Raw genomic sequence first — 55,701 nt, forward strand, 5'->3', positions numbered from 1 at the left:
TCAGGAGGCTGCGCTCGTCCGCACCGAGCTCGGCCGGGCCTCCGGTGAGAACCACGATGTCGTCACTCCAGCACCGCAGCAGCAGAGCCAGATGAACGGCCCGAGCGCCGTCGGCCAGCACCGCCAACGGCAGATCCCGCACTTCCCAGCCGTGGCAGAACGGGCAGTGGAACACCGAACGGCCCCACAGCTCCGCCATGCCGGGCAGATCCGGCCGCAGGTAGCTCATCCCGGTGGCCAGTAGCACGCGGCGAGTTCGTTCTTCGCCACCGCCGTCCAGCCGCACCACGAACTCGCCGTCGGCGCCCTCGATGTCCGCCACGTCACCGGACCGGATCTGCACACCGTACGAGGCGAGTTCGTCCCGGCCGAGCGCATAGAGCTCGGCCGGCGGGCGGCCATCGTGGCCCAGCAGGCCGCCGATTCCGTGCGCGCTGCGGTTGCTCTGCTGGCCCGCGTCGATCAGCAGGGTGTTGCGCCGGGCTCGGCCCAACACCAGACCGGCGCTGAGCCCGGCCGCGCCGCCGCCCACCACAATGCAATCCCAGATTTCGCTCATGCCCCCGAGCTTGCAGGTCGGCGTCAGTCGCTGGCAAGCTAATTTGCTATGCAGGCAAGCACTGACGACGGTGGTGTAGATCTGCGGGTGCGCCGTCGGCTACGCGAGCTGCGCACCCAGCAGGGGCTGACCCTGGAGGACGTGGCGACACGCGCCGGTATCGATGTCTCGACGTTGAGCAGGCTGGAATCGGGCAAGCGGCGCCTGGCGCTGGACCATCTGCCCCGACTGGCCGAGGCACTGTCGGTCAGCACCGACGAATTGCTGCGCGCCCCGCAGCACCAGGACCCGCGGGTGCGGGGTACCTCGCACAGCCACAACGGCATCACCTATTGGCCGCTGACCCGGCACGGGCCGGCCGGGGGTTTGCATGCCTTCAAGATCCGTATCGGGGTGCGCCGCCGACGCCCAGCCGAGTTGCCGGTGCACGAGGGCCACGAGTGGATGTACATGCTGTCCGGCCGGCTCCGGTTGGTGCTGGGCGACGACGATTTCCTGATCGGGCCCGGTGAGGCGGTCGAGTTCTCCACCTGGACACCGCATTGGTTCGGTGCCGTCGACGGTCCTGCCGAGGCGATCGTGATCTTCGGAACCCATGGTGAACGCGTGCACCTGCACGACTGACGGGCGGGCCAGCGGCTACAGGTAGGCCGTCTGATTCACCAGGCGCACCGACGCGGGCCCGTCACCGTAGAACTCGGCAATGCTCAGCGACGCCAGGTCCAGGTGCAGCCGGTACAAGATGGCGGGGCCGGCATCCAGCGCCAGGCGCAGCACAGTCTTGATCGGTGTCACGTGCGACACCACCAGCACGGTGTTGCCGGCGTAATCGGCGACGATTCGATCGCGTGCCCGCAGCACCCGCTGCTGCACGGCGTCGAAACTCTCCCCGTCGGGTGGCTGCGTGGAGGTGTCCTTCAGCCAGCGTCGGTGCAGGTCGGGATCGCGCTCGGCGGCCTCGGCGAAGGTCAGCCCTTCCCAGGCCCCGAAGTCGGTTTCGGTCAGGTCCTCATCGACCCTCACGTCCAACCGCAGCAGCCTGGCCGCCGCCTCGGCGGTGTCGCGGCAGCGCTGCAGCGGTGAGCTGATGACCGCCGCGATACCGCCGCGCTCGGCCAGGAAGCGCGCCGCCGCATCGGCCTGCCGCCGCCCGGTGTCGGTCAGCGGCGGGTTGCCGCGTCCGGAGTAGCGCCGGTTCACCGAGAGTTCGGTCTGCCCGTGTCGCAGCAGGAGCAGCCGAGTCGCCGTTCCCGTCGCGCCGGTCCAGCCGGGAGCCGTGGGGGCAGGCGCGGGGGCAGGTGCGGAAGCCTGCTGCGCCGACTTCGGTGCCGGCCTGTCGATCCCCGCAGCGGCGTCCATCGCCTCGTTGGCCAGCCGGTCGGCATGGGAATTCTTCTCCCGCGGAATCCAGGAGTAGCGAACGTGGTCGAACCTCGACGCCAGCTCGCGAGCCTGCCGGTGCAGCGTGATCAGGTCCGGATGCTTGACCTTCCACCGGCCGGCCATCTGTTCGACCACCAGCTTGGAGTCCATGAACACCCCGACTTCGGCGGCACCCAACCGGGCCGCCTCGGTCAATCCCGCGACCAGGCCCCGGTATTCGGCGACGTTGTTGGTGGCAACCCCGATGGCCTCCTTGGCCTCGGCGAGCACCTCGGAGCGATCGGCGGACCACACCACCGCCCCGTAGCCGGCCGGGCCCGGGTTTCCGCGTGACCCGCCGTCGGCTTCAACGACGACTTTCATCCGACTACCTTCACCGGCCAGCGCATTAACCGAAGTCCTTGACCCGCAGCAGGATCGCGTTGCACTCCGGGCAACGGAGCACCTCTTCGGGTGCCGCTGCCGAGATCCGGGCCAGCTGACCGCGGTCGATCTCGATCCGGCAGGCGCCGCACTGTCCCCCACGTAACGGTCCTGCGCCGACCCCACCGGACGCCCGCTGCCGCTCATAGAGCGCCAACAGCTCGTCGTCGATCGTGGCGGCCAACGTGTCGCGGCTGGCTGCGCGCTCGCCGCGGGTGGTCTCGATCTCGGCCAGGGCCGAGTTCAGCGCTTCCTGTACCCGAGCCAAATCGGCGGCCAGGCCTTCGATCACGGTTGATTCCGCGTTCGCCTGGGTCTGCAGTTGCTCACGCTGCTCCATCAACTCCAGCAGCGAGTCCTCCAGGCTGGACTGGCGCTTCTGCAGCGTCTCCAGCTCATGCTGCAGATCGACGACCTGCTTGGCGGCGGCCTGCCCGGAGTCCAGCAGGGCGCGGTCGCGGTCCTCACGCTGGCGCACCGCGTCGATCTCCGACTCGAAACGACCGGCTTGGGCGTCCAAGTCCTCCAAGGCCAACTCCAGCGCGGCCAGCCGGTCGGCGGCCGCGGTGTGCTCGGCCTGGATGCGCTCGCGGTCCTGCTGCTCGGGAAGATTCCTGGCGCGGTGCGCGTTCCGGGCCAGCTCGGCATCCAGCTCCAACAATTCCAGTAGCGAACGTTGTTGAGCGACAGCAGCCTTCATGACCGATCTCCTTCATGCGCGAGGTTCCAGGGGTCGGTGCGCAGCGTGCTGACACGCACCGGCAACGTCGCATCGAAATGCGCGGACAGTACGTCGGCGGCCTGGGCGCACCAGGGGTATTCACTGGCCCAGTGGGCCACGTCGACCAGCGCCATCGCAGACCGGCGGGAATGCTCGTCAGCCGGATGGTGACGCAGGTCCGCGGTGACATAGACCTGGGCGTCGGCGGCGGCCGCCGCGTCCAGCAGGGAGTCCCCGGCGCCACCGCAGACCGCCACCCGCGAGACCTGCAGATCAGGGTCGCCCGAGGCGCGCACACCCCAGGAGGTGGCCGGCAGACCCGCGGCGACGCGGGCGACGAACGCGCTCAACGGCTCCGGGGTCGCCAGACTGCCGACCCGGCCGATCCCCACCCCGGCGGGCAGCGGCTGCAACGCGAAGATGTCGAACGCCGGTTCTTCGTAGGGGTGGGCGGCCAGCAGCGCCGCGTGAATCGCCCCGCGGGCCCGCGCCGGCGCCACCACTTCGACGCGGTCCTCGGGAACGCGCTCCACCTCGCCCACTCGGCCGATTGTCGGCGTCGCACCGTCGCCGGGCAGGAACTGGCCGGTGCCCGGCACACTCCAACTGCACTGTGCGTAGTCACCGATATGGCCCGCGCCGGCTGCGAACACCGCGGCCCGGACCGTCTCGGCGTGCCCTGCCGGGGTGTAGATCACCCATTTGTCGGTGTCGGCGCGCGGACCGGCCGGCTCCAGCACGGAATCCACGGTCAGCCCGAGTGCTGCCGCGAGCGCGTCAGAGACCCCGGGCGAGGCCGCGTCGGCATTGGTGTGGGCGGTGAACAGCGCGCGACCGGTCCGGATCAGCCGGTGCACCAACGAGCCCTTGGGGGTGCTGGCCGCCACGGTGTCCACCCCGCGCAGCAGCAGCGGATGGTGAGCCAGCAGCAGGCCGCCGTCGGGCACCTCGTCGACCACCGCCGATGTGGCGTCCACGGCGATCGTCACCGAGCTCACCAGATCGTCGGGGTCACCGCAGACCAGCCCGACCGAGTCCCAGGAGTGGGCCAGCCCGGGCGGGTAGGCCGCATCCAGTACGTCAATGACGTCAGCCAGCCGCGCGGTCACACTGCAAGACAGTAGTGCGCCACCCGGCGAGCTCTCCGCGCACGTCGGGGACAATGGGACCGTGACGCGCACGAGCACCGCCGCCGCCGAATTGGTGATCTTCGACCTCGACGGCACCTTGACCGACTCCGCGGCCGGGATTGTCGCCAGCTTCCGGCACGCGCTGGACCACATCGGCGCGCCGATTCCCGAGGGCGATCTGGCTGCGCAGCTGGTCGGCCCACCGATGCACCACACGCTGTCCGCGATGGGCCTCGGCGAACAGACCGAGGCCGCGATCGCCGCCTACCGCGCCGACTACACCAGCCGCGGGTGGCAGATGAACACCATCTTCGACGGCGTGACTGCGCTGCTGGGCGACCTGCGGGCCGCCGGGGTCCGGTTGGCCGTGGCCACCTCCAAAGTCGAGCCGACCGCATGCAAGATCCTGGCGCATTTCGGGCTCGACGGTTATTTCGAGGTGGTTGCCGGGGCCAGCGTCGATGGCGCGCGGGCCGAGAAGGCCGACGTGGTGGCCCATGCGCTGGATCAGCTGGCACCGCTGCCGGAGCGGGTGCTCATGGTGGGCGATCGGCGGCACGATGTGGACGGTGCGGCCGCGCACGGCATCGGCACCGTGCTCGTCGGCTGGGGCTATGGACGGTCCGACTACGACAACACAGCCATCGACGACACTCCGGTCCAAGTCGAGACCATCACCGAACTACGGGAGGTACTCGGTGTCTGAGCTGCTTCATGTCACCTTCGTCTGCACCGGCAACATCTGCCGCTCGCCGATGGCTGAGAAGATGTTCGCCCATCAGATCGCCGAACGGGGCTTGGACCGCGCGGTGCGGGTGAGCAGTGCCGGTACTGCCGGCTGGCATATCGGGAAGGGCGCCGACGAGCGCACCAACCGGGTGCTGCGCGCACACGGCTACCCCGTCGACCACTTCGCCGCGCAGTTCGGCGATGAACACGCGTCTGCCGACCTGGTGGTGGCATTGGCCCGCAACCACATCCGGCTGCTGCAGGATCTCGGTGCGCCGGCCGAGCGGATCCGAATGCTGCGGTCCTTCGACCCGCGCTCGGGTGCGGTTGCCCTTGACGTCGACGACCCCTACTACGGCGATCTAGACGATTTCGAGGACTCGTACACGGTGATAGCGGCCGCCTTGCCCGGACTGCACGCCTGGGTCGACGAGCGGCTGAGCTGATGCGACGCCCGGCCTTCCTGCTGCGCCCGAGCTGGCTGGCCCTGGCGGCGGTGGTGCTGGGCTTCGCCTACCTGTGCTTCACCGTGCTCGCCCCATGGCAACTGGGCAAGAACACCACCACGTCCCGCGCGAACAGCCAGCTCGAACACGCGCTGACCGCCGAGCCCGTGCCGGTGACCACGCTGCTGCCGCACCAAGATTCGTCCGCACCGGACGAGCAATGGCGGCCGGTGACCGCCACCGGGCATTACCTGGCCGAAGCGCAGGTGCTGGTGCGGCTGCGAGTGATCGACGGGTCGCCGGCAGTGGAGGTACTGACGCCGTTCACCGTCAAGGACGGGCCGACGGTGCTGGTAAATCGCGGCTACGTGCACACCGAGGGTGGCGGTTCGCGGCTGCCGGAGATTCCGCCGCCACCGGACGCCGAGGTCACCATCACCGCGCGGTTGCGTGACTCGCAGGGCGCCATTCCGGGTAAAAACCCATTCACCGAGAATGGTTTTCGCCAGATCTACTCGATCGACACCGAGCAGGTCGCGACGTTTACCGGCGTTCCGCTGACCGGGTCCTACCTGCAGCTGGTCGACGGCCAACCCGGCGGCTTGGGCGTGATCGCGCTGCCGCGCCGCGACAATGGCCCGTTCCTGTCGTACGGGATTCAGTGGATCGCGTTCGGGATCCTGGCACCAATTGGTCTGGGGTACTTCGCGTTCGCCGAGCTGCGGGCACGCCGGGCCGAGCGCTCCGCGGCTGAGTCTGATCCGGGCGAGGCCGACTCGGGTGAGCCCGCGCCGCCGATGACCGTCGAACAGAAGCTCGCCGATCGGTACGGCCGGCGCCGGTAGAGCACCGACAGCGCTATGCCATCCTGGGGCGATGGTGAACATCTCGGGTGTCGGGATCTGGAGCGCGCCGCTGCGCTACGGCGATCAGGGCGAGGCCGCCGACGCGGCTGCGGAGTTGGAGGAACTGGGCTTCGGCACGCTGTGGATCCCCGACGTCGGCGGACCGGTGTTCGACGCGGTGGGCAACCTGCTGTCCGCCACCCGCACCGCGGTCATCGCCACCGGCATCCTGAACCTGTGGATGCACGCCCCGGCCGATGTCGCGGCGTCCTACGCATCGCTGACCGCGGCACACGGTGATCGGTTCCTGCTCGGTATCGGGGTCAGCCATGCTCCGCTGATCGACGCCGGCGATCCCGGGCGCTACCGCCGCCCGCTGCGCGCCATGAGCGAGTTTCTCGACGGGCTCGATGCCGCCGAGGCGCCCGTCCCGGTCCAGTCACGGGTGCTGGCCGCGCTGGGCCCGAAGATGCTGGAGCTGGCCGCTTCCCGTAGCCGCGGCGCCCACCCCTACCTGACCACCCCCGAGCACACCCGGTTTGCCCGCGAGCAGCTCGGCGAGGGACCGTTGCTGTTGCCGGAGCAGACCGCAATCTTGTGCGCCAGCCGCGATGAAGCACGCGCGATCGGCACCAAGTGGTTGTGCTCCTACCTGGCACTGCCCAACTACGCCAACAACCTGCTGCGGTCAGGTTTCACCGAGGACGACATCGCGTCGGTCAGCGATCGGTTGTTCGACGCGATCATCGCCTGGGGCACCCCGGAGGCCGTCATCGATCGGATCGCCGAGCACCGGGCCGCCGGCGCCGACCACATCTGCGTGCAACTGCTCGACGCCGACCCGCGCGCGTTCCCGCGGGAGCAGTGGCGGCAGCTGGCCGCGGCGCTGGGCTGATCTCAGCCGACGGAACGCTCTGCGCCCGACCAGAACTGGGCTCGCACCGCCTTCTTGTCCGGCTTGCCCAACGCGGTCACCGGCACCGACTCGGCGACGATCACCTGCTTGGGTGACTGGACCGAACCCTTGCGCTCCTTGACCGCGGACTGGATCTCAGCGGTCATGGCGGCTATCGCAGCATCATCGCTGTCGATACCCGGACGCAGCACCACCACGGCGGTCACGGCCTCGCCCCACTTCTCGTCGGGGGTTCCGATCACGCACACCTGGGCCACCGATGGGTGCTCGGCGATGACGTCCTCGACCTCGCGGGGGAACACGTTGAAGCCGCCGGTGACGATCATGTCCTTGGTGCGGTCGACGATGTAGTAGAAGCCGTCTTCATCTTCGCGGGCCAGGTCGCCGGTGTGCATCCAGCCGTCCTTGAACGTGTCGGCGGTGGCCTCCGGCAGCTTCCAGTAGCCGCCCGACAGCAGCGGCCCGGACACGCAGATCTCGCCGACCTCACCGCGCGGCACCGGGTTACCGTCGTCGCCCAGCAGGGCCACCCGGGCGAACAGTGTCGGTCGGCCGCATGAGGTGAGTCGCTTCTGGTCGTGGTCGCCCTTGGCCAGGTAGGTGATCACCATCGGCGCCTCGGACTGGCCGTAGTACTGGGCGAAGATCGGGCCGAACCGGTCGATGGCCTCCTGGAGCCGGACGGGGTTCATCGCCGAGGCGCCGTAGTACACCGTCTCCAGCGACGACAGGTCGCGAGTGTGCGAGTCCGGGTGATCCATCAGCGCGTAGATCATCGACGGCACCAGCATGGTGGCGGTGATCTTCTGCTCCTCGATCACCCGCAGCACCTCGGCCGGGTCGAATTTGGTCAGCACCACCAGCTCACCGCCCTTGACGATCGTCGGCACGAAAAACGCTGCGCCCGCGTGCGACAGCGGGGTGCACATCAGGAACTTCGGGCGCTCCGGCCACTCCCACTCGGCGAGCTGGATGGTCGTCATCGCCGTGATGGACCCCACGGTGCCGATGACGCCCTTCGGCTTGCCGGTGGTGCCGCCGGTGTAGGTGAGGCCGCCGATGTGATCTGTGGCCAGGTCGGCGGCCACCAGCGGCTGCGGGTCGTACTTGGCCGCCTCCGCGGCCAGGTCGATGGCCTTGCCTTCGAGCTCCGGTGGCACCGGCCCGATGGTCAGCACCTGTTGCAACGTCGGCACCTTCTCGAGCAGGCCCAGGGCGCGCTCCACGAAAGCCGGTGTGGGATCGATGATCAGCGCGCTGACTTCGGCGTCGGCCAGCACGTAGGCATGGTCGTCCAGCGAACCCAGCGGGTGCAGCGCCGTGCGACGGTGGCCCTGGATCTGGCCGGCGCCGATGATCATCAACACCTCGGGGCGGTTCAGGGACAGCAGGCCGAACGTGTCGGCGCCGAGCGCCCCGAACGCCTGGATGTACTGACTGATGCGCTGCGCGAGCTGGCCACCGGTCAACGTGGTGTCGCCGAGGAACAGCACCGGTTTGTCCCTGTTGCGCTTGAGGCCGCCGATGGTGAGATGCCCGGAGTGAATGGGCTGGCGCATGGACTGCGTCGACATCGGGCTACCTCCGTTAGTGCGTTGACGACCTGCCCGCTGGACACTACCGACCGCCCCATCCACCGCTGGGACGAGCCGAGGGTTGACACCCCACAGGCCCCAAGGCTTATTATCTGCGTATGCATGCAGATACTGGTCCAGCAGATCGGTTGCCGGAGGATCAGGTCGGCCTGATCGTCGAGGTGTTCCGAATGTTGGCCGACGCCACCCGCGTACAGGTGCTGTGGGCGCTGACCAGCCGGGAAATGTCGGTGAACGAACTCGCCGAGCATGTGGGCAAGCCGGCGCCGTCGGTGTCACAGCACCTGGCGAAACTGCGGATGGCGCGGCTGGTGCGTACCCGCCGCGAGGGCACCACGATCTTCTACAGCATGGAGAACGAGCACGTCTGCCAACTGGTCACCGACGCCGTCTTCAACGCTGAGCATGCCGGCCCGGGGGTGCCGCCGCATCACCGCGCCGCCAAGAACCTCCCGGCTGCGGCCGGGGAGGCGTTGCCCGACTTGCGGCAGCGCGCCATCGAACAAGGGAGATGAGCCACCCATGTCGCACCACAACCATGAGCACGATTCACCGCATGCACACGAGCACACCCATGGCGACCTGACGCACACCCACCCGCACGACGCTCATGAGCACGAGCACGTCGAGCATGAGCATGAGCACACCCACGACGACGGGACCGTGCACAGCCATCCGCACGCTCACCAGGTGGGCTTGGAGCATGCCGGCCACACGCATTCGCACTGAGCACTAACTTTGGTGGGCGCGGACGGTATCGAACCGCCGACCGCTGGTGTGTAAAACCGTTTCAGGGTGCTGGTAGATACCCCGTGGCGGTATGTGAACTGCGGAATAGCTTCACTGTAGTTCACGGTAGTTATCTGTGACTGTGGGCAGATTGTGGGCACGGCGGGGGCACGAACGCCGGTTACAGACGTCGGGTGGTGCAGCTGGCGGGTCGGGTGCAGGAACACGCTCGGGGGAAAGGTACCCGTCATGGAGTGCCCTTGCCGGGGTCATGGCTCTCCGGTTGACACCCGGCCCGCCTGGTCTACGAGGCGGTTCCCGGTTCCCGCAATAGGTGTTGGGAACCGGGAACCGCCCGGTCTAGCGCGCCCGCACCCGATACCGGTTGAGGACGAACTGCTCGGCCAGCGACCAGCCGGTGAAGCCGCCGCGGATGCTGCGGCTGAACACTCCGGCAGTCTCGTCCACGGCGATCTGGGCACCGTTGGCAGCGAGCCGAGCGGCCGCGGTGGTGATCACCGCAGCCAGCTCGTCGTTCGGCTCACCGTTGCTGAAGCCGTTGCCGCGGGTGTAGGCCCGGACCATGACCGTGATGACGCTGACGATCTGCTCAAGATCGCCGGCCGCCAGCGCGGTCACGTCGGCCGCGTCGACCTCGGCCACTATCAGGCCTCGGTCAGCAGCGTGACGGCCTTGTCCTGCAGCAGGCCCACGTCCCAGCGGCTGACCACGCGGATGCCGATGGAGTCGTAGTCACCCCAGGTCTGGTCGAGGATTTTGACCTCGGCGTTCACGTCGCGGGCAACGACCACCTTGGAGAAGTCGACCAGCCCGACACGGGCCTTGCCGGGTGCGGTACCGCTGTTGGGGATGCGGTCGGTGACGATCACCGGCAGGCCAAGCAGCCGCAGGTCGGTGCCGTTCTGGATCGTGTTGGGGTCGATCACGTACCGCTTGTCGGTGGTGCCGACCTTGATCTTGCGGATCGCGGCGAAGCTGGCCGGGGTCATCACCCAATGCGACGGGGTGACGTGATTGCCCTGGGCCTTGGCCAGGCCGTCGATCAGGCTGTCGGGGTCTGCCAGGTCCAGGGTGCCGGTGGCGATCCCGCTGGCCTTGAAGATGCCCTTGACGGTGTTCGTGGTGCCTGCACCGTCCCACAGGGCACTGTCGAGGGCATTGGCCACGTCGGTGACCAGGCGGGTCCGCAGCACGGCCTCCAGGCCGACCACGCTGGTGCGGATCAGCTCATTGGACAGGCGGACCAGAACCTTGAGGCCCTTCAGGGTCGACGGCAGCAGGGTCACCTCGTCGAAACCGACATCGCCGTCGGTGATCTGGGCGCCCTCGGCGACGAATCCGGCGCTGACACCGCTGGTGATGCGGGGAACGCGCACGGGGCTGCTGGAGTCGAGGACGACGGGGCCGGCGGCCAGGAACGTGCTGGCCTGTTCCAGTGGCTGCACGAGCAGGCTGGCGACCTGGGACTGAATGAGAGTGGAGTTGTCTCCGGTGACTTCGATGGTCATGGGTTGTCCTAACGGTTTGCGATGGGATTCGGAATACCCGTGCCGCCAGGACAGTGAAGGGGTCGCACACCAGGCGCGACCCCTTCATCATATACCCCCCGGGGGTTAGGTTCGTTCCTTGAGCATCCCCAGCAGGGAGAAGTCGCCGCCACCGTTGCCGTGCTGGCCCTGACCGATGTCGCCCACCGGTCGCCGTGACGCCAGATGCGGCTTGGCGGTAAGCAGCTCGTCGACCGCACCAGCCAATTTGTCGGGGTCGGCAAGATGGTCCTCGTCGAACTCGAGGTCGCTGGGATCGGCGAGGCGGCCGGTGGCCCTCACCAGTTCGGTGTGCAGGCGGTGGGCCAGATCGTCGGCCCGCTGGGCGCGCTGGCGGTACTTGCCGTTCTCCTGGCGCAGTTTCTCGACGACCTCGCGGGGGAAGGTGTCGTCCTCGGTTTCGTCACCTGACGTTTCCGGGGCCTCGGTGTCGACCTGTTCGACAGCCTCGTCGGGTTCGGTGGTGATGTCGTTATCCATTGCGGTGCAACCTTTCTGTGAACTTCGTTTCCTTGATGTGTTCGGCCAGCACGATGCGCTGAGAACAGTTGCAGCCCTTGTGTGTGGGCATCGGGTGATCGGCGGGCCAGATGCGGCCGTCCCTGGCCCACCACGTACAGAGCTGGCAGGGATCGTCGTCGAACTCGCGGACCCATCCCTGAACTAACACCTGTTTGGTCATTGCCTCGGTTGTTGCCCGCTGACCGGCCTCCAGGGGTTCGGAGTGCCCGACCCGGCCGGTCTGCATCCGGCCCTCGTCGGCGTCGATCTCGCGGTGCCGGAACCGCCCGAAGATCGTGCCCACCGCTCGGCGTAATCGGGGGAAGTGATCTCGCGGAGTGATGCCGGTGGTCGGGGTCGGTTGACGGGTGGCCTCCTCGATCTGCCGCGACAACCAACGGTCGGCCAGCCCGACCGCCCGTGCGATCCCGACGTTCACCGCCTGGGCGATCAGGTCGGCGGCCACGTCCTCGACGAGGTCGCCATCGGTGTGCGCCACCCATAACCAGGTCGCCCGGTCACGGGTCGCGTTCGCCAGCTGCATCGTGGCGGCCTGGTATTCGCCGATCAGGGTCATGCTGGCCTGCCAAGGTCGAGGCCAGCGGTGTCGAGGGCTTCGGCGCGGCGGGCGACCCTGATCTCGGCGATCTCGTCGGCGGTGTATCCGAGCTTCGCCAGCGCCGTGGACACCGGCAGCAGACCAGCCTGGTGCAGCTTCACTACGGCGTCGGCCTCCTGGGCGACGGATCGGGTTGCGGCATCAGCCCACTGGACCCGCACGTCGTCGATCAACTGCGGATCACGACCATCCCGGACGGCGATCATCAGCTTGCCCACCTGCTCCCAGGACCGGCCGAACGTGGCCTGTCGTGCCTCAGCGCGGGCCGTCAGTGATGCCTCGGCGGCACGGAGCGCGTCGGCGGATGCCGGGTTATCGGTGAACACCCCGACGTAATGCGCGGGAAGCGTTGATACAGCCATGATCTGACCGAGGATCACCCGCACGCTGGCCTCGTAGCCCACCAGGTCCGCCGAGGCGAGCTGTCCGAACTTGGCGTCGGGGCTCTCGCTGATCATCGCCCGCGCAGATTCCGGCACCGGGTTAACCGCCACCGTCTCCCCGGTGTCGTTGCCCTCGTCATCAAGCACCGGTTCCTCGGTCAGTTCGATGCCGGTGGCCCACCGTCGTGGTCGGCCGACGTACTCGGAAGTGACCATCATGTCGGCGAGACTCTTGTTCAGCGCGTCCACCAGTGGCATCAGGTCGTCGATCTCGGAGTGTCCGCGGCCGTCGAACTCGCTATGCCAGTGGCGGTCGAGGATGCGATCAGAGTTGTGCAGCCTGACGACGGGGACGATGCCAAGCGGGTTGGCGATCTCGTCGGCGATCTTGAAGCCCGACCCGACCGCACCGATCTGATTGGCGACCAGGCGGGTGATCCGATCCGGCTCATACATAACCGCCGTCGAGGTCTTGGCGATCCGATCCTCCCAGCGTTTCACCGCGGCGGTGATCTGCCGGGTGCCCGGATCGACTAGGACGGTGACTTGCTTGGCGCTCTCCACCGTCACCTTCGGCCGGCCGAGCTGATCGGCCCAGACGATCGCGTAGCTGTCGCCCAGCAGCAGGGCCTCCCGGTGCGCCACCGGGGCGAGTTGGTCGAGATCGTTACGCACCCAGTCCTCCCACAACTGCGCGTCAGAGAATCCGGTGATCCGCAGCCGTTCGGCCAGTGCGGTCACCGCCAGGCGCGGGACGTTCGATGCCATGCGGCCGAAGCGGGTACCCAAGGCCGTGCGGGCCTCCGGCGACAGGAATGCCAAGGGCTGCCTGCCCTCGTAGTAACGGTCCAGCTCGGCGTAGCGATGCGCTGAGGCATCGAGCTTCTGAAGTAGGTAGGTCAGTTGATCGGTCATGCTGCGAAACTCCTTGTCTTGGAACGCTTCTTACGGGTTGCACGCCAGGTGGCGCGACTGTGAGCCATCACCAAACAGGCGGCGAGGTCGATCTTGGCGGCGCTGCGCGAACGGGATGCTTTGGCCAGGCGCATCCCACGCGGGTCTTCGGAGATCACCGCGTTGGCGACGTGCTGGGCCAGGATCGGATTACCGGAGTGCGACAGCTTGCCGTTGACAGCCGCCGAGTACAGGTCCGTGGTCGCCGCGGTTAACCGACTCGGTGAGTGCGGGAACTCCACTACTGGAAGCCGTTCGGCCTCCAGGGCTTGCAGGGTGCGGGTCCAGCGGAACGGGTCCGCGATGATCTCGACGACCTGGTAGCGGCGGCAGGCATCCCGGATCGTCTGCTCCACCTCGGCCACCGGCACCCGGTAGGACTCATCGCCGTTGGGGCGCTCCCACACTCGCAACACATCAAAGTGCGGTTCGGTGGCGACGGTACCCAGCAGCAAGGCGGTCGTGTCATCGGAGAACGACCCGTCGAGGGCCAGGACCACCGCGGCGTCGTCGGCGATGGGCTCCCCGGTCGACAGGCCATCCCATACCCCGGCCGGCAGGAACTTGCCGGTGGTGTCGGTGACGAACTGGCACAACCGTGCCCGCCTAAACGTCGCCTCGCGGGTCTTCGGCGGCATCAGGGCGTGGAGGGCGTCACGGTGCAGGAAGTCGTCCAGGGCCGGGTTGGCGAGCTTCCAGCAGTGTTCGCAGTCGACCGGGTGATCCTCGAAGCCGGCCGCGGTGTGTTCCCGCCACACCAGCGACGTATCACCCGGATTGGTCAGGGCATAGCTGCGGAGATCGGCGAGCACGTTGTCATGTGGCATCGGGCCCGGGGTTCCGATGCCGACGAGCGTCGAGGTTTGACGCTTGCCCTGGGCCAGGGTCAGTACCTCGTAGGAGTCGCGGTTGACCACGCCGATCTCATCCAAGATCGCCAGCGAGTAGTCCAGGCCCTCTAGGCGCTTCGCCTCGGCGGGCAGGCAGTGGAACTGGGCATCGCGCTCCGGGATCACCAGGCGCTCCTTGAACACCTGACACCGGGAGGCCAGCTCGTCGTCCAGCTCCACGATCCGGCGGGCAATGTTGAACACGATGCCGGCCTGGCGCTCGTCGACCGCGACAACCACAACCGTGGCACCCTCGCCGCCCTCAAACAGCTCGTAGATCCCCCACGCCGCCATCAGCGTCGACTTGCCCTGACCACGCGGCAGCATCCATCCTGCGGTGCGCGGCCGGGGATCAGCGTCGAGCACCGACCCGACCAGCTCGATCTGCCAGGACCGCAACTTCATTGGAGATAACGCTCCGGTCCCCTTCGGCACCCTGACGAACGTCTCGCAGAACTTGGCGAAGCGGGCCGCACCCGTCGACCGTGGCCGCCAGGGCAACACGCTGGGATCAACCGCAGCCTTCGGCCCCGCCTTCATGGCATGCTCCAGGCGTGAAGCTGACGATCGTGCTTAACGACCAAACGACCGAACATCGGTGCGAGTGGTACGAGTTCCTTGAGGGCGGAGTGCTCGCGGTTCATAACGAAACTGGCAAGGTCGAGTTCTACGCCCCTGGAACTTGGACCCACGTAACCACAGAACAGCCTCCGGGCAAGCCGGCGTCCAACGAGGCAGCTTTCCTCTGACATCACCGGCTCCCCCCGGTGTGTAACGCGGATTGCGCCTTGGGCACGGGTGCCTCTTTGACCCCCCTCGGGGCATCCCCCCTGGTCAGAGCGTTGCCGCGTGCTGCGCCGGCAGCGCGGTTGCATGGCCCGCACAGCACGTCCACGTCCTGCAGTCGCACGGCCTTGCCTGCCGCCTTGCGCTGCCAGGCGCTCGGCTTGTGATCGCACTGCAGATCCTCGGTCGATCCACACCCCGAGCACCACGGCTGCAGTCGACGAGCACGGCGGCTCAACCGATCCCACGCCGCGTTGTAGCCGTATTCGCGGGGTGACTTCGGCGGGTGCTTCGGGCGGTGCTCATCGCAGTGGCTGCGCGGTGACGGCTCACCGCACCGGAGGCAGGGGCGCAGGGTCATCCGACATCACCGGCCTCGGCCTGTAGCGCGACATTGCGGAGGATTGCCAGGATCTCGTCGGGTTCGCCTGGGACTGAGCGCAAAAGGCTGTCGAGCATGGCGAGCAGGCCGAGCAGCAACGGCACGCCGTCGCCGCGGTGCATCTCCATGACTGCCCGGACGGTGTTCATGTCGCTGTGGTGGTAGGCCGCCGTGGCGGTGATGGCGGCGTGGCAGCCGTCGATGTCGCGCTGGCGCTGGGCTTCGGGGGTCATCACGTCACCACCACTTCCGGTCGGTGGTCCAGGTGGTGCCCGGTTCCGGGTCGTCGTCGGTGTCGACGCGCCCCCAGGCCAGCCACTTGCCCTCCAGGCTGTTGTAGCGGTACTCCACGCGGTCGTGGATGAAGCTGTCGAGACGACTGGCCTCGTTTAGGACTCGCAGGATGCCACCAGGGTCGGGCTCGGGGCGGTGCCGCTTGAGCTCTTTCCGCGCCCGGTTGAGGGCGGCCAGGTCGTCGTGGTCGAAGCCAAGGATCATGGGCTTGTCCTCGTCGGGGCCGGTGACGGTGACGTACACCAGGCCCTCATGCGGGCTGGCCTGGTAGGCGAGGACGGTGCCGTCTACAAGGTCGATCTCGTTGTCGGTCATGCGGGGTTTCCTTTCTCGGTGGTGGTGCGCCAGGTGCGCATTGCGTTGACGGTGCGTTGCTTCTGCCATGCCAGGCGTTTTCGGGCGTCCTCGACGGTTTCCGGCGGCGGGTCGAGTTCGGCGATCGCGTTCACGTCGGCAGTGGGTGCGGCTTCGTCCTCATTGCGCTCACCATCAGCGGGCGGATAGATGGCCCACTCCAGCACGCCATCGGTGAAGGCAAGCAGCTTGAACGTGCCCGCGACCGGTTCCCGGTCACCGACCGGGCAGTGTGCCCGCAGGCCGCCGTGGCGGTCCTTGTTGATCAGCAGGGTGGCGGCTCCACCGTGTCCCGGCGTGAAGGGCTGCTTGATCTTGACCCGCAGCGAAACCCCACCGATAGCGCGCCGCTTCGCGGCGGTGCCGCCGGGGCCGGCCGCTCGGGAGTCGGCGCTCTTGGCGAGGTGGTCGTTCGCCAGGACGGCCGCACCGGCCTTGGCGAGCGGCTTGAGGACGTTGGTGTGAGCCAAGGTGAAGTCGTCGCTGGAGTTGCTGCTGGCCCCGTACATCGGCAGCAGTTCGCCCACCGAGTCGACCAAGGCGACGGCTGGCCGCCACTGCATGGAGTCGTCGATGACCCGGCGTAGCTCGGCGCGATCTTCGGGTTCGGTGTACCGGAACCGGTCGAGGTCGCGCAGGGCGTGGGCCGGTGCGCCGAGGTCGAGCAGTCGCCGAACGGTGGCCGGTGCGCCGTTGTGGTCGAGGTCGATGATCAGCGCCTTGCGGCCGGCCTTGAGCGCCTCAGTGACACACGCCAGGCACAGCCATGACTTGCCCACTTCGGGGTCGCCAAAGATCCAATTGACCTGACCGGCATAGAACAGGGCGTGTCCATCGGTTCGGCGGCCTAGTTGCGGTTCCGGCGGTTCGGGAACCGTGCCGTCGAGCAAGGCGGATATGTCCACGTAGATGGGGGTTTCGTCTGCGGTTCCCGGTTCCCGCATAGTGGGTAGGGAACCGGGAACCGTGCCGTTGTGTTCGGTTCCCAGACGGTTCCCGGAACCGGGAACCGCAACGGTTCCCGGTTCCCTACATGGGTTCCCGGAACCGGGAACCGCATGAAGTTCAGTCATGCGACCACCGCCCAACGCTCGGCGATCTCGATCGCAAGGCGCTGCTCATCGCCGCCGTGCTGCCACATCAGGCGCATGGCCGGCAGGTCGGGTGCGGGTGTCAAGCCTTGACTCAGCAGATGTTCCGCGGCTTCCAGATACCCGGCGCTCGGCGGGTCGTACCGCCAGGGGTCGGCGTACCCGCTCGGCTGAATCGCCAGGCGTTGCGCTGCGGCTCGTCGTACCTTGGTCTGCCGAAGGGTTGCGGTACCGTGGCAGTAGTCCCCAGCCAAGGACATGGAAGCCGTCTCGGTGTCACCGCCGGGGCGGCTTTCTCGTTCGTGGGTCATGCGGTCACCGCCTCGCCGTCAGTGCGCTGGCGGCGGTTCTGGTGAAGGTGGGCGCGCACGTCCTCGCGCAGATAACGGACCCTTCCGCTGGTCACCTTCACGAACGGCACGCCACGGCCCAGGTATCGGTCTTGCGCCAAGGCTGCCTCGGTGGTCTGCAGGTACTCCCCCAACTGTTTCGCGGTCATTACTTCGGGTAGTTCGTCAAGCGTCATGGCGACTCCGTCCTCAGATCATCTGTCGTGATGACTTGAGAATGACACCGACGTAATTCACTTGTCAAGCCATCTCGTGAGATACGCTGAGAACGTGACAGGTTCCCTCCCCATCGCCACCGTGATTGGCCTCAACGCTCATCGCATCCGAACCGATTGCGGCGCAACGCTTGTCGAGGTTGCGGCGCTGGCCAATCGGGATGGTGCACGGTGGAATTCGTCGATGGTCTCGCGGATTGAACGCGGCCGGTTTGACGCGACGATTCCCACCGTCCTGCTTATCGCCGACGCACTCGACGTGATTTCTCGTCGCGCTGGACGCCCCCCGGTGCGGATCACTGACCTACTGGCGTCCGATGCACCCATGCAAGTGGCGACGAACGACGCTGAGGCTTATCGGGTGGAGGTCACGGTGGAGGCTGCGGACCTGATCCGGTTCCTCGGAGGCCAAACGGAGGCCGTCGAAGCCCTCGTGTTCAGCGGAGCCCTCGACCAAAGCCGGATCGCTGGCACCGACCACGAACAGCGGCTCGCGAAGTCACTGGGCATACCCGTGCGTGTCCTGCAGCATCTCGCTGGGCAGTTGTGGGGCCAGACCTTCGGTGAGGAGCGCGATGCCCGTGCCGGGGAGGATGCCAACGCGCAGAAACGCGGCCGGGTCACCCGCGAACTCAAGCAGGAGATCGTCGAGGCATACGAGGGCCAGCATGGCAACCATCAGTAAGTACCAAACCAAGGGCGGCACCACGCTTTACCGGGTCCGATACCGGACGCCAGACAAGGGCCAGACCGATAAGCGCGGCTTCACGACGAAGCGCGACGCGCAGGTGTTCGCCGAGCAGATCGAAGTTGATAAACGCCGCGGGGCCTATGTGGCACCGTCTGACGGCCGGGTGAAGTTCGGCGATCTGGCCCGTGAGTGGCTGGCCGCCAAGCACAACCTCAAGCCGTCGACCCGTGCCCGCTACGAGATCACGCTGACGATCGCGCTCGCCCGCTTCCACCATGTAGCCATCGGGGATATCAGCCGGCCGATGGTACGGACGCTGGTGGCTGATCTGGTGGCCGATGGTGCGGCGTCGTCGTCGGTACACAAGGCCGTGGGGTTGTTACGCCAGGTTCTCAAGGCGGCGGTGGCCGACAACCTGCTGGCGGTGAACGTCGTCGATGGCGTCGAACTGCCCGTCGTCAAGACGACCGAACAGCGTTACCTCAGTGCCGCCGAGCTGCACCGTGCGGCGCTGGCGGCCGGCGGGTACAAGGCGCTGGTGTACGTCCTGGGTAGCACCGGGTTGCGGTTCGGCGAGGCTGCCGAGCTTCGGTGGCGTGATGTGGATGTGGACGGGCTACGGCTGCGCGTCTGTCGGTCGGTGACCTTCGTGGGCGGTAAGGCGGTCGTCGGCACGCCGAAGAACGGCAGGGAGCGCACAGTGGCTCTACCGGCTAGCGTGGCACGGCTGCTGACTCCGGGTGCCGCCGATGATCTGGTGTTCCCTGACTCGGCCGGCGGATGGATGCGGGCCAGCAATGTGCGGCGTCGGTGGTGGGCTAGGGCGCTGGCCGATGCCGGCCTACCGACTGACTTCAAGCTCCACGAGCTTCGGCACACGGCGGCCTCGCTGGCGATCCGGGCCGGGGCCAATATCAAGTCGCTTCAGAACATGCTCGGGCACGCCTCGGCGGGCCTGACTTTGGATCGCTACGGCCACCTGTATGAGTCCGATATTGACTCGGTAGGTCACGCCATTGATGAAGCGTTATCTGTAACTTGTGGGCACGGTGTGGGCACGGAGCCTGCCACCGGCCGCCGATTGCGCGCCGTTAATACCGCTGACCTGCATTAACACTGGTGGGCGCGGACGGTTTCGAACCGCCGACCGCTGGTGTGTAAAACCAGAGCTCTACCACTGAGCTACGCGCCCCTGCCTCGGGCAGGTTACCCGGACCAGTACCCCAGGCCCAAAACCGCGAGATCGGGCTCACGCAGCAGAAGTTCGAGTGACTCCCTGCGTGAGCCCGATTTCGCGGCCAAAGGTGGCCAAGGGTCAGGACTTCAGCGCGCCCAGGGCGTCGAGCCAGAGCTGCTGGTCGCGCGCCTCACCGGGCTGCTTCATCTCGGCGAACCGGATGATGCCGGACTTGTCGATGACGAACGTGCCGCGGTTGGGAAAGCCGGTGTCGGAGTTGAACACCCCGTAGGCCTCGCTGACGGCGCCGTGCGGCCAGAAATCGGAGAGCACCGGGAACAGGAACCCGCTCTCGGTCGCCCAGATCTTGTGGGTGGGCGGCGGGCCCACCGAGATCGCCAGCGCCACGCTGTCGTCATTGACGTAGCGGGGCAGCTGGTCGCGCAGCTGATCCAGCTCGCCCTGGCAGATGCCGGTGAAGGCCAGCGGGAAGAACACCAGCAGAACGTTCCTCTGACCGCGAAAATCGCTCAGCGTCACCGGCTGCTGGTTTTGGTCCTTGAGGGTGAAGTCCGGGGCCTGCGCGCCGACCTGCAGCATCAACGCTTCCCGGTGCGGGACTTGGGCTGCACCAGGCGACTGGCACTCCAGTCCCCCAGGTTGACCGACGACGTCGGCATCAGGCCGGCCGTCGGCGCCGCCTCGGCGATCTCGGCGGGCTGCACATGGCCGGATCGGCCGGTCTTGGGTGTCAATACCCAGATCACCCCGTCGTCAGCCAAGGCGGTGATCGCATCCATCAGGGTGTCCACCAAGTCACCATCGCCGTCGCGCCACCACAGCAGCACGACGTCAACCACCTCATCGGTGTCCTCGTCGAGCAGTTCGCTGCCGGCGGCTTCTTCGACGTCGACACGGATGTCGTCGTCGGCGTCCTCGTCCCAGCCGAACTCCTGGACCAACTGCTTGCTCTCGATGCCCAGTTTGCGGGCGAAGCTCGGGGCGTCGTTATCCGCCGCGACCACCGTGCGACCTCCTTAGATCCTCAGCGCTTGTGATGTGAATCATCGTTGCACAGCTCGCCGTGCTGGGCGGGGTGAGCGGGCTCAGAAGGCTTTGCACAACTGCATCCCCTTGTCCCGAGCCCGGTTCAGTTCATCCTTGCGGGCGTTGTACACCGGTACCGGCGCCTTGGATGAAATCGCGGTTGCCACGCCGCGCGCGGCCTGCGCATAGGTGTTGAACGCGTCCGTCAGGTCCGGCGACAACTTCTCGTTGATCGCCGCGACAACCTCGTCGGCACTGTGGTTGAGTGCCTCCACCGCGGGCCCGGCGGTGCCGGAGATATCCCCGCCCTTGTTGAACGCCTCGACGTACTTGTTCACCACGTCGACGGCGTCGCTGCTGCTCGAGGCGAACCGGCCGCACGCGCCGCGGACCGCCTGAGTGGTCATCGACTGCTGACGCTGGGTCTCACGAATGCTCGAGGTGGCTTCCGAGGCCGACACCGACGCCGACACCGAGGAGCGGTAGGCCGGGGCTTCGGAGGTGTCCGCCTCCGGGGTGCCACCGATGATGCTGGTACAGCCGACGACCCCCATCGCCAACGCCGCCACCACTCCGGCCACCGACGCGCCTACCCGAGCGTGTCGCCGCGTCTGGGCGCGCGAGGCAGTCAGCCGTCGGGTCAGCACAACTTGAAACGTTACCGCGTACCCGCCACCAGGCCGAGATCAGCCCACCCTGCGGCACGCGCCCACCGCCGGTCAGGTGTCCGGTGGGGCAGGATAGAAAAGACGAGACCGGCGAATCGATCGGTCGGTGTCGTCCTGGCCACAAGCCGGGAGGCACATCTTGTCCTCCGAACCAAGGAGCAATGCGTTGACCACTGAGGCCGTACATCAGGATCTGGCCAAAAAGCCAAGCAGCACAACCGAATCCGATCGGGTCCGGGTGATCCGCGAGGGGGTGGCGTCCTACCTCCCCGACATCGACTCCGACGAGACAACCGAGTGGCTGGAGTCCTTCGACGAACTGCTGGCCCGGTCCGGTCCGGCTCGCGCCCGCTACCTGATGTTGCGACTGCTCGAACGCGCCGGCGAACAGCGAGTAGCGATCCCGGCGCTCACCTCCACCGACTACGTCAACACCATCCCGACCGAGTTGGAACCCTGGTTCCCCGGCGACGAGGAAACCGAACGCCGCTACCGCAGCTGGATCCGCTGGAACGCCGCGGTGATGGTGCACCGCGCGCAGCGGCCTGGGGTGGGGGTCGGCGGCCATATTTCGACCTACGCGTCATCCTCGACGCTCTACGAAGTCGGGTTTAACCACTTCTTTCGCGGCAAAGACCACCCCGGCGGCGGCGACCAGGTGTTCATCCAGGGCCACGCCTCCCCCGGCATTTACGCGCGCGCCTTCCTGGAAGGTCGGCTGAGCACCCATGATCTCGACGGCTTCCGTCAGGAGCACAGCCACCCCGGCGGCGGCCTGCCGTCCTACCCGCATCCGCGACTGAAGCCCGACTTCTGGGAGTTCCCCACGGTGTCGATGGGCCTGGGCCCGATGAACGCCATCTACCAGGCCCGGTTCAACCACTACCTGCATGACCGCGGCATCCGCGACACCTCCGATCAGCACGTGTGGTGCTTTTTGGGCGACGGCGAGATGGACGAGCCGGAGAGCCGCGGCCTGCTGCACGTCGGGGCGCTGGAGGGCCTGGACAACCTGACGTTCGTGGTCAACTGCAACCTGCAGCGCCTGGACGGCCCGGTGCGCGGCAACGGCAAGATCATTCAGGAACTGGAATCGTTCTTCCGCGGCGCGGGCTGGAACGTGATCAAGGTGGTGTGGGGCCGCGAATGGGATGCCCTGCTGCACGCCGACCGGGACGGCGCCCTGGTCAACCTGATGAACGTCACCCCCGACGGCGATTACCAGACCTACAAGGCCAATGACGGCGGCTACGTGCGAGAGCACTTCTTCGGCCGCGACCCGCGCACCAAGGCGCTGGTGGAGAATCTGTCCGATCAGGACATCTGGCACCTCAAGCGTGGCGGGCACGACTACCGCAAGGTCCATGCCGCCTACCGCGCGGCCGTCGAGCACAAGGGCCAGCCGACGGTGATCCTGGCCAAGACCATCAAGGGCTACAGCCTGGGCAGCTACTTCGCCGGCCGTAACGCCACCCACCAGATGAAGAAGTTCCGGCTGCAGGACCTCAAGGACTTCCGCGACGAGATGCGGATTCCGATCCCGGACTCCGAACTGGAGGAGAACCCGTACCTGCCGCCGTACTACCACCCCGGCGAGCAGGCACCCGAGATCCGCTACCTGCTGGACCGGCGGCGCGCCCTGGGCGGCTTCGTGCCGCACCGCCGCACCCAGGCCAAAGCGTTGGAACTGCCGGGCTCGCAGGCCTACGCGGCGGTCAAGAAGGGGTCCGGCACCCAGGAGGTGGCCACCACCATGGCCACCGTGCGGGTGTTCAAAGAGTTGTTGCGGGACAAGCAGTTAGGTCCGCGATTGGTGCCGATCATCCCCGATGAGGCCCGCACATTCGGGATGGACTCGTGGTTCCCGTCGTTGAAGATCTACAACCGCAACGGCCAGCTCTACACCTCGGTGGATGCCGACCTGATGCTGGCCTACAAGGAAAGCGAAATCGGCCAGATCCTGCACGAGGGCATCAACGAAGCCGGTTCGACGGCCTCGTTCACCGCGGTCGGGACGTCGTATGCCACCCATGACGAGCCGATGGTCCCGATCTACATCTTCTATTCGATGTTCGGCTTCCAGCGCACCGGCGACGGCCTGTGGGCGGCTGCCGATCAGATGGCCCGCGGTTTCGTCCTGGGCGCCACCGCGGGACGCACCACCCTGACCGGTGAGGGTCTGCAGCACGCCGACGGGCACTCGCTGCTGTTGGCCAGCACCAACCCCGCGGTGGTCTCCTACGATCCGGCGTTCGCCTACGAGGTCGCCCACATCATCGAAAGCGGCCTGGCACGGATGTACGGCCCGAACCCGGAGAACGTGTACTTCTACGTCACGCTCTACAACGAGCCCTACGTGCAGCCAGCCGAACCCGACGGTTTTGAACCCGAGGGACTGCTGCGCGGCATCTACCGCTTGCGCAAGGCCGCCGAACCCCGGTCGCACACCGCGCAGATCCTGGCGTCGGGGGTGGCGGTGCCCGAGGCACTGCGGGCCGCCGACCTGTTGGCGGCCGACTGGGATGTGGCCGCCGACGTGTGGTCGGTGACCAGCTGGGGTGAGCTCAACCGGGACGGGGTGGCCATCGAACGCGAACGGCTGCGTCACCCGGAGCGCCCGGCCGCGGTGCCGTATGTGACGCGGGCGCTGGCGGATGCCACCGGCCCGGTCGTTGCGGTGTCGGACTGGATGCGTGCGGTGCCCGAGCAGATCCGGCCGTGGGTGCCCGGCAACTACGTCACCCTGGGCACCGACGGGTTCGGGTTCTCCGACACCCGTCCGGCCGCGCGGCGCTACTTCAACACCGACGCCGAGTCGGTGGTGGTCGCGGTGCTGGCCGCGCTGGCCCGCGACGGCGCCATCGACGCGTCGGTCCCGGTCAACGCGGCGACGCGGTACCAGATCGACGACGTGTTGGCCGCCCCCGAGCAGACGTCGGATTCCGGCGTCGCATAGCCAGCCCCGTGGATTTCGGCGCGATAGTTCCCGCTGAGCGGGAATTATCGCGCCCAAATCGCGGCTTGTTGTTACTTGTGACCAGAAATCAGGCGTAGCTTTTAGAAATGGTCGACAACAGCCCGGCGGCCCCGGTCCTGCCGCGGTCGACGCTGGACCTGCTCAGCACCGTCCCGGACACCCTGCTGCGCAGGCTCAAGCACTACTCGGGCCGGCTGGCCACCGAAGCGGTGTCGATGATGGGTGACCGGTTGCCGTTCTTCGCCGACCTGGAGGCCTCCCAGCGCGCCAGCGTGGCACTGGTGGTGCAGACGGCGGTGGTCAACTTCGCCGAGTGGATGCACGACCCGCACGGCAACGTCAGCCACACCGCGCAGGCGTTCGAGTTGGTACCCCAGGAGCTGACCCGCCACATCGCACTGCGGCACACCGTGGACATGGTGCGGGTCACGATGGAGTTCTTCGAGGAGGTCGTGCCGCTGCTGGCTCGCTCCGAGGAGCAGGTGACCGCGCTGACGGTGGGCATCCTCAAGTACAGCCGGGATCTGGCGTTCACCGCCGCCTCCGCCTACGCCGACGCCGCGGAGGCCCGAGGCACCTGGGACTCTCGGATGGAGGCCAGCGTGGTGGACGCCGTGGTCCGCGGTGACACCGGTCCGGAGTTGTTGAGCCGCGCGGCCGCGCTGAACTGGGACACCACCGCCCCGGCCACCGTGGTGGTGGGCACCGCACCACCGGGACCGGACGCCTTCGCCGGACAGAAAGCCAGCCAAGACGTCCGCGATGTCGCCGAACGCCACGGCCGGGCGGCCCTGACCGACGTGCACGGCACCTGGCTGGTGGCGATCGTGTCGGGCCCGCTGACGCCCACGCAGAAGTTCTTCGCCGACCTGCTCGGCGCGTTCTCCGACGGTCCAGTGGTGATCGGACCGACGGCGCCGACCTTGACCGCCGCCTATCACAGTGCCAGCGAGGCGATCTCGGGGATGAACGCCGTCGTGGGCTGGACCGGTGCACCGCGACCGGTGCTGGCTCGCGAGCTGCTTCCGGAGCGGGCACTGATCGGCGATACGTCGGCGATCGCGGCCTTGCACACCGACGTGATGCGGCCGCTGGCCGAGGCCGGGCCGACGCTCACCGAGACACTGGACGCCTATTTGGACTGTGGCGGCGCGATCGAGGCCTGCGCCCGCAAGTTGTTCGTTCATCCAAACACCGTCCGCTACCGGCTCAAGCGGATCGCCGACTTCACCGGACGCGATCCGGCCGTGCCGCGTGACGCCTATGTCCTGCGGGTTGCCGCCACGGTCGGGCGGCTGGCCAACCAAGCGCAGCAAGCCAGTTTCAGTAGTGCCAACGTGGCCTATGCCGCCGCGCCGATGCCCTCCACCGGCCCCGATGACCCTCAGGTCAACCCGGCGGAATGACCCGCCGGGGCGTACCCCGGGCATGTACAGATGCACACCAGCAGCGAACACTTGTCGCAGTTCGGTATCGAACACGTCGCATAGAACGGCAGTTTTGTAGGGTCTCCACAAAAACATAAGACAATGTTCATAATCTAGGACATCCTGCAAACCGCTCTTCACAATGTTCTCTTAAAGACGTGATTGCGTTGCTCGCTCCCGGACAGGGATCTCAGACCCCCGGCATGCTGTCGCCGTGGCTGGAGGCGCCCGGCGCCGATGCCGCGCGCGAGCAGTTGGCCGCCTGGTCGGAGATCAGTGGTCTGGACCTGATCGCACTGGGCACCACCGCGACGGCCGAGGAGATCACCGACACCGCGGTCACCCAGCCGCTGGTGGTGGCGGCGACCCTGCTGGCGTACGCCGAGCTGGTCAAGCGGCGCAACGGCTCGGTGAGCGGCAGCGATGTCATCGTGGCCGGCCATTCCGTCGGTGAGATCGCGGCCTACGCGATCGCCGGCGTCATCTCCGCCGACGACGCCGTCATGCTGGCCGCCACCCGCGGCCGCGAGATGGCCAAGGCCTGCGCACTTGAGCCGACCGGCATGGCTGCGCTGCTCGGCGGCGACGAGGCCGAGGTGCTGGCCCGCCTCGAGCAACTCGACCTGACCCCGGCCAACCGCAACGCTGTCGGCCAGATCGTGGCGGCCGGTCCGTTGCACGCGCTGGACAAGCTCGCCGAAGACCCGCCCGCCAAGGCCCGGGTCCGCAAGCTGGCCACCGCCGGGGCGTTCCACACCCAGTACATGGCACCGGCGCTGGAGGCTTACGCCGCCGCAGCCGGGCAGGTGAGCACGTCTGAGCCCACCGCTACCCTGTTGTCCAACCGCGACGGGCAGCCGGTGACATCGGCGGCTCAGGCGTTGGAGCACCTGGTTGCGCAACTGACCCGGCCGGTGCGCTGGGACTTGTGCACCGAGACGCTCCGCGCCCGCGAGGTCACGGCGATCGTGGAGTTCCCGCCCGCCGGTACCCTGGCCGGCATTGCCAAACGCGAACTTCGGGGGACCCCGACGCACGCCGTCAAATCTCCCGCGGATCTGGACGGGCTGCCCGAGTTCTAACGCCCGCTTCCAAACCTGCACAACCAGATACCCAGTAATACCCCCGCACACCCCGTGCGGATCCAACCGAAGGGAAACACAGTGGCTGCCAGCCAGGATGAAATCATCGCCGGTCTCGCCGAGATCATCGAAGAGGTGACCGGTATCGAGCCGAGCGAGGTCACCGTCGAGAAGTCCTTCGTCGACGACCTGGACATCGACTCGCTGTCGATGGTGGAGATCGCCGTTCAGACCGAAGACAAGTACGGCGTGAAGATCCCGGACGAGGACCTCGCCGGTCTGCGCACCGTCGGTGACGTGGTGGGCTACATCCAGAAGCTCGAGGCCGAGAACCCCGAGGCTGCCGCCGCGCTGCGCGAGAAGTTCGGTTCCGAGAGCTAATCGTGTCCTCTCAGCCTTCTACGGCCAACGGCGGTTACCCCAGTGTGGTGGGAACCGCCGTTGGGGCCACCCCTTCAAAAGCCTTCTGCGGCAAACGGCGGTTCCCCCAGTGGGGTGGTAACCGCCGTTGAGGCCACCACTTCAATCGGCGCAGACATCGAGAGCACGTGGAAGGGACTGCTCGCCGGTGAGAGCGGCATCCACGTGCTCGAGGACGATTTCGTCTCCAAGTGGGATCTGCCGGTCAAGATCGGCGGACACCTCAAGGACCCGGTGGATGACCACATGGGCCGGCTGGACCTGCGACGCATGTCCTACGTTCAGCGGATGGCCAAACTGCTCGCTGGGCGGTTGTGGGAGAACGCCGGATCGCCAGAGGTCGACCCCGACCGATTCACGGTCGTTGTCGGCACCGGGCTTGGTGGCGGCGAGAAGATCGTCGAGACCTATGACCTGATGAACGAGGGCGGCCCCCGCAAGGTGTCGCCGCTGGCCGTTCAGATGATCATGCCCAACGGTGCCGCCGCGGTGGTCGGCCTGCAGCTCGGTGCCCGCGCTGGGGTCATCACCCCGGTGTCGGCCTGCTCCTCGGGATCGGAGGCCATCGCCCACGCGTGGCGTCAGATCGTGATGGGCGACGCGGACTTCGCGGTCTGCGGTGGTGTCGAAGGCGGCATCGAGGCGCTGCCGATCGCGACGTTCTCGATGATGCGGGCGATGTCGACCCGCAACGACAACCCCGAGGGTGCGTCGCGGCCGTTCGACAAGGACCGGGACGGCTTCGTGTTCGGTGAGGCCGGGGCGCTGATGATCATCGAGACCGAAGAGCATGCCAAGGCACGCGGCGCCAAGCCGCTGGCCCGGTTGATGGGGGCCGGTATTACTTCCGACGCCTTCCACATGGTGGCTCCCGGTCCCGACGGCAAGCGGGCCGGCCGTGCGATGACCCGGTCGCTGGAGTTGGCGGGCCTGTCCGCCAAGGACGTCGACCACATCAACGCGCACGGAACTGCTACTCCGATCGGTGACACCGCCGAGGCGAATGCGATCCGGGAAGCCGGTTGCGAGCACGCCGCGGTGTATGCGCCCAAGTCGGCGCTGGGCCACTCCATTGGGGCGGTCGGTGCGCTGGAGTCGGCGCTGACGGTGCTCTCGCTGCGTGACGGGGTCATCCCGCCGACGCTGAACTATGAGACGCCGGACCCCGAGATCGACCTCGACATCGTCGCGGGCGAGCCTCGTTACGGCGACTACAGGTACGCCATCAACAATTCATTTGGGTTCGGTGGGCACAACGTCGCGCTCGCCTTTGGGCGGTACTGACACACTTCGGTACCAAGAGAGGGAAGTTCGCAACAGCCATGTCAACGCTGGCAACGGGAAAGGGTCTCCCCAACGTTGTCGTCACCGGCTACGCCATGACGACCGCATTGGCCGCGGACGGGGAGAACACCTGGAAGAAGCTACTGGACGGCCAGAGCGGCATTCGCAAGCTCACCGATTCATTCGTCGAGGAGTATGACCTACCGGTTCGTATCGGCGGGCACCTCGTCGAGACCCCTGAGAGTTTCGACGAGGGGCTGAGCCGGACCGAGCTGCGTCGGCTTTCCTACTTGCAGAAGATGGCTTTGGTGCTGAGCCGGCGTGCCTGGGAACACGCCGGCTCACCCGAAGTCGACACCCGGCGCCTCATGGTGTCGGTTGGCACCGGGATGGGCTCCAGCGAGGAGCTTGTCTGGGCCTATGACGGCATGCGCGAACGCGGCCTGAAGGCGGTCTCGCCGTTGGTCGTGCAGAAGTACATGCCCAACGGAGCGGCCGCTGCGGTCGGACTGGACCGGCATGCCAGAGCGGGGGTGATCACCCCGATCTCGGCCTGTGCCTCCGGCTCAGAGGGCATCGCGCACGCCTGGCAGCAGATCGTGCTCGGCGAAGCTGACATGGCGATCTGCGGTGGTGTGGAAACCCGGATCGAAGCAGTGCCGATCGCGGGATTCGCCCAAATGCGCATCGTGCTGTCCACCTCCAACGACAACCCGGAGGGCGCCTGCCGTCCGTTCGACCGCGACCGCAACGGGTTCGTGTTCGGCGAGGGCGGCGCACTGATGGTGATCGAGACCGAAGAGCACGCCAAGGCGCGCGGGGCCAACATCCTCGCCCGGATCATGGGTGCCTCCATCACCTCGGACGGCTACCACATTGTCGCGCCGGACCCCGACGGCCAGAGCGCGGGTCGGGCGATGACACGGGCGATCCAGATCGCCGACCTAGCGCCCGGCGACATCAGCCACGTCAATGCGCACGCCACCGGAACCACCGTGGGTGATGTGGCAGAAGGTCACGCCATCAACCTCGCTTTGGGCCCGCACGGCGGCAACGCCGCGGTGTACGCGCCCAAGGCGGCACTGGGCCACTCGGTCGGTGCGGTCGGGGCGGTCGAGTCCATCCTGACGGTGATGGCGCTGCGTGAGCAGATCATCCCGCCGACACGGAACCTGGAGAATCTCGATCCCGAGATCGACCTGGATGTGGTGGCCGGCGAGCCGCGAGCGGGGACCTACGAGTACGCCATCAACAACTCATTCGGGTTCGGCGGGCACAACGTCGCGATCGTCTTCGGTCGGTACTGAAGGCCGCCACAGCGAGACCCGCGATCAATAATTCAGACCAAGGAGAGGCGCGATGACGACTATGGCTCCCGAGACGGTGGGCGAATCGCTCGACCCGCGCGATCCCCTGCTGCGTCTGTCGACGTTCTTCGACGACGGCACGGTGGAATTGCTGCACGAGCGTGACCGCTCCGGCGTGCTGGCCGCCGGCGGCACCGTCAACGGAGTGCGCACCATCGCGTTCTGCACCGACGGCACCGTGATGGGCGGTGCGATGGGCATTGAGGGCTGCGACCACATCGTCAACGCCTACGACACCGCGATCGCCGAGCAGAGCCCGATCGTGGGCCTGTGGCACTCGGGCGGCGCCCGGTTGGCCGAGGGCGTGCGGGCCCTGCACGCGGTCGGACGGGTCTTCGAGGCCATGATCCGGGCTTCCGGATTCGTCCCGCAGATCTCGGTGGTGGTCGGATTCGCCGCCGGCGGCGCCGCCTACGGGCCGGCCCTGACCGACGTCATCGTGATGGCACCGGAGGGCCGGGTGTTCGTCACCGGCCCCGACGTGGTGCGCAGCGTCACCGGTGAGGACGTCGACATGGCCGCACTGGGCGGCCCCGACACCCACCACAAGAAGTCCGGCGTGTGCCACATCGTCGCCGACGACGAGCTCGACGCCTACGAGCGGGGCCGTCGTCTGGTCGGGTTGTTCTGCCAGCAGGGCCATTTCGACCGCAACAAGGCCGAGGCGGGCGAGATCGACCTGCACGCACTGCTGCCGGAGTCGGCGCGACGCGCCTACGACGTGCACCCGCTGGTGCACGCGCTGCTCGATGCGGACGCGCCGTTTGAAGAATTCCAGGCCAAGTGGGCGCCGTCGATGGTGGTCGGGCTGGGCCGGTTGTCCGGTCGCACGGTCGGCGTGCTGGCCAACAACCCGCTGCGGCTGGGCGGCTGCCTGAACTCCGAAAGCGCCGAGAAGGCAGCACGTTTCGTGCGGCTGTGCGACGCGTTCGGGATTCCGCTGATCGTGATCGTCGACGTGCCGGGATACCTGCCCGGCGTGGGTCAGGAATGGGGTGGCGTGGTGCGCCGCGGCGCCAAGCTGCTACACGCATTCGGCGAGGCCACCGTCCCCCGCGTCACGCTGGTGACCCGCAAGACCTACGGCGGGGCCTACATCGCGATGAACTCGCGGTCGTTGGGTGCTACCAAGGTGTTCGCCTGGCCGGACGCCGAAGTCGCGGTGATGGGCGCCAAGGCCGCGGTCGGCATCCTGCACAAGAAGAAGCTGGCCGCCGCCCCCGAGCACGAGCGGGAGGCGCTGCACGAGGAGCTGGCCGCCGAGCACGAGCGGATCGCCGGCGGAGTGGACAGCGCCATCGACATCGGCGTGGTCGACGAGAAGATCGACCCGTCGCACACGCGCGGCAAGATCACCCAGGCATTGGCCGAGGCGCCCGCCCGCCGCGGCCGCCACAAGAACATCCCGCTGTAGGCGTCAGCTCACCGGGTGGTGTAGCCGCCGTTGGCGAAGATGGTCTGCCCGGTGATCCAGTGGCCGCCGTCGAGCAGGAACACCACCAGTGGTGCGATGTCCTCGATGCGGGTCAACCGGTTGCCCATCCCCTGCGACTTGTGGAACTCGACGCGCTCCGGGGTTTCCTGCGGGTAGAAGAACGGGGTGTCCATCGGTCCGGGGGCGACGCTGTTGACATTGATCCCCCGGGTGCCGAACTCTTTGGCCGCCGCCCGGGTGAAGTGCTCCACCGGACTCTTGGAGCCCGCGTAGGTGGAGTAGCCGTCGGTGAACGCGCCCAGCAGCGCGGTCACGATCGTCACCACCGAACCGTTGTCGTTGAGCCGCTTGCCGGCCTGCTGCAGGAAGAAGTAAGCGGACTTGGCGTTGATGTCGAACATCGAGTCGTACTCGGCTTCGGTGGTCTCCAACAGCGGCTTGCGCAGCACCTTGCCGACGGTGTTGACCGCGAAGTCCAGTCCGCCGAATGCGATCACCGCGGCGTCGAAGAGGGCGGTGACATTGGCCGGAACGGTCAGATCGCCCTGCACCTTGATTGCCTTGACGCCGGCGGCCTGCACCGCAGCCACGGTTTTGTCGGCGTCGGGCTCGGAGCTGTCGCTGTTGTAGTGCACCGCGACGTTGACGCCGTGCGAGGCCAGCGTGGTGCTGATCAGCCCGCCCAGGTTCTTGGCCCCCGCGGCCACCACCGCCGATTTCCCGGTCAAATCGCTCATGGAAGTCCCCTTCTGTCGCTGACCACGAAACTAACCGGGCTCTGCACAAATGGGAAACAGAGTTGTACGCGCCATCAACAAGAATTATTTGTGGATAGCATGAGCCGATGTTCCCGGTCCCGGACCTGCGCCGCCTGACCCACTTCATCGCCGTCGCCGAGGCCACCGGCTTCACCAGCGCCGCCAAGCAGCTGCACCTGTCGCAGCAGGCGCTGTCGCATTCGGTGCAACAGCTGGAGAAGGAGATCGGTGTGACGCTGCTGGTGCGCTCCGGGCGCCGCATCACGTTGACCGCAGCCGGCCAGACGCTGTTGGACGAGGGCCGCGCTGTGCTGGCGGCGGCTCGGACCCTCACTGCGCACACGCGCGCCGCGGCCAGCGCCCAGCCGGATGAATTCGTCGTCGGGTACTCCCCTGCGATCAGTAGTCACGACGTCTACGCCCTGCTCGAGCCGGCGATCGCCGCCTCGCCCGACACGTCGTTCACGGTCGTGCAGCTGTTTCCCGACCGGCTCACCGCCGGGGTGCGCGACGGAGCCGTGCAGTTGGGGCTGCGCCGCGCCGTGGTGCCCCAGGAACTGCTGGCCGGCGCGGTGATCGGCTACGACCCGCTGCGGGTTGCCGTGCCTGCCGATCACCCGCTGGCCGCGCGCTCCCGTATCCGCATCGCCGAGCTGGCCGACCAACTGATCGCGCTGTGGGCGCCACCGGGGGCTTCCTACTACAGCGACTTTCTGGTCAACGCCTGCCGGCGTGCCGGATTCGAGCCGCAGTACCGGGTCAGTCGGGTGCAGGGCTGCCCGCCCGAGGTAGCGGCCCTGACCGAGAACGCCGTCGCGTTCGTCACCGCACCGGCCGGCCCGGCGCTGGCCGGCGCCGTCTCGGTGGTCGATCTCGACGAGCCGCTGCTGGTGCCCCTGCAGGCGCTGTGGCAGCCCCACACCAGTTCAGCGGTGCGGGATCGCATTCTGCATCAACGTCTTTGACAACCTCATGCGTGAACATTACCGCGATGAGTACGCCGACTACTGCAGCCGGGTCCGCAGGTATCTCTAGGAACTCAGCTCCGAGCCAGGATGGCCGACAGCGCCCGCTGCAGCGCCGCGTCGGGGTCGGCCGGCAGTGCGTCGGCACGCCATCCCACGAAGTCATCCGGGCGGATCAGCAATGCACCGTCTGGTGCCAGCCCGGTGACGCGGGCCCACTGTTCATCGACGATCCGCTGCACAGCCAGTGGGATTCCCAGCGCCTCCGCGGCCTGCGATGCGGCGGCTCGCCAGCGTCCACCCGCACTGCCGGTCAACACGGTGAAGCCCAGGCCAAGCAGGTCGAGAGTCGAAATCCGTTGTCCACCATGTGTCAGCCATACATGCGGAAGCCGCGTGCCGGGTTGTCCGCGCAGGTCCGACACCAGGAAGACCGCACTCGGGTCGCGTGGCGGCGGCTCATCCCCCAGCACCGCGGCCGAGTGGTACCGGTAGCCGATCAGGAGGGCCAACATCGACGCTTCCTCACCCGGCGCGAGGCCCGGTCCGGTGTCGTCGAGTCGCAGCAACGGCAGCACCGGCCCGGTCAGCGATTGGCGGGCGCTGAAGCGTCCCATCGGGTGCCGCTCGGCGGGGTAGGTGTCCAGCAACGAGGCATCGGCCGTCCCCGCCAGCACGGCCGCCAGCTTCCAGGCCAGATTGTGCGCGCTCGCAATGGCGCAGTTCGCGCCGCCGGCCTTGAACGGCGGCATGGCGTGTGCCGAGTCTCCGACGAGAAACACTCTGCCGCGGCGGAACTGGTCAGCAACGCGCTCGTAGGGCTGCCATGGCGTCACCTCGACGATCTCGATGTCGATCTGCGCACCGATCGCCCGGGTGAGCAGCCGGCGGCAGTGATCGTCGGTGAATTGCGCAGCGGTTTCGCCTCGGTCGGGCAGATAGGTGGTGATGAACATGCCGAAGTCGTCGCGGACCGGCAGAAAGATGCCGTCCACGTCGTCGTTGGCCACCTGGATGGCGTCACCGTCGCCGAGTTGCGGAACGAATTGCCGCCAGGGCCCGCGGAAGTAGATGAAGACGACGTAGATCGGTAGCGCCCCGTGCCCGGACGTGGGTATGCCGAGTGCGTCACGAGCCGGGCTGCGCACGCCGTCGGCGGCGATCAGGTAGTCGGCGCATACCACCTCGGTGCCGCCGGTGTCGCGGTCACGAACGACGGCGGTGACTCCGGTGTCGTCCTGCTCGAAGGAGCACAATTCGGTTCCATAGCGAACCTCCCTGCCCTGTCCGCGGATGTGTTCCAACAGCATCGGTTCCAGTGCGCTTTGTGGGCAGTATTGCGCGGGCGGCTCGGGGCTCAGGCCAGAAAACGGTGCGAAGATCGCGTCGAGGTCGAAGGCCTGCCGCACCCGAGTGCTAGTGAGCGAGGCCTTGGTGAGCATGTCCGACACCCCCTCGGCCACGGCGTGCACCTGGTCCGCCAGGCCCAGGCCGCGCAGGATCTCCAGGCTGCGGAAGCTGAGGTTGCGGGCTTTCGGGTAGATGAAGATCTCGCGGCGCTTCTCGACGACGAGGGATTCCACGCCGTGTTTGGCCAGCAATGCCGAGGCGCTCAGACCGCCCGCGCCCGCGCCGATGATCAGGACCGGGACTCGATTGTCGTTCATCGTCACCTCCCGCCACAGTCGGAACTAACTAGTTCCGTCTAGACCAATGTGGCATGTGTCGATGCGCGGTGCAACCCGCTACGGGGAGGGATTGCCGGCGAGTGGAAGGATGACGTCCTCCAGCACGCGCCGGACAAAGACACGGTCGACGGGCCGGCCGGTCATCACGCGCAGCACATTGAGGCCCAACGCCACGTCGGGGATCAGACTCAGGTCGCGACCGGCCGGGATCTCACCGCGCGCCCGCGCCTGATCGAGCAGCACCCGGACCACATGGCGCGGCGGGTCGAGCACCAGATCATCGAGGGCCGCCGCCAGAATCGGATTGTGCATCGCGGCGGTCGCCACGCCGACGATGACTTTCATTGTGTCCATGCCTGATTCATCGAGATCGGGTGCGGTTGCGACCAGCGCCTCGATGTCGCCGTGCAGGCTACCGGTGCTGGGCGGCTCGACCGGTCCCTGCCGGCGCCGCCAATGGGCGATCGCATCGGCCACCACCACTGCCTTGGATGGCCAACGCCGGTAGATCGCGGCCTTACCGACACCGGCGCGTGCCGCGATGTCGTCCATGCTCAACCGGTCATAACCCACGTCGGCCACGCCCTGTAGCGCCGCATCAAGGATCGCGGGGTCGCGCGACCGGTCGAGCCGACCCGGGCTTCGCCCCGGTCGCGATGCGGGTGCGGGCTCCTGGGCTCCCATAACGTGCCAGCTTAGACGATACGAATCCGTTCCGTTCCCGATCGGCTCACTCGGCAGCTGCGAGAAACTCGCGGGCCACCTCGACGACGCGGTCGCGATCGTCGGCCACCAGGCCGATCCGGGTCCGGCGATCCACGATGTCCTCGACGGTCAGCGCACCTTCGTGGCTGACGGCGTACTCGAACTCGGCACGGATCACGTCGATGCCGTCGGCCACCGCATCTGCGGGCCGCTCGCAGGTGGCGGTGGCGATCACGTTGGTCGCCTCGCCGCCATAGCGCAGCACCAGCGATTCGGGCAGGGCAGCCGTCAGCGGGATGTGCGATCCCGGGTTATCCGGTGCACCGATCAGCGGCAGATCCCGGGTGCGACACGGCGTGGCCCGCAGCGCCCGCAAACGCACGGCCCGGTCCAGCACGTCTTCGGCCATGTGCCGGTATTCGGTCAGCTTGCCGCCGATCACGCTGAGCACCCCGGACTCCGATTCGACGACGGCGTGGTTGCGAGACACATCCGCGGTGCGGCCTTCCCCGGTGTCGATCAGCGGGCGCAGCCCGGCGTAGGCGCCGCGAACATCGGCCGTGCTCAGCGCGATGCCCAGCGCGGTGTTGACGGTGTCCAGCAGGAACGAGACTTCCGCCGAAGTGGGTTGCGGCACATCGGGAATCGGCCCGGGTGCCTCTTCATCGGTGAGGCCCAGGTAGACCCGGCCGAGCTGTTCGGGCATGGCGAACACGAAGCGGTTGAGCTCGCCGGGTATCGGGACGGTCAGCGCGGCGGTCGGATTGCCGAAGGCCGCCGCGTCGAACACCAGGTGCGTTCCGCGACTCGGCCGCAGCCGCAGGGCCGGGTCGATGTCGGCGGCCCAGACTCCGGTCGCGTTGATCACCGCCCGCGCGGCGACGTCGAACGACTCACCGGAGACCTGGTCGGTCAGTCGTACCGCGTCGCCGCTGGCCTGCGATGCCGCCACATAGGTCAGGATCGTTGCGCCGTGTTGGGCCGCGGTGCGGGCGACCGCCGTGACCAGCCGGGCGTCGTCGATCAGTTGCCCGTCGTAGGCCAGCAGACCACCGTCGAGGCCGTCCCGGCGCACGGTCGGCGCCAATTCCACGGTGTGCTCGGCCGAGACCCGCCGCGAACGGGGCAACACCGTCGCCGGTGTGCCGGCCAACCGGCGCAGCGCGTCACCGGCGAAAAACCCGGTGCGCACCAGGGCCCGATCCCGCCGAGGCATCGACCCCAGCAGCGGGACCAGTTGCGGCATCGCCCGCACCAGGTGAGGTGCGTTGCGGGTCATCAGGATTCCGCGTTCAATGGCGCTGCGCCGCGCAATGCCCACATTGCCGGTGGCTAGGTATCGCAGTCCACCGTGCACCAGTTTGGAGCTCCACCGGCTGGTGCCGAACGCCAGATCGTGCTTGTCCACGCACACCACCCGCAAGCCGCGGGTGGCCGCGTCCAGGGCGATGCCGGCGCCGGTAATTCCCGCGCCGATCACGACGACGTCAACAGCCGGGTGCTCCGCCAGTGCGGTGAGTTCGGCGGTGCGGCGGGCGGAGTTGAGCGTAGCGGCGTCGGGCATCACGAGAGGTACCTGTTCAGGGTGTAGGCCAGTTCGGTGGAGAGCGCGTCCTCGTCGAGGATCGGCGCGACGACTTGCGCGGACTGGATCGCCGATTGGGTGATCAGCAGGCACATCGCGGCGAGTTGGCGTGGGTCGCCGGCGCGCACGCTACCGGCATCCTGGGCGCCGCCGAGTTCGCCGGCCACCAGGTCGATCAGCCGCCGTTGACTGGCCCCCATCCGTTGGGCGATGTAGACCATCGCCAGATCGGGTGCGTGATGCAGCACCTGCATCACTACCTCGTCGTGGCGCAGCCGCGCGGCAACCGCGACGATCCGCGTCACCAGCGCCTCCCGCCCGGTTCCCGGTTGCTCGAGTTCAGCCCACGCCGTGGTGATCCGTGCGGTCAGCAGTGCGGCGATCACCGAGCGGCTGTCCGGCCAGCGCCGGTACACCGTGGGACGACTCACTCCGGCGCGACGCGCGATGGCCGCCAACGTCACTCGCTCGATTCCCAATGCCAGTACGCAGCTGGTGGCCGCGGCGAGAATCCGCTCGCCGGTGTCCCCGTGGTCGTCATTACTTGTTGACAACATATGTAATACTGTAATGCACGTAACAAACGCACGGCTCAAACACAGTGCATGGAGATCTTCTACTAAGAACTCGCCTAGGTTTTTGCATACTGCTCGCGGTATTCGCACTCACAAAGGAATCCCATGGACCCAGTACTTCGTCTCTGCACCACCGCTGGTGTCGCCCTGTTTGGCGCGGCTGTCGTCGTCACCCCGATCACAACGGCCCTACCCGGCACCCACCTGCGCAACATCCGACTCACCGCCGGTGACGCGACGAACATCGTCATCGACTTCGTCGAGCACGGCATAGTCACCGACGACGTCCCGGCGGACCAGCCCAATCCGACGATCGGTGTCTCCGGTCTGCCGCCCGGAACCCCGCTCAGCGAGGCCGGTGAGCAGGAGGCGCAGAACGTCGGGCAGCAGCTGTTCGACGAGCTCGGCGGCCCGGGCGGTGTGGCCGGCATCTTTGCCGGCATCGACACCCGGATGGGGCAGACCGTGGCGCCGTTCGCCAGCCTCGAACACATGGACACCCAGATCCTGGCCGGGCTCGACGAAGTGGACGGCGGCATCTACGCCGGCCAGTCGGAGTCCTCCCCCGGCGGAATCCTCTTCGATCTGACCCTGCTCGCCTGGGCCTTCGGCTTCCGCGACGTACCGATGCCCGGCTCGGTCGACCTCAACGGCTCGGCATTCGACGAAATCTCCAACGGTGCTGTCACCACCATGTACACCGATGCGATGGCCAACCCGGTCGTCAGCGACAACGGCGACATCACCGTCGTGGCGGGATCCGGGGAGGCGGCGATCAGCACCTGGGTGTTGATGAACGTCAACAACCCCGACTTGGCGTACTTCCTGCCGCTGTTTTATCAGTCGCTGGTCACCGGCGACGCCGGCGGTTCCTTCCTGCACAATGGCGGCGTCGTCCAGGTCGAGGGAAACCCGCAGGACGGCTGGACACTGGTCAGCTGGGACGGGCAAGCGATCCCGGCGAACCCGGGGCTGCTCACCGAGCTGCTCGTCGACCTGCGCGCCCCGCTGGCGGCACCGCAAACAGCGATGTATGACGTGGTGAACGCTGTCCTCAGCGGCGACACATCGACAATCGACTCGACGCTGCAGACCGGCCTGCAGAGTGTGGGCGAAGCGCTCGTCCAGTTCCCGGGATCGGTGTTCAATGACATCGTCGGTGAGCTGCAGGCTCTCAGTAGCGACCTTTCAGCCGGCGAGACGTTCAACGATGCCTTCGGGTCGACGATCCTGGGACTGATATAGCGAATAGTTGATGGAGCAAAGTTAGGTACCGATGCAACCCGAACAGCTGCTGCCGCCGATGAAGTGGAACGCCTGGGGCGATCCGGCGGCTGCCAAACCGCTTTCCGACGGCGTCCGAGCCCTGCTGAAACAGGCGCTCGGCGTTGGAGATTCGATCACACCGGAACCCGATGCCGAAACAGTGCAGCTGCGGCCGAGCGCATTGAGCGATGTCGACCACCGGGCACTGACGGCGATCGTAGGCACCGAGCACTGCCGCGTCGATCAGCCGGCACGGCTGCTACACGCCGGCGGCAAGTCCACCCTGGATCTGCTGCGGCGCAACAGTTCCGGGCCGCAGGATGCGCCCGACGCGGTGCTGCTTCCCGGTGATGACGACGAGGTTGCCGCGGTGCTGAGCTACTGCAGCGACCACGCCATCGCGGTGGTTCCGTTCGGCGGCGGCACCAGCGTGGTCGGCGGGCTCGACCCGATCCGCGGCGACTTCGCGGCCGTGGTGTGCGTGGATCTGCGCCGGTTCGATGAACTGCTGAACCTCGACGAGATCTCCGGCGAAGCGGAATTCGGCGCCGGGGTCACCGGACCCGACGCCGAACGGCTGCTCGGTGAGCACGGCTTCTCGCTGGGCCACTTTCCGCAGAGCTTCCAGTTCGCCACCCTCGGGGGCTTCGCCGCCACCCGTTCCTCGGGTCAGGACTCGGCCGGCTACGGCCGCTTCGACGACATGGTCCGCGGCCTGCGGATGATCACCCCGGCCGGCGTGTTGGACCTCGGTCGCGCCCCGGCCTCGGCCGCCGGGCCGGACCTGCGCCAGCTGTTGCTGGGGTCAGAGGGCACGTTCGGCGTCATCACCAGAGTTCGGGTGCGCGTGCATCCGGTGCCGGCGACCACCCGCTACGAGGCGTGGTCGTTCCCGGACTTCGCCACCGGCGCGGCGGCACTGCGCGCGGTCACGCAGACCGGCGCCGGACCGACCGTCATCCGGCTGTCCGACGAGGCCGAGACGGGCGTCAACCTGGCCACCACCGAGCAGATCGGTGAGCAACAGATCACCGGTGGCTGCCTGGCGATCACACTGTTCGAGGGCACCGCCGAGCACACCGAAAGCCGGCACGCCGAGACCCGGGCGGTGCTGGCCGCGCACGGCGGCACGTCGTTGGGCGAAGCACCGGCGCGCGCCTGGGAGCACGGCCGATTCTCCGCGCCTTACCTGCGCGATTCGCTGCTGGCCGCCGGGGCGCTCTGCGAAACGCTGGAGACCGCCACCGACTGGGCGCGCGTTCCCACGCTCAAGGCGGCGGTCACCGAGGCGCTGACCACCGCGCTGGCCGACAGCGGGACGCCCGCGCTGGTGTTGTGCCATATCTCGCACGTCTACCCCACCGGCGCGTCGCTCTACTTCACCGTGGTCGCGGGTCAGCGCGGCAATCCCATCGAACAGTGGCGGGCCGCGAAAGTCGCTGCGGGCGATGCGATCATGCGGGCGGGCGGAACCATTACCCACCACCACGCCGTCGGCGCCGATCATCGGCCGTGGATGAGCGAAGAGGTGGGCGAGCTGGGCGTGCAGGTGCTGCGAGCGGTCAAGGCCACGCTGGATCCGGCCGGAATCCTCAACCCCGGCAAACTGATTCCATGACGTCGCGCCCGATCAATCGGATCACCCTGCTGACCAACCCGGCGGCCGGGCACGGCAATGCCCGGCATGCGGCCGAGCGGGCGCTGGCGCGGTTCCAGCAGCGCGGGGTCAACGTGAACCACATCGTCGGCTCCGATGCCCGCCACGCGCGGCGGTTGCTCGATGAAGCGCTGGCGAGTCATTGGCGCTCGGTGACGTACCGCTGGGGATCATCCCCGCCGGCACCGGCAACGACCACGCCCGTGAATACGGCTTGCCCACTGGCGATCCCGAGGCGGCGGCCGACGTCGTCGCCGAGGGCTGGACAGAGACGATCGATCTGGGCCGCATCGCGCAAGACGACGGCGCAGTGTCCTGGTTCGGCACCGTGATGGCGGCCGGTTTCGATTCACTGGTGAGCGACCGCGTCAACCGGATGCGCTGGCCACACGGCCGGATGCGCTACAACGTCGCCATGGTGGCGGAGATGTCCAAGCTGCGGCTGCTGCCGTTCCGGCTGACCTTCGACGACGATGAGCCACTGGACATCGAGCTGACGCTGGCGGCATTCGGCAATACCCGCAGCTACGGCGGCGGCATGTTGATCTGCCCGGGCGCCGATCACGCCGACGGGCTGCTGGACGTCACCATGGTGCACTCGGGCTCGCGGACCAAGCTGATTCGCCTGTTCCCCACCGTCTTCAAGGGCACCCATGTGCTGCTCGACGAGGTGAGCACCCGGCGGGCGAAGTCGATTCGCGTGGAGTGCCCCGGGATCAATGCCTACGCCGACGGCGACTACGTGGCCCCGCTGCCGGTGACGGTGTCGGCGGTGCCGGGCGCGCTGCAGATCCTGCGTGCGCCCTGACAGGTCTCAAGAGACCAGCGAGTTCCACAGGTCGCCGAGTTGACCGGCCAGCCCGTCAACCGGGGTGCTGAAGTCGGCGGCCGCCGGGGCGTCCGTGTCCAGCCACGGGTAGTCCGGGATGTAGGGACCGGGCGGCAGGAAGGGGTTCAGCATCACGTACCACGATGTCGCGTAGTCGATCAGCACATGGAAGACGTTGGGCATCGACACCAGCGGGTCCGCCGGCGGGTCGGCAGTCAAGCTGGTCCAATAATCGGCCCACGGCTTCCCGAGATCCAAGGTGAACGTCGTGCCGGCCCACGGGTAGACGTCCGAGCCGTCTGAACCGATGCCCGTACCGGGGAAGCCCAACGCACCCTCGACCGCGCCGTACGGGTCGGTGATAGAGGGTCCCTCCGTCGGGAAGGTGTAGCCGTTCAACAGCTCCGAGATCGGCACCTGGCCGTAACCTTTGAACAGCGCTATCCAACCGTCGAGAGTGCAGAACACGCCTTCGGCGCAGGCAGTGTTGCTCGGGATTTCGGCCGCCAGGAAACCGACCAACTGCTCACCGATCGGCTTCGAGAGCGCCGGAATCGGGATCTGCAAGTCGGTCGTTGCCAGGAATTTTGGCGCGTCCGCGAGGTCGACACCCAAGACGTTTGTCGCGCTCGTGACGAGCCAGGAGCCGGAGAAGAACAGCGCGTAGGAGAGCGCGTCAAGGGCCTTCAGCGCATTGGCCGGGATGTTGATGATGTCGTAGAGCAAGTTCAGCGGAACGTTGGCCAGATCTCCGTCGGCGGTCAATTGCACGGCGATGCTTGACGTGGCGATCTCGGGTGTGGCCGGACTGGGGGTGATCAGACCAGCAGCCACCAGTGTCGCGTTGGCGATCGCAGCCGAGCACATCAGGGCACGCATCATTAACTCCTTGACGGCGAGAACAGCGTGCGGGCGAATCTACCCTAAGAAAAAGCTATGGACGAGTTGAGCGATCCTGCAAGCTACCCCACACCACGGCTGAGCCAGGACACCTCCGCGCCCTCCCCGCCGTCGCGATAGGCCTCCAACGCCTCGTCCCAAGCAGTACCGAGCACCGTTTCCAGCTCCGCGGCCAGCGCGTCGGCGCCGGCGGCCATCAGCGTGCGCAGGCGGTTCTCCCCGACCATCACGTCGCCGTTGGCGCTCATCGTTCCGCTCCACAGTCCGAGCTGCGGGGTGTGGCTGAATCGTTGGCCGTCGACTCCGGCGCTGGGGTCCTCGGTGACTTCGAAGCGCAACACCGACCAGGAGCGCAGCGCACTGGCCAGCTGGGCGCCGGTGCCCACCGGACCGACCCAGTTGACCACGGCTCGCAGCTGTCCCGGCATGGCCGGTTGCGGCGTCCAGTTGAGCTTCGCCTGGCCGTTTCGGGCACCCAAAGCCGAGGTCAGTGCCCACTCGACATGCGGGCATACCGCCGCGGGCGAGGCGTGGATGTACACCACGCCGCTGGTCACGTCGGCGAATTGATTCGTCGCGCGCATCAGTTGCTCCTTCGGATCCACGAGGGACGTCTTCCCCAACGACCTGGTGGTACCGAGCTTGAGCAATGTTGCTGCAGAAACTGGAGTGTATTCAGTGTTGTATGTGTCTATTGTGCCTTGTGTGACGCCTGTTGGCTAGTCCCCGCTGTACGCGGCCACCACGGCGTCGGACAGCGCCGGCCACCGGCCGGTGACCCAGTCGCCGAAGTCGCGGTCGGTGAGCACCACCAGCGCCCGCTCGATTGCCGGATCAGCCCAGATCAGCGTGCCTGACTGGCCGAAATGGCCGAAGGTCCGCGCCGAGTTGTCCGCACCGGTCCAGTGCGGTGATTTACCGTCCCGGATCTCGAAGCCCAGCCCCCAGTCGTTCGGCCGCTGTGGCCCGTAGCCCGGCAACACACCGTCCAGACCGGGAAACTGCACGCGGGTGGCCTCGGCATGCAGCTGCGGCGACACCGTGACCGGCCTCAGCAGATCGGTGGCGAAGGCGGCCAGGTCCGCGACGGTCGAGGTGCCCCCGAAACCGGCGGCCGACGCTCCCCCGTCCAGCCGGCTGGCCGCCATGCCCAGCGGCTCGAACACCGCCTCGGTCAGGTAGCGGCCGAATTCGATCCCGGACGCCTGCTGCACCGCTGCGGCCAGCACCGCAAAGCCGTGGTTGGAGTAGACCCGCCGCGTGCCGGGCTTGGCCAGGACCCGATCGGAGTCCGGCGAGAGCCCGGAGGCGTGCGCCAGCAGATGCCGCACCGTGGCGCCCGGCGGCCCGGCCGGGGTGTCGAGTTCGACAGCTCCCTCTTCCACCGCGACCTGCACGGCCCGCGCCACCAGGGGCTTGGTCACCGACGCGAGGTAGAACGGCCGCGCGGTATCGCCGTGGGTGGCCAGCACCCCATCGGGGCCGATGACGGCGGCGGCCGCGTGACCGACCGGCCAGTCGTCGAGGGCGGCGAGGGGGGCCAGGGCTTCAGCGGCGGACATCGCCGGCCAGCCTAACCTCGGCGCGGACCGCCTTGCGGTGACTGGTCGCGCTGCGGCCGAACCACCGCTGGCAGGACCGGCTGAGCACACTCTGCTCGGCGTAGCCGAGTTCGCGGGTCAGATGCGACAGGCTGATGTCGGTGTCGCGCAGGTAGCGGTCGGCGGCCTCCCGGCGGACTCCGTCGACCAGGGCGGCGAACGTGGTCTGCTCGGCGGCCAACCGCCGGTGCAGCGCCTTGGGGTGCAGGCCGAGTTCGCCCGCGATCAACTCCAGGCTCACGGTGCCGGTGGGCAGCAGCTGGCGGGCCATCGCGCGCACCGACGCCGCAAGCCCGGGCGACTCGGCGGCGATACCGCGCAGGTAGCTCACCATGGCCTGGTGGGCGTGATCGTCGCGGTGCAGCGGGCGATCCAGATCGGCGGTACGGAAGGTGAAACCCGCCACCGGTTGCGCGAAGTAGGGCCGACAGCCGAAGTAGGCCAGATAATCCCGCACCGGGGTGAGCGCTTCATGCGGAAAATGCACCGACAGCGGCGAATACGGCGCGTCGAACATCATCCGCATGATCCCCAGTGACACCCCCAGCGACAGCTCGGTGGTCTGCGGATGGGGTGGGGATCGCTCGATAAGCACCTCGAACGCATAGAACGATTCGCCGGGTTCATGCGGCGGTCCCAGCTTCCCCTCTCCTGCGTCGAGCCTCGCTGAACCGCCGGCACGACCGCCCGGGATGATGCGCGCCGCGATCGCCGGGCTGTAGGCGGACATGAACCGTTCCACGATGGAAAACGCGCCGCCGACCGTCGCCGCGGTGCGCGCGGCCACCCCCAATGGCCCGAAATTTCCGATGTCTTGCCGCAGCGCCAGCCGGCGCCCGAAATCCGGACAGGCGGTGGCGCTCGCCGCACTTTCAACAGCCAGAATCACCGCGCGGTAGGGCACGAACATCTCGTGCGTCCCGACCGCCGTGAGCGACACCCCGGCTGCCCGCAGTAAGGCCACGGGATCACCGCCGAGCTCGGCGACCAGCTCCGGGTATCCGGACAGCGCAGTGCCCCCCACACCAACATGTCCGCAAATATCAAAGAAATGTCCGCAGATGTCAAGACTTCGTCCGCGTCGCGGGACATGCTGGAACGGCATTCGGCGGAAAGGAATACCCGTGAGCTTTGACACCGTGATTCGTGGCGGCCGGTGGTTCGACGGCACCGGCGCACCATCGGCGATCCGCAACATCGGTATCCGCGACGGGCACGTCGCCGCCATCTCCGCCGAACCACTCGACGAGGCGGGCTGCGTCCAGGTGATCGACGCGGCCGGCAAATGGGTGCTGCCCGGGCTGCTCGACATCCACACCCACTACGACGTCGAGATACTCCTCGCCCCCTCGCTGTCGGAGTCGGTGCGCCACGGCGTGACCACGGTGCTGGTGGGCTCGTGCTCGCTGTCCACCATCCACGTCGACGGCCAGGATGCCGGCGACCTGTTCGGCCGGGTGGAGGCCATCCCGCGCCAGTACGTGGTCGACACCATCGATCGGTTCAAGACTTGGTCGAGCTGTGCGGACTACATCGCCAGCCTGGAGCAGCTGCCGCTGGGCCCGAATGTGACGGCGTTCATAGGCCATTCGGACATGCGCACCGCGACCATGGGGCTGGATCGCGCCACCCGCGCCGACATCCGGCCGACGGCGGCCGAGCAGGCCCGGATGGAACAGATGCTCGACGAGGCACTGCAGGCCGGGTTCGTCGGAATGTCTTCCCAGCAGCTGCTTTTCGACAAGCTCGACGGGGACACCTGCCGTTCACGCACGCTGCCGTCGACGTATGCCAAGCCGAAAGAACTGCGCCGGTTGAAGTCGAAGCTGCGCCGCAGCGGACGGATTCTGCAGGCCGGTCCGGACGTCAAGAATCCGTTGGACGTGGTGTCGCAGCTGGCGCAGGCCCTGGGGATCTTCCGCCGTCCGCTCAAGACCAATCTGCTGGCCGCCGCCGACGTCAAGAGCAACCGACTGGCGATTCCGGCGATGGTCAAGGCATCGCGCATGTTGACCAGGTTGGGCGCCGATTTCCGCTGGCAGCACCTGCCGGTGCCGTTCGAGGTGTACGCCGACGGCATTGACCTGGTGATCTTCGAAGAGTTCGGCTCGGGCGCCGAGGCGCTGCACCTGCGGGAAGCACTCGAGCGTGACGAGCTGATCCGGGACGAGTCCTACCGGCGACGGTTCCGCAAGGACTACGAAAACAAGTATGGCCCGCGGGTCTGGCACCGCGACTTCTTCGACGCCGAAATCGTCGACTGCCCGGACGCCTCGGTGATCGGAAAGTCCTTCGGACAGGTCGGGATCGAGCGCGGCGGTGTGCATCCCGTCGACGCCTTCCTCGACCTGGTGCTGGAGCACGGGACCGCGCTGCGCTGGCACACCACGATCTCCAACGATCGGCCTGCGGTGCTCAAGAAGCTCGCCGCCGAACCCGGCATCCAGATCGGCTTCTCGGACGCGGGCGCGCACCTGCGCAACATGGCGTTCTACAACATGGGTCTGCGGTTGCTGCGGCACGTCCTGGATGCCCAACAGTCCGGTCAGCCGTTCCTGTCGGTCGAGCAGGCGGTGCACCGGCTGACCGGTGAGCTGGCCGACTGGTACCGAATCGATGCCGGCCACCTGCGCGTCGGGGACCGCGCCGACGTCGTGGTCATCGATCCCACCCACCTCGACGACACCCTGGATGCCTACGTCGAGGAGCCCTTCGCCCAATACGGCGGGATGTCACGGATGGTGAACCGCAACGACGAAGCCGTCAACGCGGTGTTGGTCTCCGGCCAAGCGGTGGTGCTCGACGGTCAGCCCACCAGCGTGCTCGGGACACAACGCACCGGAAGTTTCCTGCGCGCCGACACCCGCATCCCGGCCGTCACCGCGCTAGGCCCGGTACCGGTGCCGGGCGCCACACCGGCAACATAAAGTTGGCTCCATGAGTCAGACAGTGCGCGGCGTGATCTCCCGTGAAAAGGGCAAGCCGGTCGAGGTGACCGACATCGTCATCCCCGAGCCCGGCGCCAACGACGTCGTCGTCGCCATCACCGCCTGCGGGGTGTGCCACACCGACCTGACCTACCGCGACGGCGGCATCAACGACAGCTACCCGTTCCTGCTGGGCCACGAGGCCTCCGGCACCGTCGAGTCGGTGGGATCGGCGGTCACCGCGGTCGCGCCCGGCGACTTCGTGGTCCTGAACTGGCGCGCGGTGTGCGGACAGTGCCGCGCCTGTAAGCGCGGCCGCCCGCACCTGTGTTTCGACACCTTCAACGCCTCGGTTCCGATGACCCTGACCGACGGCACCGAACTCACCCCGGCACTGGGCATCGGGGCGTTCGCCGACAAGACGCTGGTCCACGAAGGTCAGTGCACCAAGGTCGATCCGAGTGCGGATCCCGCGGTGGCCGGGCTGTTGGGCTGCGGCGTGATGGCCGGTCTGGGCGCCGCGATCAACACCGGCGGTGTCACCCGCGACGACACCGTCGCGGTGATCGGGTGCGGCGGAGTGGGCGACGCCGCGATCGCCGGCGCAGCCCTGGTGGGTGCCCGGCGCATCATCGCCGTCGACACCGACAACACCAAGCTGAACTGGGCGCGTGAATTCGGCGCCACCCACACCATCAACGCGCGCGAGCTCGACGCGGTCGAGACGATCCAGGATCTCACCGACGGTTTCGGCGCCGACGTGGTGATCGACGCGGTCGGTCGCCCGGAGACCTGGAAGCAGGCGTTCTACGCCCGCGACCTGGCCGGAACCGTTGTGCTGGTGGGTGTTCCGACCCCGGACATGGTGCTGGAAATGCCGCTGATCGACTTCTTCTCCCGCGGCGGATCGCTGAAGTCCTCCTGGTACGGCGACTGCCTGCCCGAGCGCGACTTCCCCACCCTGATCAGCCTGTATCTGCAGGGCCGGCTTCCGCTGGACAAGTTCGTCTCCGAACGCATCGGGCTGGGCGATGTCGAGAAGGCCTTCGATCGCATGCACGGCGGCGAGGTGCTGCGGTCGGTGGTGGTGCTGTGAACGCCATCCAGCGCGTCGTCACCCACGGCACGTTCGAACTCGACGGCGGCAGTTGGGAAGTCGATAACAACATCTGGATCGTCGGTGACGATTCCGATGTGGTGGTCTTCGACGCCGCCCACGACGCCGCCCCGATCGTCGAAGCCGTCGGCGGGCGCAACGTGGTGGCGGTGGTGTGCACGCATGGCCACAACGACCACATCACGGTGGCCCCGGAGCTGGGCCGAGCGCTCGACGCACCGGTGCTGCTGCACCCCGGCGACGACATGCTGTGGCAGATGACGCACCCGGACAGCGACTTTCGGGCGGTAGCCGACGGCGACACGCTCACGTTCGGCGGCTTGGAATTGCGGGCGCTGCACACCCCGGGTCACTCTCCGGGCTCGGTGTGCTGGCATGCACCGGACCTGGGCGCGGTATTCAGCGGCGACACGCTGTTCTGCGGCGGGCCGGGGGCGACCGGCCGCTCGTTCTCGGATTTTCCGACGATCTTGGCGTCGATCTCCGGGCGGCTCGGCGAATTGCCTGCCGACACTGTCGTTTACACCGGTCACGGCGATAGCACGCGGATCGGTGACGAACTGGTCCACTACGACGAGTGGGTGGTGCGCGGCCACTGACGATGCGCGCGAGGAACGAGCGCGAGGAGGAAGGGGCCCATCCAGCACGGCCACTGACGATGCGCGCGAGGAACGAGCGCGAGGAGGAAGGGGCCCATCTGGCCCGGCCACTGACGATGCGCGCGAGGAACGAGCGCGAGGAGGAAGAGGCCCATCCAGCACGGCCACTGACGATGCGCGCGAGGCCACTGAGCTCAGTGCCCGCGCAGGATTCGCCGCTTCTCTGCGGCGAACTCCTTCTCGGTCAGTGCTCCGGAATCACGTAGCGCCGTTATCGTTTTGAGCTGCTCGATGCGAATTCCTTCGCCCTCGGGAACGAACGGTTCGTGCCTGAAGTCCGTGCCCGTGTGCACCGTCCCCACCGGCGGGCGACGCCGGCGGGCTGCCAACAGCCGGCCTGCGATCAGATCCACCAGCCCGAGCACGAAGATCGCCGGAAACACCCACAGCAGCGTCGAGTGGCCGGCGGGCTTGCCGAAGGCCAACCGCGGAGCGATATAGGCGCCGACCTGCCCGTCGGTGACGATCTGGTAGTCGCCGGCCTCGGCCACGTAGATTCGCCACAGCCGCCGCCGCGTGTCGTTGTTGACCGTGGTGGTCATCCCGACGCTTTCCTCGAACTCCGGGTCGGCCACCCCGTCCGGTGGTGTCACCGTGACGCTGATCGGCGGGACCGGCAGTCCGCCGCCGGTGGGACTGGAGATGACCCGGGTGTGCAGATTCACCGTCACCTCGCCCGCCGGCAGATGCAGTCTGCCCGTGCCTGGAATCGGCACCTCGCCGTAGGCGTCGTAGCGGTCCAGCACAAAGACGTTCAGAATCAGCGCAACCACGAAGCCGATCACCCCAATGGTCATCAGGCCGGCTGCCACCACGACCGGAATGCGTCCGATCGCACGCTGCGCGCCCACTTACGGAAGTGTGCCACGGATCGCCGATCCCGCTACCGTCAGTGGTGATATCGATGACGGTTCGCCGGGGTCGGAGGTGGCCATGCCAGAGTCGAGCATCGTGGTCCGTCCCGAGCCCGGCGGCGTTCCGTCGGGCCGGTTGCAGGCGGCCGGGCTGGCCCACGCCACCGGTGTGTTCGAACAGCTCGCCGCGACCGTTCCGCTGCCCGCCGCGCCGCGGCCGATTGTCGTCGCCGACTATGGCGCCGCCACCGGCTACAACTCACTGCTTCCGATCGGCGCCGCCATTGCGGCGTTCCGCCGGCGAACCCGGTCCGACCATGCCGTGCTGGTCGTTCATACCGACCTGCCGGACAACGACTTCACCGCGCTGTTCACCACGCTGGCTGAGGATCCCGACAGCTACACACGCAAGGACACCGCCAGCTTCCCCTCGGCGATAGGTCGGTCGTTCTACGCCCAGATCCTGCCCTCGCAGAGCGTCAACCTGGGCTGGACATCCTGGGCCACCATGTGGCTGCGCCGGCCCGCCGGGCAGCTCGAGCACAGCGACACCGCCGCCGCGCGGCGCGCCTATACCCGCCAGGCCGCCCAAGATTGGCATGACTTCGTGGCGTTCCGCGGCCGGGAGTTGAGCCCGGGGGGCAAGCTGCTGGTGTTGACCGCCGCCGTCGACGCCGCGGGCCGATCGGGCTACCGGCCGCTGCTCGATGCGATCGCCGCGGTTCTCGACGAGCAGGCGCGCGACGGCGCACTGACCCGTGATGAGGTCGCCCGCATGACGATTCCGGTGTTCGGCCGCAGCGAGAAGGAACTTCGCGCGCCGTTCGCCCCCGCCGGGCGATTCGAGTCACTGACGATCGAGCGGCTGGAGGTTTTCGACGCCGAGGACCGGTTCTGGGACCGATACCTGCTCGACCGCGATGCGGCCGCCCTCGGCACCCATTGGGCCGCCTTCGTCAGTGCCGCAGTCTTCCCCACCCTGGCCGCCGCGTTGACCGGCGGGATCGACGATCCGCGGGCAGCCGATTTCGTGCATCACCTGGAAGCCGGCGTCGCTGCCCGCCTCGCAAGCAACCCGCAGCAGGTGCAGATTCCGCTGGCGCTGATCGTCCTGTCCAAGCAGCGTTAGGGGCTGACCGGGCTCTCAGTGGATTCCGGAGCCGGGCTCTCGGGAATCTCGGGCAGGCTCGGCGGAATGGGTTCGGGGCTGGGCGCGAACGCCGGGGGCGGCTCGAACGTCGGTGACGGTGAGGTGGTGGTCGTCGTCGACGACACCGTCGTCAGCACGCCGGAGCCCGGTCCGGTGTCGGCGGCACGCCGCAGCACCAGCACGGCCACGGTGCCGAGCAGCATCGCGACCAGCGCAGCCATGATCACCACCGGGACCGGCCGTCGATACCACTCCACGCCGCCCTGGCCGCCACCGATCACCTCGGGTTCTGGTGCGGCGGGCTGGCGCGGCGCAGCGGGAGCCGGACGAGCCGGCGGTGGCGTCACCAACGGTTGCAGCCCGGGATCCGGGGTACTTTCGCCGGCCGGCGGCGGAACCTGCTCCGGCGACGGGGCCGACTCGGGGAACTGTGGTGGCGCCGCCGGCGGCGGTGTCTTCTTCGAGATGGCCACCACATCGCCGGCGACACTCAGCGCGGCGCCGATCGCCGCCGTCAACTGTGGTCGCGGCGAGCTGATTACGTCGACCCCGAACCGTTGCGACAGACCGGTGGTGACCGTCGGCATGTTCGCCCCACCGCCCACCGACACGATCGCCGACAGCGCATCGGGAGCAATCTCGTTGTCGTCCAAAGTGTTCTGTAAGGCCATGAAAAAGCCCTCGAGCGGCTGGCGCAGGGCCTCGTCGAGTTCTACGCGGGTCAGCCACACACCACCGTGAAAGCCTGCGAGTTCGGCCACTGTCTCGGACGACAGCTGTTCCTTGGCATCCCTGCACAGGCTGCGCAGCCGGGTCAGTGACCCCACCGTTGGAGGCCCGTCGCCGTTGCCACCCAGATCGGCAACCACGTGATCCAGCAGCGCCTGGTCGATCACGTCGCCGGAAAAGACGGTGCTGCGCCGGGTGGCGCTGATCGGTTCGAAACCACGCCCCGCGTCGACGAGGGTGACGTTGGTTCCGCTGCCACCGAAGTCGCACACCGCGATGATCCCACGGTCGGGCAGGCCCGGATTCGCTTGCAGCGCAGTCAAAGCTGCCGTCTCGTCGGAGATCAGCGACACCGGATGCTGCGCCCACGCCGAGACCCGCCCCAGCGCGGTGCGCAGTGCGCCGATGGCGTCGCGTGACCAGTGCGCGGGATAGGTGACCGCCACCGCCGGCGGTATCGGACGTCCCTCGGTCACCGCATACGCCAAGGCATGCAACCCATCAGCGAGCAGTTGCTCGGCACGGTGGGTAGAGCCGTCGCTCGCCACCACCGGCCCGCCGCCTCCGACGCGATCCACGAAGTCGGTCACCACGAGTCCACGGTCGTGCCGTTCGGAACTCACCGCGGAATTCTCCGAGGGCATGCCGATTTGGGACGGCCGATCCCGGAACAGCGTCAGCACGGGCCGACGGGTGATCGCACGATCGGCGGTAACCGCCGCTAATGTGGTCGCCCCGACGGACATCCCCAACGCGGGGCCTGACTGTTGCGCCATGCTGTCCCATCCACGGTGTCATCCGGCAGTCAGAGCAGACCGGTTTACGTAATTTTACCGATGAATGTTCGATATACCCGGTATTGCAGCGCTGTTGGTGCGCCGAGGAACTCACGCGGGGGCTGCTGCAGACGTCGAGCATCTGGTCGTATGCGAGCGCCGAGCCACGGTGCATCCCGCCCGGTGCCTGGTGTCGGGGCCGCTCACCGATTCGGCGGCAAGGCCTTGATCGCACTCCCGATCCTGTCTGCTGCGGTCGGGTGTTCGCCCTTAGTCGGCAACGTCACCGCGGCGGTGCCGTCGGGTGCCGCGGTCGGCGGGGTGCTGCCCGGTTGGCTCTACGACGTGTCGGTCGACGCGCTGATCGCGTCGAACCTGGGGATTTAACTGCTCGCAGTCATTGTCGCGAGCACCTCCAAAGTTTGCTCGGTAGGCCATCGCGGGCGGTTATCTTGCTGACACCGACGGACATCGCCCGGTAACCGGAGAACGATTTCAATCGATCTCAGTTATGACTCAGACCTTCAATAGGAGTTACTCAGCATGCCGCACGATACCCGGTAAGCAACCGCCGAATATGTTCACTGCCAGGGGGTGCCTGCTGCACACGACACCGTTCTTATGCCACCATGTACCGGTGAACCCACGACGGATCCTTCGCTCCCTCGGTGTTGTTCTGGCCCTGACTTGGCTGCTGCACAGCACCGTCGCCACCCCTCCCCCTGCCTTCGCCGACCCGTGTCCCGATGTCCAAGTCTTGTTTGCTAGAGGTACCGATGAGGCGCCCGGCCTCGGTGAGACCGGGCAAGCATTCGTGAACTCGCTACGGGCCCGGTTGCCCGAGCGACCGGTGGATGCGTACGCCATCGACTACCCGGCCACCAATGACTGGCCGACAGGCATTCAGGGCATCCGCGACGCCACCACCCACATCGAGGCCACGGCGGCCAATTGCCCCAAGACCAAGATGGTGCTCAGCGGCTTCTCGCAGGGCGCTGCGGTGATGGGCTTCTCCACCGCCAGCGTCATCCCGGATGGGGTGGAAGGGGTCGATATACCACGGCCAATGCCCCCGGAGGTCGCAGATCACGTCGCGGCCGTGGTGCTCTTCGGAACCCCGAACGAGCGGGCGATGAACTTCCTCGGCCAGCCTCCCCTGACCATCGGCCCGGCATACACCGCCAAGACCATCCAGCTGTGTGTGCCCGAAGACCCGGTCTGCTCCGAGGGACTGAACTTCTCCGCGCACGCACCCGGCGCCTACGACGGCATCGCGGACGAGGGCGCTGCCTACGCGGCAAACCGGCTCTAACCACTGTGTTCGTTCCGCACGGCCGGCGTTGCGGTTTGCTGATTCGCGACCCGCAGGCCAGTGGCAAGGGCGGGACATGTCAGCATTTAAGGATGAATTTGCGTAACACTGTTCGCACCTTCGCTGCCGCGGTGATGCTCACCGGAACGCTGGTGACCGCACCGGTGGGTCTGTCCACCGCAACCGCAGAGTCCTGCCCGGACGCCGAAGTGGTGTTCGCCCGCGGATCCGGCCAGCCCGTCGGGCTCGGCGACGTCGGTGACGCTTTCGTCGGCTCCCTGCAGGAGCAGCTGTCGGGCCTCAACGTCAACGTCTACCCGGTTGAGTACCCGGCGAGCACCGACTACCGCAACAGCGCGGTGCTCGGTGAGAGTGACGCCACCGCCCGCATTCAGAGCACGGTCGCCAACTGCCCGAAGACCAAGCTGGTGCTTGGCGGCTACTCACAGGGCGCCAGCGTCATCGCGATGTCCAGCAATGCGCTGCCCGCTTCGGTCGCCAACCATGTGGTCGCGGTGGCGCTGTTCGGCCCGCCGTCCAGCCCGTACTCCACCTCGTTGTGGGGCGGTCCCCTGCCGGTCCTCGCCTCGTCCTATCGTCCGAAGGCCATCGATTTCTGCCTGGCGGGCGACATCTACTGCGAAGACAGTGGAAGCGTCGTCCCGCACCTGATGTACGTGCAGGACGGCAAGGCCGCGGAGGCCGCGACGTTCGTAGCGAGCCGGGTCACGGCCGGCCGGAGCGTCAACTAGCACCGGTCAGAACAGGGTCGGGATCCGCGCATCGATCAGGTGCGGCCCCGGCTCGGCCACGGCCCGGCGGAACTGCTCGGCGAGTTCCTCGCAGGTGGTGGCTACCGTGGCCGGCACCCCGAAGCCCTCGGCGATCTTCGCGAAGTCCATGTTCGGCCGCGACAGGTCAAGCAAGTCGTTTGCCTTCGGGCCGCCGCCCTCGGCGCCCACCCGGGCCAGTTCCAGGCGCAGGATCGCGTACGCGCTGTTGTTGATCAGCACCGTGGTCACGTTCAGGTTCTCGCGCGCCATCGTCCACAACGCGGAGATGGTGTAGGCCGCACTGCCGTCGGCTTGCAGCGCGATCACCGGCCGGTCCGGTGCGGCCACGGCCGCACCCAGTGCGACCGGCAGGCCCTGCCCGATCGCCCCGCCGGTGAGCGTGAGCACGTCGTGGCGTGGCGCGCCGGCGGTGGCCGCGGGCAGCATCAGTCCCGAAGTGTTGGCCTCATCGGAGATGATCGCGTTATCGGGCAACAGCGCTCCGATCACCTGCACCCAGTTCTGCGGCGTGAGTTGCCCCGCCGGGAGCTCGGGGCGGGCCGCCGGCGCGGGCCGCGGCTGCACACCGGCGGCCACCGCTTCGGCCAGCTGCTCAAGTGCGGCCACCACGTCGGTCTCGAGGCCGGCCAGGTTGTGCACGACGCAGCCTTCGGGAACCAGGTCGCTGGCCTTGCCGGGGTAGGCGAAGAACGACACCGGAGCCCGGGTGCCGGCCACCACCAGGTGCTTGATGCCGTCGAGTTGGAAGGCGGCCTGCTCGGCCCGGTAGCCGAGCCGGTCGATCGCGGCGGCCCCGCCGATCAGGATTGCCACCGGTTCACCGCTGGCCAGCACGGCGGCGACGTCGGCGACGGCCTGTGCATCGGGGGCGGCCGCGGGGACCGGGTCGACCGATCCGGCCGCCTGCGCGCCGTCTTCCCAGGAGATGTCGGCGGGCAGAATCAGGTTGGCCACCTGCGCCGGACTGGCCATTGACTCCGCGACCGCTTCGGCGGCATCGCGCCCGACATCATCACCGGAGTTGGTGCGGCGCACCCAGCCATGGGTCCAGTCGGTCAGGGGTTCGATGTCCGATTCCAGCGGTGCGTCGTACTTCTTGTGGTAGGTGGCGTGGTCCCCGATGACGTTGACCACCGGCACGTGTGCGCGGCGGGCGTTGTGCAGGTTGGCCAGGCCGTTTCCCAGCCCAGGCCCCAGGTGCAGCAGGGTGGCAGCTGGCTTTGCGGCCACTCGGGCGTACCCGTCGGCGGCGCCGGTGACCACGCCTTCGAACAGGCACAGCACCCCGCGCATCTGCGGCACCGAGTCCAGGGCGGCCACGAAGTGCATCTCGGAAGTACCGGGGTTGGCGAAGCAGACCTGCACCCCGCTGTCCACCAGGGTGGTGATCAGGGCCTGTGCTCCGTTAGTCATGTG

The 55,701-nt window shown here is 67.6% G+C and carries 57 protein-coding genes, 1 tRNA gene and 1 pseudogene (1 of these 59 only partly in view); 27 read left to right on the forward strand and 32 right to left on the reverse strand.

All coding sequences use genetic code 11. The features are described from left to right. Positions 1-559 carry the 5' portion of an NAD(P)/FAD-dependent oxidoreductase gene (locus tag BN4346_RS38850; RefSeq protein ID WP_067974087.1) on the reverse strand. Its footprint begins 401 nt before the window's first position, so the window shows 559 of its 960 coding nt (coding positions 1-559); the start codon lies at positions 557-559; the stop codon falls past the left edge of the window. Positions 560-607: 48 nt separating this feature from the next. Here BN4346_RS38850 and BN4346_RS38855 point away from each other — a divergent pair, with 48 nt between their 5' ends. After that, a complete protein-coding gene (locus BN4346_RS38855) occupies positions 608-1,183 on the forward strand; it encodes a helix-turn-helix domain-containing protein (protein ID WP_067974090.1) in 576 nt (191 codons plus the stop codon). A gap of 15 nt (positions 1,184-1,198) precedes the next feature. On the opposite strand, the gene BN4346_RS38860 is transcribed toward BN4346_RS38855, so the two are convergent. From BN4346_RS38860 to BN4346_RS38870, 3 genes are read right to left on the reverse strand one after another with little or no spacing between them, the layout of a single operon-like run. Then, entirely contained in the window at positions 1,199-2,305 is a 1,107-nt protein-coding gene (locus BN4346_RS38860) for a bifunctional RNase H/acid phosphatase (protein WP_067974094.1), read from the reverse strand. A gap of 25 nt (positions 2,306-2,330) precedes the next feature. Beyond that, positions 2,331-3,065, reverse strand: coding sequence for a zinc ribbon domain-containing protein (locus tag BN4346_RS38865; RefSeq protein ID WP_067974097.1), 735 nt, complete (start codon positions 3,063-3,065; stop codon positions 2,331-2,333). Further along, entirely contained in the window at positions 3,062-4,195 is a 1,134-nt protein-coding gene (locus BN4346_RS38870; RefSeq protein ID WP_067974100.1) for a Nif3-like dinuclear metal center hexameric protein, read from the reverse strand. Before BN4346_RS38870 ends, BN4346_RS38865 begins: the two co-directional genes overlap by 4 nt. A 61-nt stretch (positions 4,196-4,256) precedes the next feature. On the opposite strand from BN4346_RS38870, the gene BN4346_RS38875 reads away from it, so the two are divergent. The 4 genes from BN4346_RS38875 to BN4346_RS38890 are packed head-to-tail and all read left to right on the forward strand — an operon-like array spanning position 4,257 to position 7,131. Continuing rightward, positions 4,257-4,922, forward strand: a complete 666-nt coding sequence (locus BN4346_RS38875; protein WP_067974104.1) for an HAD hydrolase-like protein — start codon at positions 4,257-4,259, stop codon at positions 4,920-4,922. Then, positions 4,915-5,391 (forward strand): low molecular weight protein-tyrosine-phosphatase, encoded by a 477-nt coding sequence (locus BN4346_RS38880; protein WP_067974107.1) that lies wholly within the window; start codon positions 4,915-4,917, stop codon positions 5,389-5,391. Before BN4346_RS38875 ends, BN4346_RS38880 begins: the two co-directional genes overlap by 8 nt. Then, positions 5,391-6,236: an SURF1 family cytochrome oxidase biogenesis protein gene (locus BN4346_RS38885; protein WP_067974110.1), complete on the forward strand. Its 846-nt coding sequence runs from the start codon at positions 5,391-5,393 to the stop codon at positions 6,234-6,236. The genes BN4346_RS38880 and BN4346_RS38885 overlap by 1 nt, the downstream gene beginning before the upstream one ends. A gap of 34 nt (positions 6,237-6,270) precedes the next feature. After that, positions 6,271-7,131 (forward strand): LLM class F420-dependent oxidoreductase, encoded by an 861-nt coding sequence (locus BN4346_RS38890; RefSeq protein WP_067974456.1) that lies wholly within the window; start codon positions 6,271-6,273, stop codon positions 7,129-7,131. Positions 7,132-7,133: 2 nt separating this feature from the next. Here the strand turns inward: BN4346_RS38890 and fadD8 are convergent, their stop codons facing one another. After that, positions 7,134-8,726, reverse strand: a complete 1,593-nt coding sequence (fadD8, locus tag BN4346_RS38895; protein WP_067974113.1) for a fatty-acid--CoA ligase FadD8 — start codon at positions 8,724-8,726, stop codon at positions 7,134-7,136. Positions 8,727-8,845: 119 nt separating this feature from the next. On the opposite strand from fadD8, the gene BN4346_RS38900 reads away from it, so the two are divergent. Both BN4346_RS38900 and BN4346_RS38905 read left to right on the forward strand, forming a co-directional pair. After that, a complete protein-coding gene (locus tag BN4346_RS38900; protein WP_067974115.1) occupies positions 8,846-9,262 on the forward strand; it encodes an ArsR/SmtB family transcription factor in 417 nt (138 codons plus the stop codon). A gap of 7 nt (positions 9,263-9,269) precedes the next feature. Then, positions 9,270-9,476 (forward strand): zinc transporter Slc39a7, encoded by a 207-nt coding sequence (locus tag BN4346_RS38905; protein ID WP_078058715.1) that lies wholly within the window; start codon positions 9,270-9,272, stop codon positions 9,474-9,476. A gap of 360 nt (positions 9,477-9,836) precedes the next feature. On the opposite strand, the gene BN4346_RS38910 is transcribed toward BN4346_RS38905, so the two are convergent. The 11 genes from BN4346_RS38910 to BN4346_RS38965 all read right to left on the reverse strand — a co-directional run bounded on the left by BN4346_RS38910 (position 9,837) and on the right by BN4346_RS38965 (position 17,824). Continuing rightward, positions 9,837-10,139, reverse strand: coding sequence for a hypothetical protein (locus BN4346_RS38910; protein ID WP_078058716.1), 303 nt, complete (start codon positions 10,137-10,139; stop codon positions 9,837-9,839). A gap of 2 nt (positions 10,140-10,141) precedes the next feature. After that, the gene (locus BN4346_RS38915; RefSeq protein WP_067974121.1) at positions 10,142-11,005 is read right to left on the reverse strand and encodes a phage major capsid protein; all 864 of its coding nucleotides are present in this window, start codon (positions 11,003-11,005) and stop codon (positions 10,142-10,144) included. 105 nt (positions 11,006-11,110) lie between these two features. Continuing rightward, positions 11,111-11,524, reverse strand: coding sequence for a hypothetical protein (locus BN4346_RS38920; RefSeq protein WP_067974123.1), 414 nt, complete (start codon positions 11,522-11,524; stop codon positions 11,111-11,113). Beyond that, positions 11,517-12,122 carry a hypothetical protein gene (locus tag BN4346_RS38925; RefSeq protein WP_067974126.1) on the reverse strand — a complete coding sequence of 202 codons (606 nt, stop codon included), beginning with the start codon at positions 12,120-12,122 and terminating at the stop codon, positions 11,517-11,519. Before BN4346_RS38925 ends, BN4346_RS38920 begins: the two co-directional genes overlap by 8 nt. Next, positions 12,119-13,462 carry a phage portal protein gene (locus BN4346_RS38930; RefSeq protein ID WP_067974129.1) on the reverse strand — a complete coding sequence of 448 codons (1,344 nt, stop codon included), beginning with the start codon at positions 13,460-13,462 and terminating at the stop codon, positions 12,119-12,121. The genes BN4346_RS38925 and BN4346_RS38930 overlap by 4 nt, the downstream gene beginning before the upstream one ends. Next, positions 13,459-14,931, reverse strand: a complete 1,473-nt coding sequence (locus BN4346_RS38935; protein WP_067974130.1) for a terminase large subunit domain-containing protein — start codon at positions 14,929-14,931, stop codon at positions 13,459-13,461. Before BN4346_RS38935 ends, BN4346_RS38930 begins: the two co-directional genes overlap by 4 nt. A 603-nt stretch (positions 14,932-15,534) precedes the next feature. Continuing rightward, positions 15,535-15,792, reverse strand: coding sequence for a hypothetical protein (locus BN4346_RS38945; RefSeq protein WP_154677609.1), 258 nt, complete (start codon positions 15,790-15,792; stop codon positions 15,535-15,537). A 4-nt stretch (positions 15,793-15,796) separates the two neighbouring features. Next, on the reverse strand, positions 15,797-16,168 hold the full coding sequence (locus tag BN4346_RS38950; RefSeq protein ID WP_067974138.1) for a hypothetical protein: 372 nt from the start codon (positions 16,166-16,168) through the stop codon (positions 15,797-15,799). Next, complete coding sequence (locus BN4346_RS38955) at positions 16,165-17,151, reverse strand: AAA family ATPase (RefSeq protein ID WP_067974141.1); 987 nt, start codon at positions 17,149-17,151, stop codon at positions 16,165-16,167. The genes BN4346_RS38950 and BN4346_RS38955 overlap by 4 nt, the downstream gene beginning before the upstream one ends. A gap of 125 nt (positions 17,152-17,276) precedes the next feature. Then, a complete protein-coding gene (locus BN4346_RS38960; RefSeq protein ID WP_067974144.1) occupies positions 17,277-17,609 on the reverse strand; it encodes a hypothetical protein in 333 nt (110 codons plus the stop codon). Continuing rightward, positions 17,606-17,824 carry a hypothetical protein gene (locus tag BN4346_RS38965; protein ID WP_067974147.1) on the reverse strand — a complete coding sequence of 73 codons (219 nt, stop codon included), beginning with the start codon at positions 17,822-17,824 and terminating at the stop codon, positions 17,606-17,608. The genes BN4346_RS38960 and BN4346_RS38965 overlap by 4 nt, the downstream gene beginning before the upstream one ends. A gap of 94 nt (positions 17,825-17,918) precedes the next feature. Here BN4346_RS38965 and BN4346_RS38970 point away from each other — a divergent pair, with 94 nt between their 5' ends. Both BN4346_RS38970 and BN4346_RS38975 read left to right on the forward strand, forming a co-directional pair. Then, entirely contained in the window at positions 17,919-18,548 is a 630-nt protein-coding gene (locus tag BN4346_RS38970) for a helix-turn-helix domain-containing protein (protein ID WP_154677610.1), read from the forward strand. Continuing rightward, complete coding sequence (locus tag BN4346_RS38975; RefSeq protein ID WP_067974153.1) at positions 18,532-19,668, forward strand: tyrosine-type recombinase/integrase; 1,137 nt, start codon at positions 18,532-18,534, stop codon at positions 19,666-19,668. Before BN4346_RS38970 ends, BN4346_RS38975 begins: the two co-directional genes overlap by 17 nt. Positions 19,669-19,671: 3 nt before the next feature. Here the strand turns inward: BN4346_RS38975 and BN4346_RS38980 are convergent. The 4 genes from BN4346_RS38980 to BN4346_RS38995 all read right to left on the reverse strand — a co-directional run bounded on the left by BN4346_RS38980 (position 19,672) and on the right by BN4346_RS38995 (position 21,422). Next, positions 19,672-19,746, reverse strand: a tRNA-Val gene (locus tag BN4346_RS38980). A gap of 123 nt (positions 19,747-19,869) precedes the next feature. Continuing rightward, complete coding sequence (locus tag BN4346_RS38985) at positions 19,870-20,331, reverse strand: peroxiredoxin (protein ID WP_067974155.1); 462 nt, start codon at positions 20,329-20,331, stop codon at positions 19,870-19,872. Then, on the reverse strand, positions 20,331-20,756 hold the full coding sequence (locus BN4346_RS38990) for a DUF3052 domain-containing protein (protein WP_067974158.1): 426 nt from the start codon (positions 20,754-20,756) through the stop codon (positions 20,331-20,333). The genes BN4346_RS38985 and BN4346_RS38990 overlap by 1 nt, the downstream gene beginning before the upstream one ends. Positions 20,757-20,837: 81 nt before the next feature. After that, positions 20,838-21,422: a hypothetical protein gene (locus tag BN4346_RS38995; protein WP_407695144.1), complete on the reverse strand. Its 585-nt coding sequence runs from the start codon at positions 21,420-21,422 to the stop codon at positions 20,838-20,840. Positions 21,423-21,612: 190 nt separating this feature from the next. Here BN4346_RS38995 and aceE point away from each other — a divergent pair, with 190 nt between their 5' ends. The 7 genes from aceE to BN4346_RS39030 all read left to right on the forward strand — a co-directional run bounded on the left by aceE (position 21,613) and on the right by BN4346_RS39030 (position 31,417). Beyond that, entirely contained in the window at positions 21,613-24,402 is a 2,790-nt protein-coding gene (gene aceE / locus BN4346_RS39000) for a pyruvate dehydrogenase (acetyl-transferring), homodimeric type (protein WP_067974161.1), read from the forward strand. 107 nt (positions 24,403-24,509) lie between these two features. After that, on the forward strand, positions 24,510-25,829 hold the full coding sequence (locus BN4346_RS39005; RefSeq protein WP_067974163.1) for a PucR family transcriptional regulator: 1,320 nt from the start codon (positions 24,510-24,512) through the stop codon (positions 25,827-25,829). Between the two features lie 179 nt (positions 25,830-26,008). Next, positions 26,009-26,932 carry an ACP S-malonyltransferase gene (locus tag BN4346_RS39010; protein ID WP_078058719.1) on the forward strand — a complete coding sequence of 308 codons (924 nt, stop codon included), beginning with the start codon at positions 26,009-26,011 and terminating at the stop codon, positions 26,930-26,932. 81 nt (positions 26,933-27,013) lie between these two features. Continuing rightward, positions 27,014-27,313, forward strand: coding sequence for a meromycolate extension acyl carrier protein AcpM (gene acpM / locus BN4346_RS39015; protein WP_046188312.1), 300 nt, complete (start codon positions 27,014-27,016; stop codon positions 27,311-27,313). Positions 27,314-27,373: 60 nt separating this feature from the next. After that, positions 27,374-28,636, forward strand: coding sequence for a 3-oxoacyl-ACP synthase KasA (gene kasA, locus BN4346_RS39020; protein WP_067974462.1), 1,263 nt, complete (start codon positions 27,374-27,376; stop codon positions 28,634-28,636). Positions 28,637-28,674: 38 nt separating this feature from the next. Next, the gene (gene kasB / locus BN4346_RS39025; protein ID WP_067974170.1) at positions 28,675-29,943 is read left to right on the forward strand and encodes a 3-oxoacyl-ACP synthase KasB; all 1,269 of its coding nucleotides are present in this window, start codon (positions 28,675-28,677) and stop codon (positions 29,941-29,943) included. Between the two features lie 52 nt (positions 29,944-29,995). Beyond that, entirely contained in the window at positions 29,996-31,417 is a 1,422-nt protein-coding gene (locus BN4346_RS39030; protein ID WP_067974173.1) for an acyl-CoA carboxylase subunit beta, read from the forward strand. Positions 31,418-31,425: 8 nt separating this feature from the next. Here BN4346_RS39030 and BN4346_RS39035 read toward each other — a convergent pair whose 3' ends face one another. Further along, positions 31,426-32,175: an SDR family oxidoreductase gene (locus tag BN4346_RS39035; RefSeq protein ID WP_067974176.1), complete on the reverse strand. Its 750-nt coding sequence runs from the start codon at positions 32,173-32,175 to the stop codon at positions 31,426-31,428. Between the two features lie 107 nt (positions 32,176-32,282). Here BN4346_RS39035 and BN4346_RS39040 point away from each other — a divergent pair, with 107 nt between their 5' ends. Next, positions 32,283-33,161, forward strand: coding sequence for a LysR family transcriptional regulator (locus tag BN4346_RS39040; protein ID WP_067974179.1), 879 nt, complete (start codon positions 32,283-32,285; stop codon positions 33,159-33,161). Between the two features lie 74 nt (positions 33,162-33,235). Here the strand turns inward: BN4346_RS39040 and BN4346_RS39045 are convergent, their stop codons facing one another. The 4 genes from BN4346_RS39045 to BN4346_RS39060 all read right to left on the reverse strand — a co-directional run bounded on the left by BN4346_RS39045 (position 33,236) and on the right by BN4346_RS39060 (position 37,696). Next, positions 33,236-34,828, reverse strand: coding sequence for an FAD-dependent monooxygenase (locus tag BN4346_RS39045; RefSeq protein WP_067974182.1), 1,593 nt, complete (start codon positions 34,826-34,828; stop codon positions 33,236-33,238). Positions 34,829-34,906: 78 nt separating this feature from the next. After that, a complete protein-coding gene (locus tag BN4346_RS39050) occupies positions 34,907-35,533 on the reverse strand; it encodes a TetR/AcrR family transcriptional regulator (protein WP_067974186.1) in 627 nt (208 codons plus the stop codon). Between the two features lie 46 nt (positions 35,534-35,579). Then, a complete protein-coding gene (locus BN4346_RS39055) occupies positions 35,580-37,118 on the reverse strand; it encodes a glycerol-3-phosphate dehydrogenase/oxidase (RefSeq protein ID WP_407695096.1) in 1,539 nt (512 codons plus the stop codon). Beyond that, a complete protein-coding gene (locus BN4346_RS39060) occupies positions 37,118-37,696 on the reverse strand; it encodes a TetR/AcrR family transcriptional regulator (RefSeq protein ID WP_067974192.1) in 579 nt (192 codons plus the stop codon). Before BN4346_RS39060 ends, BN4346_RS39055 begins: the two co-directional genes overlap by 1 nt. Positions 37,697-37,819: 123 nt before the next feature. On the opposite strand from BN4346_RS39060, the gene BN4346_RS39065 reads away from it, so the two are divergent. The 3 genes and pseudogenes from BN4346_RS39065 (at position 37,820) to BN4346_RS39075 (ending at position 41,445) form a co-directional block, all read left to right on the forward strand. Continuing rightward, positions 37,820-38,959, forward strand: coding sequence for a histidine phosphatase family protein (locus tag BN4346_RS39065; protein WP_067974194.1), 1,140 nt, complete (start codon positions 37,820-37,822; stop codon positions 38,957-38,959). Between the two features lie 58 nt (positions 38,960-39,017). Continuing rightward, positions 39,018-40,598, forward strand: a complete 1,581-nt coding sequence (locus BN4346_RS39070) for an FAD-binding oxidoreductase (protein WP_208863292.1) — start codon at positions 39,018-39,020, stop codon at positions 40,596-40,598. Continuing rightward, a pseudogene (locus BN4346_RS39075) lies at positions 40,595-41,445 on the forward strand (diacylglycerol kinase). The gene BN4346_RS39070 and the pseudogene BN4346_RS39075 overlap by 4 nt, the downstream one beginning before the upstream one ends. A gap of 6 nt (positions 41,446-41,451) precedes the next feature. On the opposite strand, the gene BN4346_RS39080 reads toward BN4346_RS39075, so the two are convergent. The 4 genes from BN4346_RS39080 to BN4346_RS39095 all read right to left on the reverse strand — a co-directional run bounded on the left by BN4346_RS39080 (position 41,452) and on the right by BN4346_RS39095 (position 44,991). Next, complete coding sequence (locus BN4346_RS39080; protein ID WP_154677611.1) at positions 41,452-42,345, reverse strand: hypothetical protein; 894 nt, start codon at positions 42,343-42,345, stop codon at positions 41,452-41,454. Positions 42,346-42,428: 83 nt separating this feature from the next. After that, positions 42,429-42,950, reverse strand: coding sequence for a DUF3145 domain-containing protein (locus tag BN4346_RS39085; RefSeq protein WP_065040603.1), 522 nt, complete (start codon positions 42,948-42,950; stop codon positions 42,429-42,431). Between the two features lie 135 nt (positions 42,951-43,085). After that, positions 43,086-43,928 (reverse strand): serine hydrolase domain-containing protein, encoded by an 843-nt coding sequence (locus BN4346_RS39090; protein ID WP_096867554.1) that lies wholly within the window; start codon positions 43,926-43,928, stop codon positions 43,086-43,088. Further along, on the reverse strand, positions 43,915-44,991 hold the full coding sequence (locus BN4346_RS39095; protein WP_067974201.1) for an AraC family transcriptional regulator: 1,077 nt from the start codon (positions 44,989-44,991) through the stop codon (positions 43,915-43,917). Before BN4346_RS39095 ends, BN4346_RS39090 begins: the two co-directional genes overlap by 14 nt. A 100-nt stretch (positions 44,992-45,091) precedes the next feature. Here BN4346_RS39095 and BN4346_RS39100 point away from each other — a divergent pair, with 100 nt between their 5' ends. The 3 genes from BN4346_RS39100 to BN4346_RS39110 are packed head-to-tail and all read left to right on the forward strand — an operon-like array spanning position 45,092 to position 48,610. After that, entirely contained in the window at positions 45,092-46,894 is a 1,803-nt protein-coding gene (locus BN4346_RS39100) for an N-acyl-D-amino-acid deacylase family protein (RefSeq protein ID WP_067974204.1), read from the forward strand. Positions 46,895-46,904: 10 nt separating this feature from the next. Then, positions 46,905-47,990: an S-(hydroxymethyl)mycothiol dehydrogenase gene (locus BN4346_RS39105; RefSeq protein ID WP_067974208.1), complete on the forward strand. Its 1,086-nt coding sequence runs from the start codon at positions 46,905-46,907 to the stop codon at positions 47,988-47,990. After that, positions 47,987-48,610, forward strand: coding sequence for an MBL fold metallo-hydrolase (locus BN4346_RS39110; protein ID WP_067974212.1), 624 nt, complete (start codon positions 47,987-47,989; stop codon positions 48,608-48,610). The genes BN4346_RS39105 and BN4346_RS39110 overlap by 4 nt, the downstream gene beginning before the upstream one ends. Before the next feature lie 194 nt (positions 48,611-48,804). Here BN4346_RS39110 and BN4346_RS39115 read toward each other — a convergent pair whose 3' ends face one another. Then, complete coding sequence (locus BN4346_RS39115) at positions 48,805-49,521, reverse strand: SHOCT domain-containing protein (RefSeq protein ID WP_078058721.1); 717 nt, start codon at positions 49,519-49,521, stop codon at positions 48,805-48,807. Positions 49,522-49,603: 82 nt separating this feature from the next. Here BN4346_RS39115 and BN4346_RS39120 point away from each other — a divergent pair, with 82 nt between their 5' ends. Continuing rightward, positions 49,604-50,653, forward strand: a complete 1,050-nt coding sequence (locus BN4346_RS39120) for a class I SAM-dependent methyltransferase (protein ID WP_067974470.1) — start codon at positions 49,604-49,606, stop codon at positions 50,651-50,653. Here BN4346_RS39120 and BN4346_RS39125 read toward each other — a convergent pair. Next, positions 50,650-52,179, reverse strand: a complete 1,530-nt coding sequence (locus tag BN4346_RS39125) for an Hsp70 family protein (RefSeq protein WP_067974215.1) — start codon at positions 52,177-52,179, stop codon at positions 50,650-50,652. The two genes, BN4346_RS39120 and BN4346_RS39125, sit on opposite strands and share 4 nt — an antisense overlap. Before the next feature lie 183 nt (positions 52,180-52,362). On the opposite strand from BN4346_RS39125, the gene BN4346_RS39130 reads away from it, so the two are divergent. The 3 genes from BN4346_RS39130 (at position 52,363) to BN4346_RS39140 (ending at position 54,243) form a co-directional block, all read left to right on the forward strand. Then, positions 52,363-52,566: a hypothetical protein gene (locus BN4346_RS39130; protein WP_067974218.1), complete on the forward strand. Its 204-nt coding sequence runs from the start codon at positions 52,363-52,365 to the stop codon at positions 52,564-52,566. A gap of 250 nt (positions 52,567-52,816) precedes the next feature. Beyond that, the gene (locus BN4346_RS39135; RefSeq protein ID WP_235653668.1) at positions 52,817-53,491 is read left to right on the forward strand and encodes a cutinase family protein; all 675 of its coding nucleotides are present in this window, start codon (positions 52,817-52,819) and stop codon (positions 53,489-53,491) included. 92 nt (positions 53,492-53,583) lie between these two features. Then, the gene (locus BN4346_RS39140) at positions 53,584-54,243 is read left to right on the forward strand and encodes a cutinase family protein (RefSeq protein ID WP_096867555.1); all 660 of its coding nucleotides are present in this window, start codon (positions 53,584-53,586) and stop codon (positions 54,241-54,243) included. 6 nt (positions 54,244-54,249) lie between these two features. Here BN4346_RS39140 and BN4346_RS39145 read toward each other — a convergent pair whose 3' ends face one another. Continuing rightward, on the reverse strand, positions 54,250-55,698 hold the full coding sequence (locus BN4346_RS39145) for an acetolactate synthase large subunit (protein ID WP_067974224.1): 1,449 nt from the start codon (positions 55,696-55,698) through the stop codon (positions 54,250-54,252). Positions 55,699-55,701: the final 3 nt, after the last annotated feature.

Source organism: Mycolicibacter icosiumassiliensis, assembly GCF_900078685.2.
GTDB classification, from domain to species: Bacteria; Actinomycetota; Actinomycetes; order Mycobacteriales; family Mycobacteriaceae; genus Mycobacterium; species Mycobacterium icosiumassiliensis.

Bases quoted from the DNA above. Each gene is read 5' to 3' on its own strand.
- BN4346_RS38855 (WP_067974090.1), top strand. From the start codon at position 608: ATGCAGGCAAGCACTGACGACGGTGGTGTAGATCTGCGGGTGCGCCGT.
- BN4346_RS38860 (WP_067974094.1), bottom strand. From the start codon at position 2,305: ATGAAAGTCGTCGTTGAAGCCGACGGCGGGTCACGCGGAAACCCGGGC.
- BN4346_RS38865 (WP_067974097.1), bottom strand. From the start codon at position 3,065: ATGAAGGCTGCTGTCGCTCAACAACGTTCGCTACTGGAATTGTTGGAG.
- BN4346_RS38885 (WP_067974110.1), top strand. From the start codon at position 5,391: ATGCGACGCCCGGCCTTCCTGCTGCGCCCGAGCTGGCTGGCCCTGGCG.
- fadD8 (WP_067974113.1), bottom strand. From the start codon at position 8,726: ATGTCGACGCAGTCCATGCGCCAGCCCATTCACTCCGGGCATCTCACC.
- BN4346_RS38900 (WP_067974115.1), top strand. From the start codon at position 8,846: ATGCATGCAGATACTGGTCCAGCAGATCGGTTGCCGGAGGATCAGGTC.
- BN4346_RS38905 (WP_078058715.1), top strand. From the start codon at position 9,270: ATGTCGCACCACAACCATGAGCACGATTCACCGCATGCACACGAGCAC.
- BN4346_RS38915 (WP_067974121.1), bottom strand. From the start codon at position 11,005: ATGACCATCGAAGTCACCGGAGACAACTCCACTCTCATTCAGTCCCAG.
- BN4346_RS38920 (WP_067974123.1), bottom strand. From the start codon at position 11,524: ATGGATAACGACATCACCACCGAACCCGACGAGGCTGTCGAACAGGTC.
- BN4346_RS38925 (WP_067974126.1), bottom strand. From the start codon at position 12,122: ATGACCCTGATCGGCGAATACCAGGCCGCCACGATGCAGCTGGCGAAC.
- BN4346_RS38930 (WP_067974129.1), bottom strand. From the start codon at position 13,462: ATGACCGATCAACTGACCTACCTACTTCAGAAGCTCGATGCCTCAGCG.
- BN4346_RS38935 (WP_067974130.1), bottom strand. From the start codon at position 14,931: ATGAAGGCGGGGCCGAAGGCTGCGGTTGATCCCAGCGTGTTGCCCTGG.
- BN4346_RS38945 (WP_154677609.1), bottom strand. From the start codon at position 15,792: ATGACCCCCGAAGCCCAGCGCCAGCGCGACATCGACGGCTGCCACGCC.
- BN4346_RS38950 (WP_067974138.1), bottom strand. From the start codon at position 16,168: ATGACCGACAACGAGATCGACCTTGTAGACGGCACCGTCCTCGCCTAC.
- BN4346_RS38955 (WP_067974141.1), bottom strand. From the start codon at position 17,151: ATGCGGGAACCGGGAACCGCAGACGAAACCCCCATCTACGTGGACATA.
- BN4346_RS38960 (WP_067974144.1), bottom strand. From the start codon at position 17,609: ATGACCCACGAACGAGAAAGCCGCCCCGGCGGTGACACCGAGACGGCT.
- BN4346_RS38965 (WP_067974147.1), bottom strand. From the start codon at position 17,824: ATGACGCTTGACGAACTACCCGAAGTAATGACCGCGAAACAGTTGGGG.
- BN4346_RS38975 (WP_067974153.1), top strand. From the start codon at position 18,532: ATGGCAACCATCAGTAAGTACCAAACCAAGGGCGGCACCACGCTTTAC.
- BN4346_RS38985 (WP_067974155.1), bottom strand. From the start codon at position 20,331: ATGCTGCAGGTCGGCGCGCAGGCCCCGGACTTCACCCTCAAGGACCAA.
- BN4346_RS39005 (WP_067974163.1), top strand. From the start codon at position 24,510: ATGGTCGACAACAGCCCGGCGGCCCCGGTCCTGCCGCGGTCGACGCTG.
- kasB (WP_067974170.1), top strand. From the start codon at position 28,675: ATGTCAACGCTGGCAACGGGAAAGGGTCTCCCCAACGTTGTCGTCACC.
- BN4346_RS39030 (WP_067974173.1), top strand. From the start codon at position 29,996: ATGACGACTATGGCTCCCGAGACGGTGGGCGAATCGCTCGACCCGCGC.
- BN4346_RS39035 (WP_067974176.1), bottom strand. From the start codon at position 32,175: ATGAGCGATTTGACCGGGAAATCGGCGGTGGTGGCCGCGGGGGCCAAG.
- BN4346_RS39040 (WP_067974179.1), top strand. From the start codon at position 32,283: ATGTTCCCGGTCCCGGACCTGCGCCGCCTGACCCACTTCATCGCCGTC.
- BN4346_RS39045 (WP_067974182.1), bottom strand. From the start codon at position 34,828: ATGAACGACAATCGAGTCCCGGTCCTGATCATCGGCGCGGGCGCGGGC.
- BN4346_RS39050 (WP_067974186.1), bottom strand. From the start codon at position 35,533: ATGGGAGCCCAGGAGCCCGCACCCGCATCGCGACCGGGGCGAAGCCCG.
- BN4346_RS39055 (WP_407695096.1), bottom strand. From the start codon at position 37,118: ATGCCCGACGCCGCTACGCTCAACTCCGCCCGCCGCACCGCCGAACTC.
- BN4346_RS39060 (WP_067974192.1), bottom strand. From the start codon at position 37,696: ATGTTGTCAACAAGTAATGACGACCACGGGGACACCGGCGAGCGGATT.
- BN4346_RS39065 (WP_067974194.1), top strand. From the start codon at position 37,820: ATGGACCCAGTACTTCGTCTCTGCACCACCGCTGGTGTCGCCCTGTTT.
- BN4346_RS39070 (WP_208863292.1), top strand. From the start codon at position 39,018: ATGAAGTGGAACGCCTGGGGCGATCCGGCGGCTGCCAAACCGCTTTCC.
- BN4346_RS39080 (WP_154677611.1), bottom strand. From the start codon at position 42,345: ATGCGTGCCCTGATGTGCTCGGCTGCGATCGCCAACGCGACACTGGTG.
- BN4346_RS39085 (WP_065040603.1), bottom strand. From the start codon at position 42,950: ATGCGCGCGACGAATCAATTCGCCGACGTGACCAGCGGCGTGGTGTAC.
- BN4346_RS39090 (WP_096867554.1), bottom strand. From the start codon at position 43,928: ATGTCCGCCGCTGAAGCCCTGGCCCCCCTCGCCGCCCTCGACGACTGG.
- BN4346_RS39105 (WP_067974208.1), top strand. From the start codon at position 46,905: ATGAGTCAGACAGTGCGCGGCGTGATCTCCCGTGAAAAGGGCAAGCCG.
- BN4346_RS39120 (WP_067974470.1), top strand. From the start codon at position 49,604: ATGCCAGAGTCGAGCATCGTGGTCCGTCCCGAGCCCGGCGGCGTTCCG.
- BN4346_RS39125 (WP_067974215.1), bottom strand. From the start codon at position 52,179: ATGGCGCAACAGTCAGGCCCCGCGTTGGGGATGTCCGTCGGGGCGACC.
- BN4346_RS39140 (WP_096867555.1), top strand. From the start codon at position 53,584: ATGAATTTGCGTAACACTGTTCGCACCTTCGCTGCCGCGGTGATGCTC.
- BN4346_RS39145 (WP_067974224.1), bottom strand. From the start codon at position 55,698: ATGACTAACGGAGCACAGGCCCTGATCACCACCCTGGTGGACAGCGGG.